Annotated in this window: 48 protein-coding genes and 2 tRNA genes; 14 read left to right on the forward strand and 36 right to left on the reverse strand. The window is 71.3% G+C overall.

Annotated elements, in window-relative coordinates; translation table 11 throughout:
• Positions 1-158: 158 nt before the first annotated feature.
• From ACWIFB_RS15875 to ACWIFB_RS15890, 4 genes are all read right to left on the reverse strand, one after another.
• Positions 159-235 (reverse strand) — tRNA-Met (locus tag ACWIFB_RS15875).
• A 386-nt stretch (positions 236-621) separates the two neighbouring features.
• Positions 622-698, reverse strand: a tRNA-Met gene (locus ACWIFB_RS15880).
• A 199-nt stretch (positions 699-897) separates the two neighbouring features.
• Positions 898-3981 carry a UPF0182 family protein gene (locus ACWIFB_RS15885; protein ID WP_454058752.1) on the reverse strand — a complete coding sequence of 1028 codons (3084 nt, stop codon included), beginning with the start codon at positions 3979-3981 and terminating at the stop codon, positions 898-900.
• A 66-nt stretch (positions 3982-4047) separates the two neighbouring features.
• Positions 4048-5109 (reverse strand): YlbL family protein, encoded by a 1062-nt coding sequence (locus ACWIFB_RS15890; protein WP_454058753.1) that lies wholly within the window; start codon positions 5107-5109, stop codon positions 4048-4050.
• Between the two features lie 79 nt (positions 5110-5188).
• On the opposite strand from ACWIFB_RS15890, the gene ACWIFB_RS15895 reads away from it, so the two are divergent.
• A complete protein-coding gene (locus ACWIFB_RS15895; protein ID WP_454058754.1) occupies positions 5189-6601 on the forward strand; it encodes a zinc-dependent metalloprotease in 1413 nt (470 codons plus the stop codon).
• A 111-nt stretch (positions 6602-6712) separates the two neighbouring features.
• Here the strand turns inward: ACWIFB_RS15895 and ACWIFB_RS15900 are convergent, their stop codons facing one another.
• On the reverse strand, positions 6713-7348 hold the full coding sequence (locus ACWIFB_RS15900) for a M48 metallopeptidase family protein (RefSeq protein ID WP_454058755.1): 636 nt from the start codon (positions 7346-7348) through the stop codon (positions 6713-6715).
• 123 nt (positions 7349-7471) lie between these two features.
• Here ACWIFB_RS15900 and ACWIFB_RS15905 point away from each other — a divergent pair, with 123 nt between their 5' ends.
• Together ACWIFB_RS15905 and ACWIFB_RS15910 are read left to right on the forward strand one after the other, a co-directional pair.
• On the forward strand, positions 7472-8443 hold the full coding sequence (locus tag ACWIFB_RS15905) for a hypothetical protein (RefSeq protein WP_452099253.1): 972 nt from the start codon (positions 7472-7474) through the stop codon (positions 8441-8443).
• 7 nt (positions 8444-8450) lie between these two features.
• Complete coding sequence (locus ACWIFB_RS15910) at positions 8451-9767, forward strand: ABC1 kinase family protein (protein ID WP_454058756.1); 1317 nt, start codon at positions 8451-8453, stop codon at positions 9765-9767.
• 50 nt (positions 9768-9817) lie between these two features.
• Here the strand turns inward: ACWIFB_RS15910 and ACWIFB_RS15915 are convergent, their stop codons facing one another.
• The gene (locus ACWIFB_RS15915; protein ID WP_454058773.1) at positions 9818-12031 is read right to left on the reverse strand and encodes a UvrD-helicase domain-containing protein; all 2214 of its coding nucleotides are present in this window, start codon (positions 12029-12031) and stop codon (positions 9818-9820) included.
• Between the two features lie 95 nt (positions 12032-12126).
• Here ACWIFB_RS15915 and ACWIFB_RS15920 point away from each other — a divergent pair, with 95 nt between their 5' ends.
• Positions 12127-12405, forward strand: a complete 279-nt coding sequence (locus ACWIFB_RS15920) for a mycoredoxin (protein WP_230930284.1) — start codon at positions 12127-12129, stop codon at positions 12403-12405.
• Positions 12406-12416: 11 nt separating this feature from the next.
• On the opposite strand, the gene nudC is transcribed toward ACWIFB_RS15920, so the two are convergent.
• The 8 genes from nudC to ACWIFB_RS15960 form a co-directional block, all read right to left on the reverse strand.
• Positions 12417-13343, reverse strand: coding sequence for an NAD(+) diphosphatase (gene nudC / locus ACWIFB_RS15925; RefSeq protein ID WP_454058757.1), 927 nt, complete (start codon positions 13341-13343; stop codon positions 12417-12419).
• Between the two features lie 59 nt (positions 13344-13402).
• Positions 13403-14482, reverse strand: a complete 1080-nt coding sequence (locus tag ACWIFB_RS15930; RefSeq protein ID WP_452099250.1) for a potassium channel family protein — start codon at positions 14480-14482, stop codon at positions 13403-13405.
• A 166-nt stretch (positions 14483-14648) separates the two neighbouring features.
• On the reverse strand, positions 14649-17984 hold the full coding sequence (locus ACWIFB_RS15935) for a UvrD-helicase domain-containing protein (protein ID WP_454058758.1): 3336 nt from the start codon (positions 17982-17984) through the stop codon (positions 14649-14651).
• Positions 17981-21298, reverse strand: a complete 3318-nt coding sequence (locus tag ACWIFB_RS15940) for a PD-(D/E)XK nuclease family protein (RefSeq protein WP_454058759.1) — start codon at positions 21296-21298, stop codon at positions 17981-17983. The genes ACWIFB_RS15935 and ACWIFB_RS15940 overlap by 4 nt, the downstream gene beginning before the upstream one ends.
• 100 nt (positions 21299-21398) lie before the next feature.
• The gene (locus ACWIFB_RS15945; protein WP_452099247.1) at positions 21399-22628 is read right to left on the reverse strand and encodes an MFS transporter; all 1230 of its coding nucleotides are present in this window, start codon (positions 22626-22628) and stop codon (positions 21399-21401) included.
• Entirely contained in the window at positions 22628-23515 is an 888-nt protein-coding gene (locus ACWIFB_RS15950) for a TIGR02569 family protein (protein ID WP_452099246.1), read from the reverse strand. Before ACWIFB_RS15950 ends, ACWIFB_RS15945 begins: the two co-directional genes overlap by 1 nt.
• 26 nt (positions 23516-23541) lie before the next feature.
• The gene (locus ACWIFB_RS15955) at positions 23542-24777 is read right to left on the reverse strand and encodes a ThiF family adenylyltransferase (RefSeq protein ID WP_454058760.1); all 1236 of its coding nucleotides are present in this window, start codon (positions 24775-24777) and stop codon (positions 23542-23544) included.
• A 51-nt stretch (positions 24778-24828) separates the two neighbouring features.
• Positions 24829-25848, reverse strand: coding sequence for a DUF3152 domain-containing protein (locus tag ACWIFB_RS15960; RefSeq protein WP_452099244.1), 1020 nt, complete (start codon positions 25846-25848; stop codon positions 24829-24831).
• A 149-nt stretch (positions 25849-25997) separates the two neighbouring features.
• On the opposite strand from ACWIFB_RS15960, the gene ACWIFB_RS15965 reads away from it, so the two are divergent.
• On the forward strand, positions 25998-26651 hold the full coding sequence (locus ACWIFB_RS15965; protein ID WP_344996432.1) for a TetR/AcrR family transcriptional regulator: 654 nt from the start codon (positions 25998-26000) through the stop codon (positions 26649-26651).
• 62 nt (positions 26652-26713) lie between these two features.
• On the opposite strand, the gene ACWIFB_RS15970 is transcribed toward ACWIFB_RS15965, so the two are convergent.
• A complete protein-coding gene (locus ACWIFB_RS15970; protein ID WP_230930274.1) occupies positions 26714-26941 on the reverse strand; it encodes a DUF3107 domain-containing protein in 228 nt (75 codons plus the stop codon).
• Between the two features lie 287 nt (positions 26942-27228).
• Between ACWIFB_RS15970 and ACWIFB_RS15975 the strand changes: the two genes are divergently transcribed.
• Complete coding sequence (locus ACWIFB_RS15975; protein ID WP_454058761.1) at positions 27229-28815, forward strand: DEAD/DEAH box helicase; 1587 nt, start codon at positions 27229-27231, stop codon at positions 28813-28815.
• A 152-nt stretch (positions 28816-28967) separates the two neighbouring features.
• Entirely contained in the window at positions 28968-30215 is a 1248-nt protein-coding gene (locus ACWIFB_RS15980) for an Rv3212 family protein (protein WP_454058762.1), read from the forward strand.
• A gap of 23 nt (positions 30216-30238) precedes the next feature.
• On the opposite strand, the gene ACWIFB_RS15985 is transcribed toward ACWIFB_RS15980, so the two are convergent.
• The gene (locus tag ACWIFB_RS15985; RefSeq protein ID WP_454058763.1) at positions 30239-30700 is read right to left on the reverse strand and encodes a hypothetical protein; all 462 of its coding nucleotides are present in this window, start codon (positions 30698-30700) and stop codon (positions 30239-30241) included.
• Between the two features lie 390 nt (positions 30701-31090).
• Here ACWIFB_RS15985 and ACWIFB_RS15990 point away from each other — a divergent pair, with 390 nt between their 5' ends.
• Entirely contained in the window at positions 31091-31339 is a 249-nt protein-coding gene (locus ACWIFB_RS15990) for a WhiB family transcriptional regulator (protein ID WP_452099240.1), read from the forward strand.
• Positions 31340-31463: 124 nt separating this feature from the next.
• On the opposite strand, the gene ACWIFB_RS15995 is transcribed toward ACWIFB_RS15990, so the two are convergent.
• A complete protein-coding gene (locus ACWIFB_RS15995) occupies positions 31464-31679 on the reverse strand; it encodes a biotin/lipoyl-binding carrier protein (RefSeq protein WP_230930270.1) in 216 nt (71 codons plus the stop codon).
• 107 nt (positions 31680-31786) lie between these two features.
• Between ACWIFB_RS15995 and ACWIFB_RS16000 the strand changes: the two genes are divergently transcribed.
• Positions 31787-31861, forward strand: coding sequence for a 50S ribosomal protein bL37 (locus ACWIFB_RS16000; RefSeq protein WP_370452405.1), 75 nt, complete (start codon positions 31787-31789; stop codon positions 31859-31861).
• Between the two features lie 74 nt (positions 31862-31935).
• Here the strand turns inward: ACWIFB_RS16000 and rsrA are convergent, their stop codons facing one another.
• On the reverse strand, positions 31936-32262 hold the full coding sequence (rsrA, locus tag ACWIFB_RS16005; protein ID WP_454058764.1) for a mycothiol system anti-sigma-R factor: 327 nt from the start codon (positions 32260-32262) through the stop codon (positions 31936-31938).
• A complete protein-coding gene (locus ACWIFB_RS16010) occupies positions 32262-32939 on the reverse strand; it encodes a sigma-70 family RNA polymerase sigma factor (RefSeq protein ID WP_230930268.1) in 678 nt (225 codons plus the stop codon). The genes rsrA and ACWIFB_RS16010 overlap by 1 nt, the downstream gene beginning before the upstream one ends.
• Positions 32940-33125: 186 nt before the next feature.
• Between ACWIFB_RS16010 and ACWIFB_RS16015 the strand changes: the two genes are divergently transcribed.
• Positions 33126-33581, forward strand: coding sequence for an aminoacyl-tRNA deacylase (locus ACWIFB_RS16015; RefSeq protein ID WP_452099330.1), 456 nt, complete (start codon positions 33126-33128; stop codon positions 33579-33581).
• A gap of 45 nt (positions 33582-33626) precedes the next feature.
• Here the strand turns inward: ACWIFB_RS16015 and ACWIFB_RS16020 are convergent, their stop codons facing one another.
• Complete coding sequence (locus tag ACWIFB_RS16020) at positions 33627-34475, reverse strand: SOS response-associated peptidase (RefSeq protein WP_454058765.1); 849 nt, start codon at positions 34473-34475, stop codon at positions 33627-33629.
• Positions 34476-34516: 41 nt separating this feature from the next.
• On the opposite strand from ACWIFB_RS16020, the gene aroA reads away from it, so the two are divergent.
• Both aroA and rsgA read left to right on the forward strand, forming a co-directional pair.
• A complete protein-coding gene (gene aroA, locus ACWIFB_RS16025; RefSeq protein WP_454058774.1) occupies positions 34517-35860 on the forward strand; it encodes a 3-phosphoshikimate 1-carboxyvinyltransferase in 1344 nt (447 codons plus the stop codon).
• A gap of 9 nt (positions 35861-35869) precedes the next feature.
• Positions 35870-36928, forward strand: a complete 1059-nt coding sequence (gene rsgA, locus ACWIFB_RS16030) for a ribosome small subunit-dependent GTPase A (protein WP_344996459.1) — start codon at positions 35870-35872, stop codon at positions 36926-36928.
• A 14-nt stretch (positions 36929-36942) separates the two neighbouring features.
• Here rsgA and ACWIFB_RS16035 read toward each other — a convergent pair whose 3' ends face one another.
• The 4 genes from ACWIFB_RS16035 to ACWIFB_RS16050 all read right to left on the reverse strand — a co-directional run bounded on the left by ACWIFB_RS16035 (position 36943) and on the right by ACWIFB_RS16050 (position 40669).
• A complete protein-coding gene (locus ACWIFB_RS16035; RefSeq protein WP_295652186.1) occupies positions 36943-38061 on the reverse strand; it encodes a ferredoxin reductase in 1119 nt (372 codons plus the stop codon).
• Between the two features lie 166 nt (positions 38062-38227).
• Positions 38228-38749 carry a DUF6912 family protein gene (locus tag ACWIFB_RS16040; protein ID WP_230930361.1) on the reverse strand — a complete coding sequence of 174 codons (522 nt, stop codon included), beginning with the start codon at positions 38747-38749 and terminating at the stop codon, positions 38228-38230.
• A 108-nt stretch (positions 38750-38857) separates the two neighbouring features.
• Positions 38858-40255: a wax ester/triacylglycerol synthase family O-acyltransferase gene (locus ACWIFB_RS16045; protein WP_295652188.1), complete on the reverse strand. Its 1398-nt coding sequence runs from the start codon at positions 40253-40255 to the stop codon at positions 38858-38860.
• A 3-nt stretch (positions 40256-40258) separates the two neighbouring features.
• Positions 40259-40669 carry an HAD family hydrolase gene (locus ACWIFB_RS16050; protein ID WP_230930263.1) on the reverse strand — a complete coding sequence of 137 codons (411 nt, stop codon included), beginning with the start codon at positions 40667-40669 and terminating at the stop codon, positions 40259-40261.
• Positions 40670-40800: 131 nt separating this feature from the next.
• Here ACWIFB_RS16050 and ACWIFB_RS16055 point away from each other — a divergent pair, with 131 nt between their 5' ends.
• Positions 40801-41409, forward strand: a complete 609-nt coding sequence (locus ACWIFB_RS16055) for a hypothetical protein (protein WP_454058766.1) — start codon at positions 40801-40803, stop codon at positions 41407-41409.
• A gap of 19 nt (positions 41410-41428) precedes the next feature.
• Here the strand turns inward: ACWIFB_RS16055 and secA are convergent, their stop codons facing one another.
• The 12 genes from secA to ACWIFB_RS16115 form a co-directional block, all read right to left on the reverse strand.
• The gene (gene secA / locus ACWIFB_RS16060; protein ID WP_452099327.1) at positions 41429-44200 is read right to left on the reverse strand and encodes a preprotein translocase subunit SecA; all 2772 of its coding nucleotides are present in this window, start codon (positions 44198-44200) and stop codon (positions 41429-41431) included.
• Positions 44201-44383: 183 nt separating this feature from the next.
• The gene (gene hpf, locus ACWIFB_RS16065; protein ID WP_454058767.1) at positions 44384-45070 is read right to left on the reverse strand and encodes a ribosome hibernation-promoting factor, HPF/YfiA family; all 687 of its coding nucleotides are present in this window, start codon (positions 45068-45070) and stop codon (positions 44384-44386) included.
• 226 nt (positions 45071-45296) lie between these two features.
• Entirely contained in the window at positions 45297-46121 is an 825-nt protein-coding gene (locus tag ACWIFB_RS16070) for a ComF family protein (protein WP_452099231.1), read from the reverse strand.
• A 7-nt stretch (positions 46122-46128) separates the two neighbouring features.
• Positions 46129-47868 (reverse strand): LpqB family beta-propeller domain-containing protein, encoded by a 1740-nt coding sequence (locus ACWIFB_RS16075; RefSeq protein ID WP_452099230.1) that lies wholly within the window; start codon positions 47866-47868, stop codon positions 46129-46131.
• Entirely contained in the window at positions 47865-49592 is a 1728-nt protein-coding gene (gene mtrB / locus ACWIFB_RS16080; protein WP_454058768.1) for an MtrAB system histidine kinase MtrB, read from the reverse strand. Before mtrB ends, ACWIFB_RS16075 begins: the two co-directional genes overlap by 4 nt.
• Positions 49589-50269, reverse strand: coding sequence for an MtrAB system response regulator MtrA (mtrA, locus tag ACWIFB_RS16085; RefSeq protein WP_269075066.1), 681 nt, complete (start codon positions 50267-50269; stop codon positions 49589-49591). The genes mtrB and mtrA overlap by 4 nt, the downstream gene beginning before the upstream one ends.
• A gap of 198 nt (positions 50270-50467) precedes the next feature.
• Positions 50468-51106: a dTMP kinase gene (locus tag ACWIFB_RS16090; protein ID WP_452099228.1), complete on the reverse strand. Its 639-nt coding sequence runs from the start codon at positions 51104-51106 to the stop codon at positions 50468-50470.
• Positions 51107-51138: 32 nt separating this feature from the next.
• On the reverse strand, positions 51139-52605 hold the full coding sequence (gene ahcY / locus ACWIFB_RS16095; protein WP_452099227.1) for an adenosylhomocysteinase: 1467 nt from the start codon (positions 52603-52605) through the stop codon (positions 51139-51141).
• Between the two features lie 80 nt (positions 52606-52685).
• A complete protein-coding gene (manA, locus tag ACWIFB_RS16100) occupies positions 52686-53903 on the reverse strand; it encodes a mannose-6-phosphate isomerase, class I (RefSeq protein ID WP_454058769.1) in 1218 nt (405 codons plus the stop codon).
• A 7-nt stretch (positions 53904-53910) separates the two neighbouring features.
• Complete coding sequence (locus ACWIFB_RS16105) at positions 53911-55005, reverse strand: hypothetical protein (protein ID WP_452099225.1); 1095 nt, start codon at positions 55003-55005, stop codon at positions 53911-53913.
• A complete protein-coding gene (locus tag ACWIFB_RS16110; RefSeq protein ID WP_454058770.1) occupies positions 54998-56374 on the reverse strand; it encodes a phosphomannomutase/phosphoglucomutase in 1377 nt (458 codons plus the stop codon). The genes ACWIFB_RS16105 and ACWIFB_RS16110 overlap by 8 nt, the downstream gene beginning before the upstream one ends.
• A gap of 86 nt (positions 56375-56460) precedes the next feature.
• A complete protein-coding gene (locus ACWIFB_RS16115) occupies positions 56461-56937 on the reverse strand; it encodes a DUF3499 domain-containing protein (RefSeq protein ID WP_452099223.1) in 477 nt (158 codons plus the stop codon).
• 189 nt (positions 56938-57126) lie between these two features.
• Between ACWIFB_RS16115 and ACWIFB_RS16120 the strand changes: the two genes are divergently transcribed.
• Complete coding sequence (locus tag ACWIFB_RS16120) at positions 57127-57648, forward strand: metallopeptidase family protein (RefSeq protein ID WP_372459564.1); 522 nt, start codon at positions 57127-57129, stop codon at positions 57646-57648.
• Positions 57649-57671: the final 23 nt, after the last annotated feature.

Consider the following 57671-nt stretch of genomic DNA (forward strand, 5'->3'; position numbering starts at 1 on the left):
GGCAACGGAATCCAGAAAGGCTGGGGCGGCCGAACCAGCCACTAACCAACCCCGACACGCCCAGCGCTATACACACATTTTGGCCATTAGCCCCCGAAGCACGCGGGGCACAAATGATCTCAGGCCCGGCTCCCTGTCGGGAACCGGGCCTGAGTGCGTGGTAGCGGGGACAGGATTTGAACCTGCGACCTCTGGGTTATGAGCCCAGCGAGCTACCGAGCTGCTCCACCCCGCGTCGCCTGTCCGCCATCACCTGGCAGACATTCCAACAGCTTCCAACCTGGTGGCTATCAGCCACTTTCCCGGTTGCTGTTGGAGTTCTGAGGCTACCAAAGCCCTCGACGCATCACTAATCGCCCGGAGCCTCAGCAGTCGCAACGCCCGCCCACCCGCCTGAGGAGCTCTATCGCCCCACCTGTCGGATAGCGCTTCACCTGCTGGACTGCGGCTCACCTGTCGGATCGGGAGTCACTTGCCGGGTCCGACGGGCGAATCACAATCGGAAGAGTCAACTGTCCACGGGCGGCCGTTGACCAGCGCCCTCTAAGGAAAGGAATGGCGAATCACGGGCCAACGACGACGAAAGCCGGCGCGAGGAATTCTCGCACCGGCTTCGTTCAGTGGTAGCGGGGACAGGATTTGAACCTGCGACCTCTGGGTTATGAGCCCAGCGAGCTACCGAGCTGCTCCACCCCGCGTCGATTGCGTGTATGACACTACGTGCCACTTGGCGAACAAAGCAAATCGGTGAACGCGAATCGACGAGAACGTGACCGAACGCACACCAGAACCTGAATCGCCGCAGGTCAACGCGCTGGAATCGGGCCCGCCAACAACGACGCCCGGGTCGGCCTCCGTGAGGTGGACCGACCCGGGCGGGCCCGAGTGCCGCGTCAGCTACCCGTTGCCGAGTGCCTGATAGGCGTCGACCGCGGCTTGCAGGTCGTCGAGCGCCTGACCCAGATCGCCGAGGTCGCCACTGCTCTGCGCCGACCGGACGGCCGCCAACGCGGAGTTGAGTTCGCGCACCGCGGCGCCGCGGTCAGCGCTGCTGCCCTCGCCCCCACCGGTCGTCGGCGGAGTGGACGGACGGGGCGCTGAGCTCTCATTGCCGCTGCCGGGTCGGGACGTGTTCTCCTCGGCCTCCGCCTCGGCCGCGCCGCTCTCGTCGATACGGACGGCGTTCGGGTCGGTCTCGATCCCCACCTGCTTGAGCGCCTCGTACAGGGTGGGCGCGTAGCCGACCGCGCGGTCATAGGTGACCATCACGCGCAGCAGACGCGGGAACGCCGAGTCCTGGTCCTTACGCTGCGTGTAGATCGGCTCCACGTACAGGACCGAGTCCCCGGCCAGCGGCAGCGCCAGGAGATTGCCCTCCGTGATCTCCGCGGTCTCGCCCCACAGACGCCGGTCCTGGGCGATGGCCGGCGAGGCGATCATGATGTCCTGCGCCTGGTTGGGGCCCTGGGCGAGCGGCTCGGTGGGCCGCTGCACACGGACCGTGATGTCGCCGTACGTCTCCGGGTCCGAACTGGCCGACATGTGCGCGGCCAGGAACTCGCGCTCGTACCCGCGGAAAGCGGAGATGAGCTGGAACGAGGGCGTGTCCGAATCCGGTTCGGACGGGTCCGAGGCCACGACGTAGTACGGCGGCTGGCTCGGCCCTTCGCGCTCGGCGGTCTGCGTGCCGCCTCCCGCACCACCGGTGTTGCCGCCGGCGGGCCCGCCGATGGGACCGCTCGCGGGCGGCGTCTGCGGGTTCTGGATCGACGAGGTGACCGTGGGATCGGACGGCACCGACCAGAACGCGTCGTTGGTGAAGAACTGGCCCGGGTCGTCGACCTGGTACTTGGCCAGCAGTTCACGCTGCACCTTGAACAGATCCTCCGGGTACCGGAAATGCTCCCGCAGTTCCTCGGAGATCTCGGACTCGGGCTGGACGATGCCAGGCAAGGCCTTCATCCATGTCTGCAGCACCGGGTCGGACTCGTCGAACGCGTACAGATCCACCGTGCCGTCATAGGCGTCGACCGTCGCCTTGACCGAGTTGCGGATGTACGAGACCTTTTCGTCCGGCAACGCCCGGCCACCGCCGTCGCTGAGCGAATCCGAGGTCATGGCCTCGAGAGAACTCAGCTCCGCGTACGGGTAGGTCTTGAGGGTGGTGAAACCGTCGACGATCCACTTGATGCGCCCGTCGATCACGGCCGGGTAGGTGTTGGTGTCCGTGGTGAGCCACGGGGCCACCTTCTGCACGCGGTCCCGCGGATCGCGGTCGTAGATGATCTTCGAGTCGGCGCCGATCAGACCGGACAACAGGATGTTGCGCTCGGCGAACTTGAGCGCATAGGCAGTGCGGTTGATCCAGCCACCCAGCGGCACGCCGCCCTCACCGGTGTAGGTGTACTGCTCGGTGTCCGTGTCGTACTCGCGCGGGCCGTCGCCGTTGTTCCCCACGATCGCGTAGTCCGGATCCGACTGGGCGATGAGCTCACCGAAGTAGATGCGCGGCTGCGTGACCGGGATCATCATCTCTTGGTCGTTGTTGATCGCGTCGAGGTCCGAGACCTGGTAGTTGGGCAGGCCACCCCGGTCCGAGCCCGCGTCGTCCGCGATCTCGTTGACCCGGTTGGCCGGCGCCGCCACGAAGCCGTTGCCGTGTGTGTAGACGGTGTGCCGGTTGATCCAGTCCCGCTGGTTGGCCTGCAGTGAGGACGGGTTGAGCTCGCGGGCCGCCACGAGGAAGTCCTGCATCTCGCCGTCGATCGTGTACCGGTCGATGCTCAGCGTGTCGGGAAAACCGTAGAAGTTGCGTAGCTGCTGCTGCTGGGTGAACGTCGGGGACAGCACGTTCGGATCGAGCACGCGCACGTTCGACAGCGTGGTGATGTCCGAGGCCGCCTCGCGCGGGTTGGGGTTGGCCGCGCCCCAGTTCTCGATGTAGGTGACCCGGTCGTCGCCGATGTCATACGCCGCCCTGGTGGCCTCGATGTTCCGGGCGATGTACTCGCGCTCCTTCTCGGCACGGTTGGGCTTGACCGAGAACTGCTCGACCGCCAGCGGCCACGCGGAGCCGACCACGAGCGCGGAGAACAGCAGCAGCACCGTCGCCAGCGCCGGGATCCGCAGATCCTTGATGACGATCGCCGAGAAGAACGCCACCGCACAGACCAGCGCCACGGCGAACATGAAGATCTTGGCCGGCATGACGGCATTGACGTCGGTGTAGCCGGCGCCGGTGAAGGTGGCGTTCTCGCGGAACAGCAGCTCGTACCGGTCGAGCCAGTACGCCGCCGCCTTCGTCAGGACGAAGATGCCGGCCAGCGTCACCAGCTGGATCCGGGCCGCGCGCGTCAGCGCACCCTCACGCGCGCCGGGCCGCAGCCCGCCGACGATGTAGTGCGTGAGCAGGTTGGCCAGGAATGCCAGCACCACCGCGACCATCACCCAGGTGACGATCGAGCGCCACATCGGCAACTGGAACGCGTAGAAGGAGATATCGAGCCCGAACTGCGGGTCCGTCTGACCGAACGGCGTGGAGTTGAAGAACGCCAACACGGTCTGCCAGCCGGTCTGTGCGACCGCACCGGCCAGGACACCGAGCACGATCGGGATCCAGATCACGGTCTTGGCCGGCGAACCGCCCATCGCGGCCCGGTAGCGGGTCAGCGGGTCCGGGAGGCCCGCCTGCGCGAGGAACACCGGCCGGAAGCGGAAGGCCAGCACGATGCCGGTCGCCACCGCGATACCGATGAACAGGCCCACCACCACGAAGAGGCCGAGCCGCGTGAGCAGTTCGGTACGGAACACGCTGGTGGCGTCGACGCTTCCGAACCACAGCCAGTCCGTGTAGGTGGAGTTCAGCCTGGGTAGGACCTGGATGAGGACGATGAGGACGACGACGGCGATGGCGACGGCACGGCCGCGACGCGAGATCGCGAGAGGCCGGCCGGGCGAATTGCCGGGTGGGCGGACGGACACAGGTGTTGCTCCTGGACTGCTGGGGCGGACATGCTCGTTGGTCCCACCTTACGGAAATGCCACGCCTCAGCCGCAGGTCGGTGGCTCACCCCCGGAAGCCGCGGTCTCCAGCGCCTCCAGCGCGCCGGAGAGCGTGGAGACCTCGATGAGCCTTATGCCCTCCGGGGGACTCTGCACAGCCTCCCCACAGTTGGCCGCCGGAACCAGGAACTCCGTGGCCCCTTCCTCGCTGGCGGCCCGGATCTTGTGGCGGATCCCGCCGATCGAGCCGACGGTGCCGTCCGGTCGGATCGTGCCGGAACCGGCGACGTCCGCACCCCCGGTCGCCTCACCCGGCGAGAGCCGGTCGACGATCGCGATCGCCAGGATCAGTCCGGCGGAGGGGCCGCCGACGTCCGGCGCCACCGAGATCTGCACATCCGTGCCGTCGGCAGGGGTGTCCCCGACTAGGATGCCCAGACGGCCCTGCTCGGGATCACCATCCGGACCGGCCGGGGCCAGTGTCGTCGTCGTCATCATCTCCTCGTCGGCACGGAGGAAGCCGATACCCACCTCGTCACCCGGGCGGTGCGCGGACACCTCCTCCACCACCTCGGCGGCATCGGACACCCGCGCGCCGTCGACCGAGGTGAGGATGTCGCCCGGCTCCAGGCGGCCCCCCGCCGGACCGTCCGGGTCCACCCCCTCGACCCGCGGCTGCATGGGGATCCCCAGGTAGCGGTAGGCCGCGGCCTCCGCGCTGTTCTCCGACCCCACCATCTCCGCGACGTTGGACTCACGTACCTCGTCGCGCGAGCGGTCCGGCGGGAACACCTGATCCCGCGGGACCACGACCTGCGCCGGATCCAACCAGAAGCGCATCGCGTCCATCAGGGTCAGGCGGTCCCGCACCGCGACCGTGGTCATCCGCAGCGACCCGGTGGTCTCATCCGTCTGACGCCCGGTCACCTCGATGACCGGGACCTCCTCGACGCCGCCGCCCTCCCTCTCCACCTGCGCCCGGCCGAGTGTGTCGTACGTCGGGCCGGGTCCCATCGAGACGAGGGGCACCGTGGCCGACGTCGCGAGGACGAGCAACAGCACCGCCGGGACCAACGCGGCGAACAGGGTGAACAAGCGGCGACTCACCCAGCACAGGGTAGTCCGCTCCCCCGTCCGGTGGCGTCGCGGCCGGACCCCGCGCCCCTGCACGCTGTACCGTTGTGGCATGAACCAGCCCTTCGGTTTCTCTGCCTCCGACGACGACGGGCGAGGCGACGACCGGGACAAGAACCCGGGCGGCTCCGACGGCCCGGGTGGGCCCGGTGGCTTCGGCTTCGGTGGCCCCGGCGGCTTCGACCCCTCGCAGTTCGGCGACCTCGGCAAGATGATCTCCCAGTTCGGACAGATGCTCGGCTCCATGGGCTCGGCCATGTCCGGCCCCGGCAGCTCCGGCCCGGTCAATTACCAGTTGGCACGGACCGTCGCCCTTCAGGCGCTCGGCCGCACGCCCGTGGTCACCGACGCCTCGCGCACCGCCGCCGAGGAATCGGTCCGGCTCGCCGAGCTGTGGCTGGACGACACCACCGTGTTCCCCACCGGTGTCCACCGCACCGAGGCGTGGACTCCGCAGCAGTGGGTCGAGCAGTCGCTGCCCACCTGGGAGAAGATCTGCACCCCCGTGGCCGAGCAGATGAACTCCGCCACCAAGGGCGCGATGCCCGAGGAGGCGCGGCAGATCGCCGGTCCGCTGCTGGGGATGCTCGACCAGATGGGCGGCATGGGCTTCGGCATGCAGCTCGGGCAAGGGCTCGGCAAGCTCGCGCCCGCCGTGCTGTTCTCCTCCGAGGTGGGCCTGCCGTTCGGTGACGACGGAGTGGCCGCGCTCTGCCCCACCGCGATCGACGCGTTCGCCGACGAGCTCGAGCTGCCCCGGCAGGAGGTCGTGGTGTTCCTCGCCGCCCGTGAGGCCGCGCACCTGCGACTGTTCGCCGGCGCTCCGTGGCTACGCGCCCGGTTCCTGGCCACCGTCGAGGAGTACGCCCGCGGGATCCGCGTGGACACCTCCGGGCTCGACGATCTGGCCTCCGGACTCGACCCGTCGATCCTCCAGGACCCCGCCAAGCTGCAGGAGCTGTTCTCCGGTGGTGAGGGCGCGATCGGCCCCAAGGTGACCAACGTCAACGAGGCGGCGCTCGGCCGGCTCGAGACGCTGCTGGCGCTCGTCGAGGGCTGGGTCGACGCGGTGGTGACCGCCGCGGTGGGCGACCGGCTGCCCAGTGCCGACAAGCTGCGCGAGATGTGGCTGCGCCGCCGCGCCACCGGCGGTGCCGCCGAACAGGCCTTCTCCACCCTCGTGGGGCTCGAGCTGCGGCCGCGGAAGGCCCGCGAGGCCTCTGAGCTGTGGCGTCGTGTCGGCGAGGCCGTCGGCACCGAACGTCGTGACGCCCTGTGGCATCATCCCGATCTTCTGCCCGTCGGCGAGGACCTCGAGAACCCGGCAGCCGTGATCGACCGGCTGCTCGACGAGTCCACCGGCGATTCGAGCGGCATCGACGAGATCGAGCGGTTCCTGCGCGAATCCGGCGGTGACGCCGGTGACGACGCCTCCGACTCCGAAGGGCCGCAGGACAAGGCCTGAGAGGTGACGCCCCGCGACGGGCCGGCTGCCGGTGGCGGCCGGCCCGTCGTCGTGGTGTCGTCGTCGTGGTTCTCCTCTGCGTTCCGGGGCGTCGGCGCGGGGCGTCGGCGCCTACTCCGCGCTGTCGTCGACGAGATCGCCCACGCCCTCGCCCGGCTCCTGGTCCCACTCGCCAGCTGATCCTCCGCCGGCCGCACCGGACCGCAGCACCCGCGAGTACGCCTCGAGATAGCCCATCGCCCGCTCTGTCCGGGGATAACATCGCACCAGCTGCCAGAACTCCGGCGGATGCCCGCCCGGAACCACCAGGTGCGCCAGCTCGTGCACCACCACGTAGTCGAGGACGTACGACGGCACGTCCCGCAGCGACTCACTGATCCGGATCTCCCGCGAACCGGGCGAGCACGACGCCCAGCGCGTGCTCATGGCCGGCACCCACCGCACCGACGCCGGCACCGCCCGCCCGTCCAGCCACTTCTTCGACAGCTCCCCCGCACGCTCCATCAGTTCGGCGTCCGAGGACCGCGTCCCGCGTCGGCGACCCGACCGGGCCAACTTGGCCAGCATCTGCGCGATGAGACGATGCTCCTCCGACCTGGGCAGACCTGCGGGCATGAGCACCACGACCGTCTCCCCCTCGACCCGCGCCGACACCGTGCGCTTGCGGCGCTTCGACCGACGCACGTCGATCCGCGGATCGTCGGGGCTCGTGGGCAGTCCGGTGTGGTCAGCGGGCGTGGGCGGCACGGCGACCACCGTAGACGACCTCTCCGACAGCACGAATCCACAGGCCGGACAGGGACCGCGCGCCTGTGGATAACCTGGTCTCTCCGAGGCGTTCCGCGGGCGGCCTCGTGCCACGATGGCCGCATGAGCTCTCCGCCTGCGCCCTCGACAGTGGCAACCCCCGTCCGGGCGCGCCTGCGGCCCGGGACCGTCGTGGTGGTCCGCGACCCCGGGTCGGTGCAGGTCGGCCTGGCGCCCGACCGCGCGGTGGTCGTGCGCGCCCCTGCCCGCCTGGGGGCGCGCGGGTTGGCCGCGGTGCTCACCGGGTTGAAGGGTGGCGGCACCATCGAGTCGGCGGCCGCCCGCGTCGGGGTCGACGACGACGAGACGGCCGAGGTCGCCCGGATCCTCCTACGTCTGGCGGACCTCGGCCACGTTCGGCTCCACCGCGCCGGCCGGCGGGCCTCCCGCGACAACCCCGCAGCGCCAGACGGCCCGCTCCCGTCCGGCGAGGGGCCCAGACCCGCGCCGGTACGGCGAGTGCATATCCAGGGAGCGGGTCAGATCTCTGAGATCCTCCGCGGACCGCTGTCGGTGAACGGCTGCCGGGTCACCACCGGCGCCAGCCCGGGTCTGACCCTCGACGCCGACCGGCCACCGTGGCTTCGCCGCGGCCCCGCCCCCGACCTGGTGATCCTCACCGACACCGTCGCCGTGGACCCGGTCGTGACCGCTGTACTCAACCGGTCCGGGCAGACGCACCTGCACGCGTACTGCCGCGACGGACGGGTGGTGGTGGGCCCGACGGTGGTACCCGGGGCCAGCCCCTGTCTGCGGTGCACCGACCTGTTCCGGGCGCGGCAAGACCCGCGGTGGCCGTTCGTCGCCGCCCAGCTCGTCGACCACGCCTCCGAGGCCGGGGTCCCGGCGCTCACCGCGGCCGCCGCACTGGTGCTGGCCGAGGTGTCGGCGACCCGCCAGCCCGACGCGCCGCTCCAGACGGTCGGCGCCACCGTCGAGATCAATCCCGCGGAAGGTCTGTGGAAACGTCGGGAATGGCCGGTTGACCGGGGCTGCGACTGTGGGGCGACGACGCAGGCGCGTCCTCTGTCATGATTGTGTCGTGTCAGAACTTCCCCGCACCTCATCCCGACGTGCAGCAAGACTCGCGGGGCTGCCGCTGGGCATCGCCGGCCGCGCCGCAAGTTCCCTGGGCCGCCGCGCTCTGGGCCGCGGCGAGGGCGACCTGACCGAGGAACTCGCCGATCAGGCCGCCGAGCAGGTCTTCGCGGTCCTGGGCGAGCTCAAGGGCGGCGCCATGAAGGTGGGGCAGGCACTGAGCGTGTTCGAGGCCGGCATGCCCGACAGGTACGCCGAGCCGTTCCGGGAGGCGCTCACCAAACTTCAGGCCGAGGCACCGCCGCTTCCCGCGGACGAGGTCGAGAAGGTCCTGGACGCCCAGCTGGGCCTGAAGTGGCGCGACCGCTTCACGGAGTTCGACGGCGAGGCCGCGGCTGCCGCGTCGATCGGCCAGGTGCACCGCGCCGTCTGGTCCGACGGCCGCGAGGTGGCCGTCAAGGTCCAGTACCCGGGCGCCGACGAGGCGCTGCGATCCGACCTGCGGCAGCTGCGCCGCCTCGCCCCACTGCTCCGGCCGCTCAATCCCGGTACCGACGTCAAGGGCGTGATCGACGAGCTGTACGACAGCGCGGTCTCCGAACTCGACTACCGCCACGAGGCCGACACGCAACGCGTCTTCGCCACCGTGTTCGCCGACGACCCGCAGATCCGCGTCCCCTCGGTGCTGGCGTCCTCCCCCAAGGTCCTGGTGACCGAATGGGCTGACGGCCGTGCGCTGAGCAAGATCTCCGTGGCGGGTTCGCAGGAGCAGCGCGACCGGGCCGCGGCACTGCTCGCGGAGTTCCAGTTCAGCTCCCCGGCCCGGGTCGGATTGATGCACGGCGACCCACACCCCGGGAACTTCCTGCTCGACGACGACGGCCGGATGGTCGTGCTGGACTTCGGCGCGTCCATCCCGCTGCCCGAGGGGTTCCCTCCGGCCCTGACCTCGATGATGCGGCTCGCTCTCCAGAACCGGAGCGACGACCTGGTCGCGTTGATGACCCGGGCCGGCTACGTGGGCCGCGGGGGGCTCGAACCGGAGGACGCGATGGCGTTCCTCGGCCCGTTCATCGAGCCGATGCGCGAGCCGACGTTCCACTTCGATCGCGCCTGGATGCAGGGCATCCTCGCGGTGTACGGCGACGTCTCGGGACGGGAGTTCCGCACGTCGCGCTCATTCACCCTGCCGCGCGAGTATGTGCTGATCCACCGGGTCCTGTCGGCATCAGTGGGCATGCAGTGCCAGCTGCAGGCGACCGCCCCGTACCAGCAGATCGTGCGGCGCTGGATGCCGGAGATCTTCGCCGACGAGGACTGAGGCGGGTCTCTGACCAGCCCCGGCCCGTGGTGACAGCGTTCGCCGCCGCGTCAGCCCTCGCGGATCAGTCGCAGCACATCGTCGCCGTACTCACCCAGCTTGTGGGCCCCGATCCCGCCGATCCGGCCGAGAGCCCGGGTGTCGGCCGGCCTGTCGCGCGCGATCTGCGCCAGGGTGTCATTGGTGAAGACCGTGTAGGCGGGCTTGCCGATCCGCTCCGCGGTGTCCTTGCGCCAGTCCCGCAACCGCTCGAACAAGCCGGTGTCCACCTCCACGGCGCAGTCCGGGCACAGACCCAGCGCCCGATGCATGGGCCCGGTGAGCTTCTCCCCGCAGCTCCGGCACCGGCCCTTGTCCGAGGAGTCCGAGCTGCGTCTGGGCGCCGCCGGGACCCCTGCCGGGCGGACCGGGTCGAGGAAGCGACTCGGTCGCCGGGTCGCCCTGCCTCCCGCGCGTCGGCTACGGCTCCACGACAGCGACAGGTGCTCCCGGGCCCGCGTGATTCCCACGTACAGGAGCCGGCGTTCCTCCTCGATGGCATCCGGCCCGGCGTTGATCGCGTGGCTGATGGGCAGACTGCCCTCGTGGACCCCGATGAGGAACACCGCGTCCCACTCCAGGCCCTTGGCCGCGTGGAACGATGCCAGCGTGACCCCTCGCTCGTCGGGGGCGTGACGTGCGGCGGCCCGCTCGCGGAGCCCGGCGACCACCGGCAGCACGCCGGGCCGGGACTCGGCGGTGGCGATCTCCTCGGCCAGCCCGACCAGAGCGGTCAGGGCGTTCCAGGTCTCGCGGGCCTGGGCACCGGACGGCTCGGCGGCGGTCAACCCGAGGGGTTCCAGTGCCTGCCTGATGGCCGCCACCACCTCGGTGGGGTCCGTGAGCCGGGCGCCCGCCTGCACGGTCGCCTCGTCGGAACCGTCGACCATCCGGTCGATCGTCGACATGGCCCGTCGGATCACAGGCCGCTCGAAAAAGCCCTCCCCGCCCTTGAGCCGGTAACCGATTCCGGCCTGCTCGAGCGCGGCCTCGATCCGTTCGGACTGGGCGTTGACCCGGTACAACACCGCGATCTCCGACGGGTCCAGGCCGCCGTGGACGAGGTCCGCGACCGCGCCAGCCACGGCCTCCGCCTCCGAATCCTCGTCGGCGTACTCGTTCAGCTGCGGCTCGGGGCCCGGTGGCCGCATACCCGTCAGCGTCAGCCCGGCAGTGCGGAAACGTCCGGCACCGGCGCCGATCACGACGTTCGCCAGGTCCACGACCTGCGGAGTCGACCGGTAGTCCGACTCCAGCCGGACCACGGTGGCGCCCGGGTACCGGTCGGCGAAGCCCAGCAGAAAGTCCGGCTCGGCCCCGGCGAACGAGTAGATGGTCTGGTTGACGTCCCCCACCACCGTGAGATCGTCGCGTTTGCCGAGCCATGCGCTCAGCAGGCGCTGCTGGGCAGGGGTGACGTCCTGGAACTCGTCCACGACGAAGCAGCGGTAGCGATCGCGGAACTCCTCCGCAATCGCCGGGACGTCCTCCACCAGATCCGCCATGTGCCCGAGGAGATCGTCGAAGTCCAGCATCCGCACCGGGCCCGAGACCTTGAGATCCTCGTACGCCCGGAACGCGCGCGCGACCTCGGGAGCGGGGACCGGCAGGTCACGCCCCAGCGCTAGCGCCTGCTCGGCGTAGGTGCCCGGGGTGAGCAGGCTCGACTTGGCCCAGCCGATCTCCGTGAGCACGTCTCGGATGGTCTCTGTGCTCGGATCCAGGCCCACCCTGCGCACCGCCTGGGCCACGGCCCGGAACTGCCCGTCCAGCAGCTGCCACGGCTCCTCCCCGTACACCTGGGGCCAGAAGTACGACAGGTTCCGCAATGCCGCCGAGTGGAAGGTCCGCGCCTGGACGGGCCCGGTTCCCGCGTCCGCGATGCCGAGCCCGGCGAGCCTCATCCGGAGCTCCCCGGCCGCGCGAGCCGTGAACGTCACCGCCAGGACCTGGTCGCCCCGCACGTGACCCGTGTTGACCAGGTGCGCGATACGCCGGGTGATGGTCCGGGTCTTACCCGTGCCGGCGCCGGCGAGGATGCAGACCGGTCCGCGCGGCGCGAGCACCGCGTGACGCTGCTGGGGATCGAGGCCCTCGAGCACGGATCCGGCGCCACCCGGGCGTGACCCGGCCCGCCCGGCGTCACCGTGCGGGCCGGGCTGCTGCCCTACCCGCTGCCCGGCCAGCTCCCTGTCGGCCCCGCCTCCCCCACCTGCCCGCTGCATGTCACTCACGCCCCCATCGTGGCATCCCCGTCCGACATCACGCCCCCGGCCTCCCCCGGGGATGATTCGCCGGGGCGCGGGCGTTGGATCCGCACATGAGCGAAGTGACGACACCCGAGACCACCGGACCGTTGACCCTGTTCACCACCACGTGGTGCCCCTTCTGCACGCGGTTGAAGAAGCTGCTGGACGAGAAGGAGATCGGCTACGCGGAGATCGACGTGGAGTCCGACGCCGAGGCCGCCGCGTTCGTCGAGAGCGTCAACGACGGAAACCGGGTCGTACCGACCGCCCTGTACTCGGACGGCACCACCGCCACCAACCCCCCGGCCTCGCAGGTGCGGGCCAAGCTCGCCGAGCTCGCCGGAGCCTGATCGAGGAGCGGTCAGGCGCCGCCGTCGCGATCGACCGCCGCGACCCAGGAGCGCAGCATAACGTGCGCGATGGAGACCGGCGGCGCCACCATCAACTGCCCGTGGCCGTCCAGCGCCGCGCGCACCTCATCCACGTCGAACCACCTGGCCTCGCTGATCTCCTCGTCCTCGAGGGCGATCGGCGCAGCCGGGTCCGCCAGGGCCTGGAAGCCCACCATGAGCGAGCGCGGGAACGGCCACGGCTGGCTGCCGAGGTAGCGGGCCCTGTCCACCGCCACGCCCACCTCTTCGGCGACCTCGCGGCGCACGCAGCCCTCGAGTGACTCGCCCGCCTCGACGAACCCGGCGACGTGCGAGTACATCCCGGCCGGCCAGATCGGTTGCCGCGCGAGCAGGACCTGCCGGCCCCCGTCGTGGACGAGACAGATCACGGCCGGGTCGGTCCTCGGGTATTCGGGGCCGCCGTGGAAGGCGTCTTCGATCGCCCACCCCGCGTCGACCCGCTTCGGATGGTGCTGAGGTTCGCGCCCGCGGACGTTGTCGCGGTGCCAGCCGAGGACCGCGACGGCCTGTGAGGCCAGCGATCCGTGCCCCTCGATCAGGTCGGCTCCGCATCGACGGAGGTTCGTCACCGCCGGGTCGTCGGGCAGGTCTTCGGCGTTGACCGCCCAGATGTGGCGTCCCTCATCGGTGGAGCCGAGAAAGACCGCGTCGTCGGGAAGCGCCTCGGCGAACAGCATCGCCGGTTCGAGCAGGATGCGTTGCCGGCCCTCTCCGGCGGGTTCGACCGCGAACCGGTTGCGCTGGTCGATGCGCATCACCCGCGCGTCAACCCAGCCGCCGGCCAGCGCTTCGGCGTTCTGTCGAAGGTTCGCGGCCCGTTCGGGAGCGGCCACGGACAGCACCGGGTCGGAGTCGAGAATGAAGTCCAGTGGCATCGCAGATGAGTCCTTATCACGGGTCGAGGGGCTGCGACGAGCCTAGTCCGCGACCGGCGTCAGCCGGAGACCATCCGGATGTAGAGCAGCCTGTCCCCGGACTCCAGCGCATCGGCCTCGGGCTCGTTGACCTTGATGAGCTGCCCCTTGCGCACGACCCCCAGGACGAGCTCGGCCAGATGTCGCGGTGAGCCGCCGATCTCCGCCTCCTCGACGCGGCGTTCCGCGATGGAGAAGCCCTCGTCGGGGGTCAGCAGGTCCTCCATCATCCCCACGACGGTCGGGGTGATGGTGGCCAGGCCCAGGAGTCGTCCGGCGGTCTCGGCGGAGACCACCACGGAGTCCGCGCCGGACTGTTTGAGCAGGTGCTTGTTGTCGGATTCGCGGACGGTCGCGACGATCTTGGCGTTCGGGGCGAGCTCGCGGGCGGTGAGGGTGACCAGCACCGCGGTGTCGTCCGTGTTGGTGGCCACCACGACGGCCGCCGCCCGGCTGACACCCGCGAGTTTGAGGATGTCCGATCGGGTCGCCGAGCCCTGGACGGTGACGAGCCCGCGGGCGGCCGCGGCCTTGAGCGCCTGGGGGTCGGTGTCGACGACGACGATGTCCTCCGGCGAGATCTCATCGGCGAGCATGGCTGCCACAGATGAACGGCCCTTGGTGCCGTAGCCGACGACGACGGTGTGATTGCGCACGAGACTCCTCCAGCGCTGGATCTTGAATGCCTGTCGGGACTGTTCGGTGAGCACGGACAGTGTCGTACCGACGAGCAGGATGAGGAAGACCAGGCGCAGCGGGGTGATGATCACCGTGTTGATGAGCCGCGCCTGCTGGGTGACCGGGGTGATGTCACCGTAGCCGGTGGTGGACAGGGAGACCGTCGCGTAATAGATCGAGTCGATGATCGTGAGGTGGCCGTCGGCCCCCCCGCCGCCGTCGTACCCGTCCCGATCGAGGTAGACGACCACGGCCGCCGACAGCAGTGCGAGAACGGCGATGAGGATCCGCTTGCCGATGAGGCGCCACGGGCTCTCGGTGTTCTCCGGGATACTCACCACGCCGACGAGGATGTGGTCCGGGCTCTCGTCGATCGGATCACTGTCGCGGAACCGGGACGCGAGCACGCGCTTCCTCACCATCGGCTACTCCGTTTCCGCGACGGTCTCTTTCCGAGACGCCTCACTCTAGACGGACAATCGGTTCCTATGGCTCGCCCCCCGGACAACAACCGGGTCGGCCCCGTCGCGGGGCGGCACCACGTCAGCCACCGGTCACCCGACTGACCAACCTCCCTGGACATCACAGTTAGCCGACCCCGCCTTGACGTTGCCCCTCCCCCGGCGCGCGGCGCGGCCCGTCGGACAGCAACCGCAGGAGGTCGTCGGCGCCCGGTAAGTCGGCGGGCTCGATGGTCCGGCCCGGCCGCACATAGTGGAACGCGGCGCGCACTTTCTCCAGAGGCACCTCACGCCCCTGCCTCCCGGCGAGGATCTGCGCCCACGCGAACCGATAGACCGCCAACTGCAGGGCGATGGCGGGCATGTCGGCCTCAGCGGGGACCCGCCCGGTCTTCCAGTCCACGACGACCCACCCGTCACCGTCGGCGAACACCGCGTCCATCCGGCCCCGCAGCAGGTGTTCACCGAGACCGACCTCGAACGGCACCTCCACCGCGTGCGGCGTCTTCCGGGCCCATCGCGATCTCTCGAAGGCCTCCTGGAGTGCGGTGAAGTCCGCCTCGGACAGCCCGTCGTCGGCCCCCTGGTCGCCCGCCCCGGGCAGGTCGTCGATGTCGAGCAGATGGGTGGCACCGAACCGGTGCTCGAGCCAGGCGTGGAAGCGGGTCCCCCGGCGTGCGAAGCGGTCGGGTCGGAACGGCACGGGTCGGCGCAGGCGGTCGGCGAACGCCTCGGGGTTCGCCGCCATGGCGACGACCTCCCCCGCGGTGAGGCGCCGGGGCAGGATCACCTGGTCGCGCATTTCGGCGGCGCGCCGGGCGTCGGCCAACAGCGGCGCGGCCTCGAGGTGCCAGCGCCGCGCCGGCCCGGCGTCGGGCGGATCCTGTGATTCGGGGTCCACCGGTGCCGCGGCGTCCACGGCCCGGGCCGTGGCCAGGAGGTTCGGAGCCACCTCGCGGGGCCAGGTCGCCTCGATCCTCCGCGAGGTGGCGGGGTTGGTGGGGCTGGGGGTGACGACGGCGTGGTCGATCACACCCACCGGCCGGTCACCGCGACACGCCTCCAGAGCCTCGTCGAGGAACTCCGACGGCCCGCGGGGCGCGGCTGCTGCGCCGACCCAGTGCGACCCGGACAGCAGGAGCGTCTGTTCGGCCCGGGTGACCGCCACGTAGTACAGCCGCCGGTCCTCATCGAGCGAACGCCGTCTGACACGGTCGATGTGGCCACCCAGCGCGGTCTCCAGGAGCTTGCGGTCGGTGACGTCGTCGAGTCGTGGCACCGGGACCCCGCCCGGGTTCTCCTCCGACTCCCTGTCCCCGCGAAGCTGTTCGGGAAGCTGCGTCGCGGTCCGGAGCGACGTCTCGGGCGCCTGGCCGGAGGGGAAGATCCCGGTGGACAGGTGGGGCACCCCGACGATCTCCCACTCGAGCCCCTTGGCCGAGTGGACGGTGAGGATCTGAACGCGTCCGGGAGCCGCCGCGACCTCGCCGCGGGCGAGCCCTCCGTCGACACTGCGGGCGAGATCGAGGTACGCGAGGAACGCGTCGAGGCCTGTTCCGCTCTCGGGCCGGAATCCGGCTGCGATCTCCTGCAGCTGGTCGAGCTGTTCTCTGGCGTCGCCTCCACCCGTCCGCTGACGCAACCGCACCTCGGCGTCGAGACCGAGGGCCTTCTCGGCTGCGGCGGCGAGTCGGGCCGGTGGTGCGGACGCGCGCGAGCGGAGCGCGGAGACGATACCGGCGAGGTCGTCGATGCGGGCGGCGCCCGCAGCGCTGTAGTCCTTCTCCGGGCCCGGGTCTGCCAGGGCGTCGGCCAGTCCGGCGGTGTCGATCTCCTCCCCGCGCGCGATGTCGTCGAGGATCTCCTCGAGCGCGCGCTGGTCCGTCACGACACCCGTCGCGGGCGCGGAACGGCGCAGGGACAGAAGCGAGGCGCGGCGCGCGAGGGCCGCGAGGTCGGTGGCGCCGAGGGCGAACCTGGATCCGCTAAGCAGTCGCAGCAGCGCGGCCCCGGCTCCGGGCCGCGCGACCACGGTGAGAAGTGCCACCACATCCGCGACCTCGGGGATGTCGAGCAGTCCGCCCACGCCCACCACCTCGGCGGGGATGTCGCGGTCCTCGAGGGCGTCGGCGATCGCGGCCGAGTCGCCGTTGCGCCGCACCAGCACAGCCGCGGTGGGCACCCGCCCGGCGTCGACCGCGGCCCGGTAGCGCGCCGCGATCTGGTCGGCGAGCCACGCGCGTTCGTCGTCGACGGTGTCGTGTACCGCCACCAGCAGGTCGGCCGGCTCGGCGCCCGGCCTGGCTTTGAGCTCCGGCACGGGGATCGAGCCGGGGCGTCCGCGTAGCGGTTCGGTGATCCGGTTCGCCAACTCGAGGACCTCAGGCGGGTTCCGCCACGAGGTGGTCAGCTCCCGCAGGTGCGACCCGCTGCCGTCGGGCAGGGGGAAATCCTCGCGGAACCTGTCGAGATTGGAGGCCGACGCGCCCCGCCATCCGTAGATGGACTGCATGGGGTCACCGACGGCCGTCACCGCCGGCACCGGATCCGCCCCCTCCCCGAAGAGCGAGGACAGCAGGACTCTCTGGGAGTGCCCGGTGTCCTGGTACTCGTCCAGCAGCACGACCCGGAACGCCCGCCGCTCGGCGAGTCCCACCTCCGGATGGTCCCGCGCGACGGTGGCGGCCAACGCCATCTGTGAGGCGTGGTCCAGCGCCGACTCCGAGCGCATGCGCGCCGCGACGGCATCCACGAGGTCGGCGAGCTCGTCGCGGTGGCCCTGCACGTCGGCGCAGCCACTCAGCCAGGCCGTCGGGGTGTCCTTCTGCCGCGGCCCGGGCGGGAGCGTGGCGATGAGGGTCGTGACCAGGTCAGGGTGGGCGCGCAGATCGTCGGTCGTCACCAGGTGGTCGGACAGCTGGCCCGCGAGGGCGAGCACATCACGGGTGATCTTCGCCGAGCCGGAGCCGGTGGTCAGCGGGCTCTCCCACCGCGAGACCACGTCATGGGCCAGCTGGAACGCGGCCGTCGGGGTGAGCAGCCGGGAGTCCGGCTCGACCGGCACCAGCAGTCCGTAGGAACCGAGGAGCGTCCCGGCGAAGGCGTGATAAGTCGAGATCTGCGGGTCCTCGGTACGAATGGCCTCGGCGATCGCCGGATCCGCTCCGGGCCCCGCGCACAGCTGGCTCCTCGCGAGCGCCTCGAGGCGTCGACGAATCCGCCTCGACAACTGTTGCGCCGCCTTGCGGGTGAAGGTCAGGCCCAGGATCTCCCCGGGTCTGGCGTAACCGTTGGCCACGAGCCACACCACCCGGGCGGCCATGGTCTCGGTCTTGCCGGCTCCGGCTCCCGCGAGTACCAGCGTGGGCTCGGTGGGGCCGGCGATCACCTCGGCCTGTTCCGGCGTCGGCCGGTGGATGCCGAGGGCGTCGGCGATCGCGGCGGGGCTGATGCGGGCGCTCATCCGGTGACCTGCTCTCCCTGGGGTTGCGCGGGGCAGCTCGATTTCACGTCGCAGTGGTCACACCATGAGCCGACCCGGGCGGTGTACTCCGGCCCGACGGTGGAACGTCCGGCTTCGACGACCCGCTCGTCCAGGGCGGCGGCGGACTCGGGGCCCAGCGGGTCCTGGACCCGGTCGGTGGGCAGCTTGTCCTCACGCCCGGCGAGGTACAGCAGGAGCCCCCCGCCCGGTTCGCGATCGCCGGCGGAGGCGACCGCGCCGCGCGCGACGGCGAGTTGGTAGAGCGCCAACTGCGGATGGGCTGCCGCCTCGGCCTTGGTGACAGCGCTTCGGCCGGTCTTGATGTCGACCGGGACGACCTGTCCCGCCTCGGTTGCCTCGAGTCTGTCGATCCGTCCACGGACCCGGACGTCACCGGGAACGTCGAACTGGAACGGCTCCTCCACCCCGGCGGTCGTGTACTCGCCGCGGGTGGCGCCACGCCAGCGGCGGAACGTCTCGGCCATCTGGGCCATCTCCTCGGCTCCGCGTTCCGCGAACCAGCCGCGTGCGAGCGTGAGTGCCTCCGCCCGTCGCCGCACCACCGCACGGATGGCGTCCTCGGGGACCCCGCCCTCGACGGCCTGGGTGAGGGCGTGGACGGCGGAGCCGCGCACGAGCGCCGCCGCGGAGCCCGAGTCGGTGGAGTCGCCCTTGATCTTCTGCAGGAACCAGCGCAACGGGCACTCCTCGAGCGTTCCGAAGCCTGAGGGGGACAGCACCGCGAGGGACTCACCCTCCGCGGCCGGGAACGCCGGGGTGCTGGTGGAGGACTCGGCGGCGCCGAACCAGGCCCCCGGGTCTGCCTCGGCCACCCCCGCATCCCGCAGGCCCGCGAGCAGTCCCGCGGCATGCGTGGCCTCGGCGGGATCGGTGGCCGGGTCGAGCAGGGCCGCCCTGAGGTCGACCACCAGGTGCGGGAGGGTGAACACCGTCGGTGCGTGCCGGGCGGGGCCCGGCAGCGGCCCGAGTTGGCCGGACGGGTGCCCCGCGGTGGCCAGGTCGGCGATCTCGTCGACGAACCGGGACGGCGCCACGTCCCCCTCGCCCGGAGATTCCACGGCGGTCACCAGGAGGTGGTCGCGGGCGCGCGAGCACGCCACGTAGAACAACCGGCGTTCCTCGGCCGACCTCGCGGCCGAGGAGGACACCGCACGCTCGGCCTCCGAGGGCAGGGGCCCGCCGCCCGCGAGCTCGGTGAGGTCCACCAACTCGTCGACCCCGAGCAGGCCGGAGCGACGGCGGGGGGCGGGCCACACCCCGTCCTGGACGCCGCACACCGCGACCGACCGCCACTGCCTGCCGACGGCGGCGTGGGCCGACAGGATGCTGACCGCACCGGCCCGGCCCCGGGTGTCGGCGCGGCGGGGCGCGGGCAGATCGGCGCCCGAGACGATGTCGCAGAAGAGCAGGACGGAACCGCCGGGCACCCGATCGACGAAGTCCGCTGCGTGATCGAACAGCGACACGACCGCGTCGAGCGAGCGGTCCGCGGACCGGGACCACGCGTCGGCGGCGAGCGCCTGGCGGACGAGGCGGCGTTCCAGACGTGCCGACGACCAGGCCTCCCAGAGCACCTCCTCCGCGCTTCCGCCCGCGCGCAGCCGCTCGGTCACCGCGGCGCGCGCGTGCCGGATCCGCGTGATCGGCGCGAGTTCCACCACGGTCAGTCCCCGGGGTGTCTCGTCCCCGTCCGCGAGAACCAGCCGCCGCAGCGTCGTGGCGCTCGGCTCCGCCCCGCCGATGCCCGAACGACGGATCCCGCGCCGCAGGCGCCGCATCGCCACGGCATCCGCCCGGCCGATCGGTCCCGCGAGCAGGGTGAGGATCCGGTCCTCGTCGGTGAACTCGTCCCCCTCCGCAACCGAGCGCAGGAGCAGCAGCAGCGCCGCGACCACCGGGTCGTGCGCGGGCGGGAGCTCGGCCCCCGCGTCCACGACCGGCACCCCGGCGGCGTCCAGGGCGGCGAGCAGCGCATCGGCGACCCGCGGCAGGGAGCGGGTCACGACCGCCATCTCCGAGTAGTCCACCCCGTCCAGGACGTGCCGACGGCGCATGAAGTCCGCGACCAGCGCGGCCTCCGCCGCCGCCGACCCCGCGACCGCGACCTGCACGGCCCCGCCCCGCCCGGGCGCTCCGGACGAACCGACGGCCCTGCCAGGCCCGACCCCGTGCTCCCGCGGCCGGTGCCGGGCCGAGCCGGGGAGCCGGGAGGCGACCCGCGCGGCGACCGCGGCCACCTCGGGCTGCATCCGATGCCCCACGGCGAGATCGACCGCGTGGCCGCCCTGGTCGATCACAGCCCGGGCCAGGCCGCCGTCCGCGCCGCGGAAGCGGAAGACCGACTGGTCCCCGTCCTCGGCCACCACCAGCACGTCCGCCCCACCGCCGATGGTCGCCACGAACTCGGCGGCCAGCGGATCGAGATGGTGCGCGTCGTCGACCGCCACGAGGCGGCGGGAACGGAACAGATCACGCAGGTCCGGGTCCGCGATCAGGGCGTCCAGCGCAGCACCCACCAGTTCGGCGGCGTTGAGCGCCTCGGGCACGTCGGACTCGCCCCCGCGCACGCCGGAGCGCAGCGCCATCTGTTCCTCGTGCCGACGGAAGAACCCGGCCGCGGCGACCCACGTGGGCCGGCCCGCACTTCTGCCCAGCCGGGCCAGTTCACGTGGCCCGATCCCGCGCTCCAGCGATCGCAGCAGCAGGTCGCGGAGCTCGCGCGCGAACCCGACCGTGGACAGCGCCGGGCGGATCTGTTCGGGCCAGTGCGGCGCACCGTCCGCCAGCTCCCCGAGCAGGGTCTCGCGGATCACCGCGTCGTGCTCCGCGCCCGTGCGCAGCCGCGGCGGCGGGGCGTCCACCCGCGCCGCGGCCAGGCGCACGACCGCGTGGGCGAGCGAGTGCACCGTGCGAACCGGGGTGTCCGTTCCCACGACGAGCCCCGGCGGCAGCCCGCGGGTGGTCTCGTCGAGCAGGTCGGACGCCGCACGCGCGGAACCGGCGAGGACGAGCACGCCGTCCAACCCCACGCCCGCGAGGACCGCCTCACGCAGCATGTCGACGATCAGCGAGGTCTTGCCGCTCCCCGGCCCGCCGCGCACGACCCAACGCTCCTGCCGCCCCCTCGGAACCGACCAGTCGCGGCCGACGAGCTCCGCCACCTCCGCTGGCCACGAGCGCTTTCCGCCCACGGCAGGACTCGACCGGTCGGGGGCGCCGGGCGCGTCAGAAGCAGTGGGCGCGTCAGGGGCGGTGGAGGCGGTCTCTGTCACGGCTCGATGAGACCACACGCCTACGACATCCCCCTCGCCCCACGTCCGTGACCCCCGACCCCTGCCCCGCGGTCCCGGCCCCGCCGCGCACGACGGCGGGTCAGCGCAGCGTGTCCTCGAGCATGACCGGGCGGCAGGCGGTGCGCGCGACCACGGTCATGACGGCCAGCACGGCCGTGAGGAATCCGAGTCCCGCGGCGAGGCCGGGGCCGTCGAGCAACATCCCGAACACGATCGGGCCCAGGCACGCGGCGGTGTAGCCGACGCCCTGGGAGAAGCCGGACAGCGCCGCCGAGCCGGCCTGGGTACGGGTGCGCAGGTTGATGAGCGTCAGGCACAGCGGGAAGGTGCTGGGGCCCACGCCGAGCAGGCAGATCCACAGCCACGGCGCGACGCCGGGCGCCCAGAGCAGGCCGGCGAAGCCGGCCAGGTAGGCCACGACGGAGACGACGACGACGGCGTACGGATCCTCGAAGCGACCCGCCACCCAGGGCACGACCAACGCGGCTACGAGGCCGATGGCCGAGTACACGGCCAGCGCGAGACCCCCCTCGGCACGCGACATCCCGATGGATTCGGCCACCGCGGGAAGCCAGGTGAAGAACGCGTACGTGCTCAACGAGTTGGTGCCGAAGAACAGAGCCAGGGCCACGCCGACCGGCGAGCGCCACGGACGGATCCGCTGCGGCTGCCCGGTGGAGCCGGCGGCGGACGCCGTAGGACCGCCGGTGGGCGTTCCGGGCCGCAGGATCTCGATCATCCAGGGGATCGCGGCGACGACGGCGAGGACCGCCCACCACCCGATCGAGACCCGCCAACCGGCGGCCTCCTCCACCGGCACCGCCACGAGTGCGGGCACGACGGTCCCGAGCTGCAGGCCGGTGATGTAGGCCATGCTCACGGCGGCCACGTGCCGCGGGAAGTACTTCTTGACCAGGGGCGGGGCCACCACGTTGCCGATCCCCATGCCGGCCAGGGCGATGATCGACCCGGCGCCCATCACCCAGGGATCGTGGGCGACCGCACGCACCAGCTGACCGATGGCGGCCGCGGCCATGGCGAGAACGGTCATGGCCTCGAGGCCCATGCGACGGAGGGCCACCGGGGTGAGCACACCCCAGACCGCGAACATCGCGGTGGGGATCATCCCGAGCAGGCCCATGCCGGCGGCGCCGAGACCGATCTCGGCGTCGATCACCCCGAGAAGCGGGCTCAGGGAGGTGACGGCGGTGCGGAGGTTGAGTGAGACGAGGACGACCCCGACCAGGGCCACGACCGGGACGGCCACCGCGCGGGACCGACTGTTCGCTCGACGCGGATCAGTGGGCATCAGGCGGCGTCACCGACGAACTCGCCGACCTGACGGGCCATCGCCTGCAGGCCGTCCATGGCCGCCGGTCGCGAGCCCGGGTGCAGCGCGTGCACCGCCAGCCGGAACACCGCCGCCCGCAGCACCATCTGCGGCCACTCCTCGAGGTGACCCCACCGCAGGAGCACGCCGGAGTCGACGGTCCCCCATGACAGGTGGTCCACCGCGACGAGCGCGGCGGACCACGAGGCGGGCCGGGCGTACGGCACGACGTCGGTCAGTGCGGGCTCCGCGGAGGCGTCGAACAGCAGCCCGCGGGCGAGGTCCCCGTGCACCAGCCCGGGGGTGGCCACCTCGACGGGTCGGCGGTGCCGGATGAGCCCCTTGGCCCCGAGCAGGGCGGCCGCACGATGAGTGGCGAACGGTGTGCCGCGGTCCTCCATGCCGGGGGCGAGATCCCGCTCCGGGTCGCCGTCCCACGCCGCGGCCTCGGCGAAACCGAACAAGTCGGTCTCGACCCACGGCCTGGTCGACGGACGACGCACCATCCGGGGGCGTTCGACCTCGCTCAGCGCGGCGTTGATGCGGACCGACCACGCGATGGTCTCATCGGCCCGGGCCTCCGGACGACCGGAGACCGCCCGGTCCGCGCGCCACCCGCTGACGACGTGCCGCCCGTCGGTCGAGCGCACCGGCAGCGCCACGCGCAGGCCGGTCACCTCGAGGTTCTCGCGAACACGGGCCGCCCAGTTGGCCAGCGCGGTGTCCGCGACCGGACGCAACACCACCGGTCCGCCCGGCGCCGAGACGAGCCAGCCGGTCCCCGATCCGGCCACGACGGGGACGGCGCTGCCGTCCGTCGCACCGAATGCGCCCCGTACGTGCGCGGGCAGGCTCTCGTCGTTCACGTCGACCACGGTACCCACCTCCTCCGTCAATACCCGGGCAGGGACGGGTCGACGTCGCGCGTCCACGCGTCGATACCGCCCTCGAGGGACCGGACCCCCGCGAACCCCGCGGCCGCCAGCGTGGCCGCGGCGCGCGCGGACCGCATCCCCGACTTGCAGTAGATGACCAGCGGTCCCTGCGCGGCGGCCCGGCCGAGCACCCCGGTCGGGTCGGCCGCGTCCTCGGCCACCGTGTCGAGCGGCACCCACACCGAGGGGTCGATCCGCGCGATCGAGCGTTCGCCGGCCCCCCGCACGTCGACCAGGACCGGGGCCACCGCTCCGGGTCGGCCGCCCAGCTCGGACCCGAGGTCGACGGCCGTCACGGTCGGGACCTCGGCGAGCTCCGACGACCGCACCTCACACGAGGCGTCAGCGGAGCCGTCGGGCAGCTCGGTCACCGGCTCCCGCGAGGGATCCGGCCGGATCGTCACCGTGCGGTTGGTGGCCTCGAGCAGGTCCAGCAGCACCAGGCGGCCCAGCAGCGGGCGACCGGCGCCGGTCATGAGTTTGACGGCCTCCATCGCCATCATCGACCCCACCGTCCCGGGCAGCGCACCGATGACCCCGGCCTCCGCACAACTGGGTACCGAGCCGGGCGGCGGCGGCGAGGGGTAGAGATCACGCAGCGACACCGGTGCGGCGGGCGCCGGCGGACGCGACCAGAACACCGCCAGCTGCGCGCGGAAGCGATCGATGGTCCCCCAGATCAACGGGATCCCCGCGATCTCGCAGGCATCCGAGACGAGGTACCGGGTCGCGAAGTTGTCGCTGCCGTCCACGACCAGGTGGTGGCCCTCCAGCAGCGCCATGATGTTCAACGCGTCGAGACGGGTGTGCAGGGCATCGACGCGGACCCCGGGCGCCAGCCCGGCCAGCCGCTCCCGGGCCGACTCGACCTTGGGCTGCCCCACGGCCGCCACGGAGTGGATCACCTGCCGGTGGAGGTTGCCGAGATCGACCTCGTCGTCGTCGACCACCGTGATCCTCCCGACGCCCGCGGCGGCGAGGTACAACAGCACCGGAGCGCCCAGGCCTCCCGCACCGACCACGAACACCGATGCGCCGCGCAGGCGGCGCTGCCCCTCGTCACCGATCGCGCCCAACAGCAGGTGGCGCGAGTACAGCGCCCGCTCGTCCGCGCTGAGCTCGGCGACCGGCTCCACCAACGGCGGCAGCCCCTGCTCAGCGGCTTCGCCCGTGATCCCACTTGCGGCATTCATCGCTCCACCTCTGCTCGTCCGGTCCGGTACTGAAGCCTGCCACGATCGACATCACGCGGCCGGGGCACCGTCCGGGAAGGGCCAGGCGTTGTAGCGGCAGGTGTCGTCGTTGTCCGGCACCACGCCCTCCGGATCCAGACGGTGGATCTCGCCGTTGTTCACACCGAACGTCTGCTGCATCATCACCGGCGCCAGGGCGCCGTCCGCCGGGCACGGCTCGTGCGCCGGGAACCCGATCGCGTGCCCGACCTCGTGGTTGACCAGGTACTGCCGATACGAACCGATGTCGCCCTGGAAGGAACGTGCGCCCCGCACCCAGCGGGCGAGGTTGAGGTACACGCGACCGGTGGTCGAGTTGTAGCAGCTGGACTCGAGCTCGATGTCGTACCCGCAGCTCTCGCGGACCGTCATGGGGCTGGCGAGTGTGACCCGGAACGACGGCTCGGCGTCCGAGACCCGCTGGAACGCCACCGCCCCGTCCGCCGTCCAGCTCTTGGGGTTGGCCAGGGTGGCGTCGACCATCCGCGCCACCGAGTCGTCGCCGCCGAACTCCACGGTGTCGATGCCGTTCTCGACCTCGACCGTGTAGGAGAACAGCTCCGCGGTGGGGCGCCCCACCACGTCGGTTCCGCCCGGCATGATCCGGAACTCGCCGGTGCCGGCGTCGACGAACGGGCCCCCCTCGGGAAGGTCGCCGCTCGGCGGGATCTCGCCGGGCAGGGGCACGCCGATGATCTCGGTGCTCTCCTCGGTCGCGGCCGGGGTCCCGTCGTCCGACGGGCGCGAGGACACCACGGCGTCGGCGATCACGAGCGCGGTGAGCACCACCAGGACCGGGATGGCGTAGGCGCGCCAGCCCCAGGTGGACAGGAACCGCCCCAGCGCGGACTGGCGGCGCAGGTGGTCCCGGGAGCCCGGAACGGAACGACGGCGACCCGGGGTGGACTCCTCCGGATCCCAGGGCGCACGCAGCGGCTCCCCGTGCGGCGGGTAGTACGGCGCACGGTCGGTTCCGCGCGCCCCGGGATCAGAGATCCCCTCACCCGTACCCGGGCGACGCCCGTCGCTCATCCGTTCACCCCTCGCGTCCCGTTCGATTCAAGGCCTCCACGATCCCACACGCCCGACGACCGCCTCATCCGGCACACTGCCGATGCGGGTATTGTCCGTCTGGCCCGGACGCCTGTCGACTTCCGACCGGGCGGAGTAGGAGCCACCAGATGACCAGCCCGGACGGACCGTTTCCCACGGGAACGGCGCGCGCCAGGGCGGCCCGGCTCCCCCGCAGCGCCCGCCGACGCCAGCTCATCGACACCGCTGGCGTGGTGTTCGTGGACCAGGGTTTCCACGCCGCCGGGATGGACGACATCGCGGTCCTGGCCGGGGTCTCCAAGCCGGTTCTCTACCAGCACTTCGACTCCAAACGGGACCTGTATCTCGAGGTCCTGCGACATCATGTCGACCAGTTGCTCGCCAGGATCCGCGCGGCGCTCGACTCGACCTCCGACAACCGCCGCCGCGTCGAGGCGGCGGTCGACACGTTCTTCGCCTATGCCGACACCGACACCCGCGGATTCCGGCTCGTGTTCGCCTCCGAACCGGGCGACGAGACCGTGCGCCGGGAACTGGACCGGGCCACCGAGGGCTGCACCGACGCCGTCCACGACCTCGTGCGGGGAGACTCCGGTCTCGACGCGCACCGCTCGCGGCTGCTGGCAGTGGGCCTGGTCGGCGCGAGCCGCGTCAGCGCAGGGCACTGGCTGGACGCCGGGCGGCCCATCCCCCGCGCGGATGCGGTGGCCATGACCGTCGCCCTCTGCTGGGGCGGGTTGTCCAAGATCCCGCGGCAGAACGGCGAACGCCCGGGCCCCTGAGGGCCCGGGCGAACCGCACACCGGAGGTACCGGCGTCGCTCACGCCGACGCTCCCCGTCCCGTCAGGACAGGAAGCCCACGGGACGCCTGGCCGACTCGCCGATCTCGACGTACGCCACGCGATCGGTGGACACCAGGTAGCGGCGACCCTTCTCGTCCTCGAGCTCGAGGACGGCCTTGGCCTCGGCGGTGAGGGCGGCCTCGACGCGGCTATGCACGTCCTCGGGCGTCATCCCGGTCTTGAACACGAGCTCACGATTGCTGTCGGCGATGCCGATCTTGACCTCCACGGTGCCTGCCCTTCTCATCGTCGGCGCATGCCACGCCGTCCTCTGTGATACTCGCGGTCAAGGCTAGCCCGATCCCGGGGTTCGGCGGCGGGACGGGATAGGATGTGTGGACGTGGATCACACCCGGGTCCGGGCCGTACAGGCGCCCGCGACCGTCTGATCCCCGTGGAAATGTGCGCGCCCCGCTCGCGAGGCCGACCTGTTCGGCCCGACTCACTCCAAGCGCGCGAGACGAGAAAGGCACCGCCCTGTCCACCACAGATGTCACCACCACCGAGGTCGACGGCATGGCCACGACGACCGCCGTCGTCGACGCCCCGTCCACCGACTCCTCCCCCAGCTTCGCCGAGCTCGGCGTCCGGGAGGAAATCGTCACCGCGCTCGGCGAGCGCGGGATCACACACACCTTCGCCATCCAGGAACTCACCCTCCCGCTGGCGCTCGGGGGCTCCGATCTCATCGGTCAGGCCCGCACCGGCATGGGCAAGACCTACGGCTTCGGCGTCCCGCTCCTGCACCGCATCTCCACCGGTGAGGTCACCCGCCCACTCGACGGGACGCCCCGCGCGCTGGTGATCGTCCCCACCCGCGAGCTGTGCATCCAGGTCACGCAGGACCTCAAGATCGCCGCCACCGGCCTGACCGCCCCCACCGACTCGGGCACCCGCCCGCTCAAGGTGCTCTCGATCTACGGCGGCACCCCGTACGAGCAGCAGATCGAGGCCCTGGACAAGGGCGTCGACGTGGTGGTGGGAACCCCCGGCCGCCTGCTCGACCTGGCCAACCAGTCCAAGCTCGTCCTGGGCAAGGTCGAGGTCCTGGTGCTCGACGAGGCCGACGAGATGCTCGACCTCGGCTTCCTGCCGGACATCGAGAAGATCCTGCGCTCGGTGCCCGAGAAGCGTCAGACCATGCTGTTCTCCGCCACCATGCCGGGGCCGATCATCACGCTGGCCCGCACGTTCCTCACCAAGCCCACGCACATCCGGGCCGAGGCGGCGGACTCGGGCGCCACGCACGAGAACACCACGCAGCACGTGTACCGCGCCCACTCGATGGACAAGCCCGAGGTGGTTGCCCGCATCCTGCAGGCCGACGGCCGCGGCGCCACCATGATCTTCTGCCGCACCAAGCGCACCGCCCAGAAGCTCGCCGACGATCTGGCGGAGCGCGGTTTCAAGGTCGGCGCCATCCACGGCGATCTCGGCCAGGGCGCCCGCGAGAAGTCGCTCAAGGCGTTCCGCTCGGGTGACGTGGACGTGCTCGTGGCCACCGACGTCGCGGCCCGCGGCATTGACGTGGACGACGTCACGCACGTCATCAACTACCAGTGCCCGGAGGACGAGAAGACCTACGTCCACCGGATCGGCCGGACCGGTCGCGCCGGCCGCAAGGGCGTCGCGATCACCCTCGTCGACTGGGACGACCTGCCCCGCTGGGGCCTGATCGACAAGGCGCTCGGGCTGGACTTCGGCGAGCCCGCCGAGACCTACTCCACCTCGGCGCACCTGCGCGCCGACCTCGGCATCCCGGAGAGCGCGGGTGGCCGCATCGGCGCGCCGACGGGCACCGGCTCCGGCCGTCGCCGCGACGACCAGAACCAGCGTGGCACCGCCGGTGGCGACGCGGGCGGCGACTCCGGGTCGCGGCCGCGCCGCCGGCGTACCCGGGGAGGGCCCTCCGGCGAGAACGGCCGCCCGGGCCGGACCCGGGACCACGACTCCGCCCCCGCCGGCGACTCGGGGGCGGGGCCCGACTCATCGGACCCCGCCGCCTCGTCCGGTGAGGGAAGCTCCCCGCGGCGGCGTCGGCGGCGTCGTCGTCCCTCCTCCGGCGGTCAGGGTGGCGCCGGCGACCAGGCGAGCCAGGGCTGAGCTCCGCACCACCCCCGGGGTCGGGATCGGACCGCGCTGACGCGGACGGCCCCGACGCCCCGGACGATCCCACCCCCGCGGCGCGACGCCGCGTCCCCTCCGAGAGGCGGACTCGGCGTGACCTCGTCACCGCGGGGACCATCGCGCTCGTCATGGCGGTGACCGCCGGCCTCATCCTGGTCAACGGCTCGGCGGCCCGGTCCGAATTCGCCCCCGCCGACACCGAGCAACCCGTTTACGGTCCGGCCACCGCGATCCCGTCCACCCTCGAGCCGCTCTGGTCCCACGGCTCCGCGGGCACGGGCGCCCCGCTCACCACCAAGGGCAACCTCGTCACCGTCAGCCCCGACGGCACCCTCGTGGGCCGCGACGCCGGCTCGGGCGAGCAGCGCTGGTCCTACTCACACGTCGGCCATTTCTGCGCGGCCACCTTCTACTCTGACGTGCTCGTCGCGGCCTTCGACGGGGCGGCCGGCTGCAGCGACGTCACCTCACTGGACCCGACAGCCCAGCACTACGCCGGCACCCGCCAGAGCGCCTTCCCGGACACCATGGAGCTGACCAGCACCTGGCGACACGCGCTCGCGATGAGCCCCGAACGCCTGGAGATCTGGCGTGACGACCTGGTCCGCACGATCGAGTACGGGGCCGTGGACGCGCCGCAGGAGGCGGGCATGCAGCCCCGTAGCGGATGCACTCTCGGCTCGGCCGCCCTCACCGACCAACGCTTCGTCGTGGCGGAGCGCTGCCCCGATGACGATTCGGCGCGCCTAACGCTGTCCAAGACAGTGCCGGAGGACAACCGGAAGCCGGAGGACATCGCCTCCGATGTGACCGGGGCGGACGAGCTGTGGGTGCTCGGCACGACCGACGACGGTGCGCTGGGGCTGACACGCCGCGGCGACGACTGGGCGGTCGAATGGTTCACCTCACCGACGGACTACTCCCCCGTGTTGGCCCTCCCCGGCGAGCCGCGGCGTCTGCCCTCCCCGTCCGCGCTGGCGGGCGACGACAAGCAGCTCCGGTGGTTCGACGGCGCCGCCACGCACGCCTTCGACCTCGACACCGGCGCGTACGTGTGGACGGCGCTCGAGACCACGGGGCCCGGTCTGACGGGCGGGTGGTCGCCGGACCCCGGGGATCGCACCGCGCGCGACTGGGTGCTGGTCCCGCGGGCGGGCGGGTTCATGACCGTCGACCACGGCTCCGGGGTGGACATCCGGCGGCTGGACCCCTCGCCCGCCGACGACGGCGGTGACGACGGTGGTGATGACCACGGGGCCGGCGCGGCCCTCCAAAACGACGACGACGAGGCCGACATCACCGGCCTGTCACAGATCGGCGACATCCTCTACGAGCGCCGCTCGGGCGAGATCCACGCCTACAAGATGCACGCCTGAGGGCTGCCCACACGGCTCCGGGATCAGGCCGCGTACCACTCGACGGCCTCGCGCCGCAGCAGGGACGCCAGCGCGACCGCACACGACACCGCCAGGACGATGGCACCGGCATACAGGACGAGTCCCACCTCGCCGAAGATCGCCGACCCGGTGGCTCCGAAGACGCTCGACCCCACCGCGACCAGGATCAGCAGCTCGGCGATCAGCACCAGGCCGCGGCCCCAGCGACGACCTGTCAGGAGGCCGATCCCGGCGGCCATGAGACCGCCCCCGAGGATCACGAACCACCCGGCGGTCGCGTAGCCACTGATCACCACGGTCTCCTCGCGGTGGCCGCCGATCGCACGCACGATCAACGCGAGCGCCGTCACCAGCCCGATGAGCCCCTGGGCCGAGGAGATCCAGCCGGCGAGTCGGACCGGGGTCGGGATCGCGGTTCGCGGATCGGCCGGTTGGCCGTGGTTATCAGGTCGCCTGGTGTTCACCACCCAAGACTAAGCCGCCGCGGTTCGGGGAGGTCGTACCGGCCGGGTGGAGTGCGATCCGTAACACCGATTACGTGCTCTGTGGTGCGCTTTCTGAGCGATTTGACAAACCGCGTGACCTTTACCACATCGCTGCCGAAGAGGGTTGACTTGTCCGCAAATCGTGGGACGATCATTCGTAACAGCGCAGACACACCGTGTTTGCCTTGCCTTAACCGGGAGCCTCTCCGAAACGGAGTGAGCCCGCGGAGCGGGTACATCCCCACCACCCCGCCGGGTGTCGACATCACGCTCGTCTATCCGTAGATCGTACCGGTCTGCGCGGCGACGACGGTGGTTTCGTGCTGCCCGGCGCATCCGACCACGGTCTCACACAACAAGGAGTTCCCCATGGATTGGCGCCATAAGGCCATCTGCCGCGACGAGGATCCCGAGCTGTTCTTCCCCGTCGGCAATTCCGGTCCCGCCCTCGCCCAGATCGCCGAGGCGAAGATCGTCTGCAACCGCTGCCCCGTGACCGCGGAGTGCCTCGCCTGGGCCCTCGAGTCCGGCCAGGACGCCGGCGTCTGGGGTGGCATGAGCGAGGACGAGCGTCGCGCGCTCAAGCGTCGCCGCGCCCGCACCCGCACCACCGTCTGATCCACAGACACAACCACAGAAGGCCGGTTCTCCTCCTCCGGGAAGGGGAACCGGCCTTCAGTCGTCTCCGGTCACCGGGCCCGCTGACACGCGCACGCGGCCCGGCGGCAGACCACCGACCGGGTCAGTCGATCACGGCGATGAGGTCGCCGGCCTGGATGACATCACCCGGGGCCACGGCCACCTCGGTCACGGTGCCGGAGGTCTCACACAGCACGGGGATCTCCATCTTCATCGACTCGAGAAGGACGATCGTGTCGCCTTCGGACACCTCGGCACCGACGGCCGCGACGACCTCCATGACGCCTGCGACCATCTCGGCACGGACCTGTTCAGCCATAAGATTGCTTCCTCTGCTTCTTCCACGACGGCCCCCGGACAACTCCAATGCAACCACACGGGCCCGGACGTGGGAGACTTGGACGCACAGAACGAAAGGAGCTGACCATGAGCAAGCGTGGCCGCAAGAGGCGGGATCGCCGCAAGAAGAACGCCAACCACGGCAAGCGTCCCAACAGCTGAGTTCGGACTACTGACCGCATGAGGGGCGGGCACCTGATCGGTGCCCGCCCCTCATGGCATTCCTCGAGCCGCTGTCAGCGAAGGTCCCGGCGCTCCACTGTGGTGCGACGGTGGACCACTGTCGTTCCGTCCGCGTCGGTCGTGGTGACGGTCGTCCGGCGGATCTCCACCATCAGTCGCTCGCGCAGACCGCTGGGTGCCTTCTCACAGCACGACCGGGACAGCTTGGCCTTGAGCCTGCGCTCGGCGAGGAACTTCTCGCGGCAGTCGGGGCAGCCGGCCAGGTGGTGTTCCAGGCGGGACCTGCAGGCGTCGTCGCACTCAAGGTCCACCAGGAGGGACAGGTCCCGCAGGGCCGCTCCGCAGTCGATCTCGTCGAGGCGGGGATCGTGTTCCTTCATCAGTTCTCCCCCTCCTGGCGATCGCGTCCGTAACCACGGTCGGCCGCGACGTCGCGCAGCAGCTCGCGGAGCTGCTTTCGGCCGCGGTGCAGGCGCGACATCACGGTCCCCAGCGGGGTGTCCATGATCTCGGCGATCTCCTTGTAGGGCAGATCCATGACGTCGGCGTAGTACACCGCCATCCGGAATTCCTCCGGCAACTCGGCCAGCGCCGCCCGGATCTCGTCATCCGGCAGCAACTCCATCGCTTCGACCTCAGCGGACCGCAGGCCCGTCGAGGTGTGCTCGGCCGCCGCCGCCAGCTGCCAGTCCGTGATCTCGTCCGTCGGGTACTGCGCCGGCTGACGCTGCCGCTTGCGGTAATGGTTGATGTACGCGTTGGTGAGGATGCGGTGCATCCACGCGCGGAAGTTCGTCCCCTGCTTGAACGAGTGGAATCCTGCGAAGGCCTTCGCGTAGGCCTCCTGCACCAGGTCCTCGGCATCCGCCGGGTTCCGGGTCATCCGCAGCGCAGCACCGTAGAGCTGATCGAGCAGCGGCATCGCCAACTCCTCGAACTGCTCCGCACGCTGGTCTGCCTCGTCGGGCTGCAACTCGGTCGGCAACCGGAACTCCTCACCTGTTGGTCTCCCGGAGTCTAGTCGCACGCCGGGGGCGTCGAGGACCGCGGTCCGCATCGCACCCTCCTTCCCGATCCCGGGTGCCACCCCCGGGCTCTCGATCTAGATCAACGCCACCCCGCCACCCGGTATTCCGCACCGCCCGCGCACTAGTGTCGACCCGTGGCCAAGAACAGAGGACGAGACGGTGCTGCCGCGACCCCCGCGATCGCGACACTGGGCGCGGCCGGGGTCGAGCACACCGTGCACACGTACGAGGCGACCGGCAGCGACTACGGCGACGAGGCGGCCCGCGTGATGGGCGAGCGCCTCGGCATGGAGGCGAGTCGGATCTTCAAGACCCTCGTGCTGGCGACAGCCCGCCCGCCCGCCGGGTCACGGCTGTCGCTGGCGGTGGCGATCCTGCCGGTGACGTCCTCGCTCGATCTGAAGGCCGCGGCCGCCGCGCTCGGGTGCGGCAAGGTCACCCTCGCGCCGGTCGACGTGGCGGAGAAGACCACCGGCTACGTGGTGGGCGGGGTGTCCCCGCTCGGCCAGAAGCGCGCTCTGGCCACCGTGGTGGACTCCTCGGCCCTCGAGCACCCGACCGTCCTGTGCAGCGCGGGCCGCCGCGGCTGGGAGATCGAACTGGCCGGAGCCGACCTGGTGGCGCTCACCGACGCGGTCACCGCGCCCGTGACCGCGGGCCGCCCCGGATAGCGCCGACGCCGCGTCCGGTCAGCCCCGTCCTCGACGACCCGCGGGTCAGAACAGCATTCCCTCGTCCGGGTCGACGCGCCGCACCAACTCGGGGCCGTCGTTACGGACGCCTGATACCGCCCGCGAGACGGGATTGATCTCCACTGCGTCCGCCCACTGCGCCAGGTCATAGCCGGCGCCGTCCACCAGCGCGCGCGGATCGCCGATCACGCCCGGGTCCAGCCAGTCCGCCAGGATGTCCGGGGACACGACCAGCGGCATCCGCTCGTGCACCTGCCGCAGCGGACCCACCGCCTCGGTGGTCAGGATCGTGCACGACAGCTGGGTGACGGACTCGTCATCAGGATCCCGCCGGGTCTCCCACAGCCCCGCCATGAGCAACCCCCGGTCACCGGGCATGCTCATGTGGAACGGCTGCTTGGGCCCCGCCTTGCCGCCGGGGGTCGCGGACCCGCCCGGCACCCACTCGTACCAGCCGTCCATCGGGATGACGCAGTGCCGGCGTCTCACCGCCGCCCGGAACGCGGGCTTCTCGAACGCCGTCTCCACCCGCGCGTTGAACAGGTTGGGCAGCTTCTGCGAGTCACGCGCCCACGACGGGACCAGCCCCCAGCGCATCGCCCGCATCACCCGCGTCGGCGCCGCGGTGTCGGCATCCCCGCCCACCCCACCTGCAGCCCCGACCGCGGCACGGGCCCGCCCCTCGTCGTAGCGCTCCCGCGGGGTGTCCAGCGCGAGCACGGCGATCGTCGTGGTGGGGGCGATGTTGAACCGCGGTGCGAGCGGGCCCTCGGCCGGCGCCAGCCCGGGCGGTGGCGCGGAGGCCTCGTCGACCGCGTGCAGCTCCACCGCGAGCCGAGCCGGGTCGGAGGAGAGCGAGAAGCGTCCACACATACCGGACATCCTCGCACCCGGATCGGCCGGAGAACGAGATGATGGGCGACAATGGCCAGGTGAGTCATTGGAATGCCCCTGTCGCCGCCGCGCCCGTCGATGCCGACGTCGCGATCCCCGGATCCAAGTCGCTGACCAACCGCGCGCTCGTGCTCGCGGCCCTGGCCGACGGCCCGTCCCGGCTGACCGGCACGCTGCGCAGCCGGGACACCGACCTGATGATCGCCGCGCTGCAGGCACTGGGCACCCGGATCGAGGGCCCGGACGGCCCGCTCGCCGCCGACGACACCGAGCTGGTGATCACGCCGGGCGAACTGCGGGACGCCCACGTCGACTGCGGTCTGGCCGGGACGGTCATGCGCTTCGTCCCGCCGGTGGCCGCACTGGCGACCGGCTCCTCCACCTTCGACGGCGACCCGGCCGCCCGGGTCCGGCCGCAGGCCACCGTGCTCGACGCACTGCGCGCGCTCGGCGCGGACATCGAGGGCGACACCCTCCCGTTCACCGTCACCGGCACAGGGACGCTGAAGGGCGGGCGGGTCGAGATGGACGCCTCCGCCTCCTCCCAGTTCGTCTCCGGCGTCCTGCTGTCGGCGGCACGCTTCGACGAGGGAGTCGAGCTGGTCCACACCGCCCCCTCTCCCGTGCCGTCGGGTCCGCACATCGAGATGACGCTGGAGGTGCTCCGCGAGTCGGGGGTCGCCGTCGAGCAGCCCACCCCGTCCTCCTGGCGGGTCGCCCCGGGCCCCATCTCCGCGGTCGACCGGGTGATCGAGCCGGACCTGTCGAACGCCACCCCGTTCCTGGCCGCCGCCGCGGTGACGGGCGGCACCGTACGCGTCCCCCATTGGCCGTCCACCACGACCCAGCCCGGCGATGCCATCCGCGGCATCCTGCAGGCCATGGGCGCGACCGTCACCCTCGAGGCCGCTGACGACGGCTCCGGAGAGACCGCCGACGAGGCCGGGCACGGCGCCCTCGTCGTCGTCGGTCCCGAACGCCTGTCCCCCGTCGAGATGGACCTGTCCGCCATCGGTGAGCTCACGCCCACCGTCGCCGCGCTCTGCGCGCTCGCCGACGGCCCCTCCCGCCTGACCGGGATCGCCCACCTGCGCGGCCACGAGACCGACCGCCTGGCGGCCCTGGCCGCCGAGCTCGGCGCCGTGGGCTGCGGGGTCACCGAACTGGCCGACGGCCTCGTGATCACGCCCGCCCCCCTGTGCGGAGCCCCGTGGCGCGCCTACGCCGACCACCGCATGGCCACCGCCGGCGCGATCATCGGCCTGGTCACCGCCGGCGTCGAGGTGGACGACATCGACTCCACCTCCAAAACCATGCCCGGCTTCACGCGAATGTGGTCCGACATGCTCGCCGGGCGGGGCTGACGCGCCGCCATGGCGGGCCGACGGGGCACCAGCGGCGCACGCGGATGGGACGAGTCCGACGTCCGGATCCGGCCCGGAAAGGGCTCACGGCCCCGCACCAAGCGGCGCCCGAGCCACGACGACGCCGCCGCCGCGATGGTCGTCAGCGTCGACCGCGGGCGGTGGGGGTGCGTGCTGCTCGACGACGGGCCCACCCACGCCGCCGGCACGCGCGTGGTGACGATGCGCGCCCGCGAGCTCGGGCGCACACCGATCGTCGTGGGTGACCACGTGGGCGTGGTCGGGGACCTGACCGGCGCGCGCGACACCCTGGCGCGGATCGTGCGCGTCGAGGAACGTTCCACGGTGCTACGCCGCACCGCCGACGACTCCGACCCGTACGAGCGGGTGGTGGTGGCCAACGCCGAGCGTCTGCTCATCGTGGTGGCCGTCGCCGATCCGCCGCCGCGCGCCGGCTTCGTCGCCCGCGCGCTGGTCGCCGCCTACACCGGCGGGTTGACGCCGGTGCTGTGCCTGACGAAGGGCGACCTCGACGATCCGTCGGTGTTCGCCGCCGAGTTCACCGCGCTCGACGTCCCGGTGTTGATGGTGGGGGTCGACGACGACCTCGCCGAGCTCCACGAGACCATCGACGGCCGGATCTCCGCACTGATCGGCCATTCAGGCGTCGGCAAGTCGACCCTGGTCAACCGCCTCGTCCCCGACGCCGGCCGGGCCACCGGCGTGGTCTCCGGGGTCGGCAAGGGCCGGCACACCTCCACCCAGTCGGTGGCGCTCGAGTTGGGCGCGGGCGGCTGGGTGGTGGACACCCCCGGGATCCGCAGCTTCGGACTCGCGCACGTCTCCCCGGACGACGTGGTGGCCGCCTTCTCGGACCTGCACGAGATCGCCGAGGACTGCCCACGCGGCTGCACCCACCAGGGGCCGCCCGCCGATCCCGAGTGCGCGTTCGACTCGATCGAGGACCCGGCCACGCACCGGCGCGCGCTGGCCGTCCGCGAGCTGCTCGGCGCGCTGCAGTCCAACGACCCGTGGGAGCTGGGGCAGGACAGAAATGATCCGGCCTGAGCCGGCGACCGCCGTCAGAGGTTGAGTTCCACGTCCCCCAGCGCGACCGACACGCAGGTCTGGATGCGCTCCCCGGGGCCGTGATCGGTGCCGTTGCGCAGGTCGCGGACATGGCCGTCCTCCAGCGGGACCACGCACGTCTGGCAGATGCCCATCCGGCAACCGAACGGCATCTGCACGCCCACGCTCTCGCCGCCCTCGAGGATCGTGGTGGCGCCGTCCAACTCGACGGTCTTGCCGGTCGAGCCGTAGGTGACCGTGCCGCCCGAGGCGCCGGCGTCGCGGTTGACGGTGAACCGCTCGACGTACAGGTCCTCGCGGCCGGACGCACCGAAGTGCTCGTCCAGCTCGTCCAGCATCGCCGACGGGCCACAGGCCCAGGTCGGCCGCTCCGACCAGTCCGGGACCAGCTCCGACATCTGCGCGGCGTTGATGCGCCCCTCCTCCGCCGTCACCCGCAGGTGCAGGGTGTAACCGGGCTGGGTGCGTTCGAGGGCGAGCAGCTCGTCGTAGAACAGGGCGTCCTCGCGGGTACGGACCGAGTGCACGTGCACCACGTCCGGGAACCGCTCCTGACCGGAGCGGCGGTCCATCGACCGGAGCATGCCCATCACCGGGGTGACGCCCGAGCCGGCGCTGACGAACATGAGCTTGTCCGGCGTGGGCGAGGGCAGGTGGAAGTCGCCCGCCGGGGCCTGCAGGCGCACGATCGTGCCCGGCTCGACCGTGCCGACGATGTGGTTGCTCAGCAGGCCCTCGGGCATCGCCTTGACGGTCACCGAGTACTCGCCCCGCCCGCTGGTCGGCGCGGAGGTCAGCGAGTAGGAACGCCAGGTCCACCGGCCGTCGACGAGCACGCCGATCCCCAGGTACTGACCCGGGCGGTAGGTGGGGGTGGCGCCCCAGCCCGGCTTGATCACGAGCGTCACCGCGTCGTCGGCCTCACGTCGCACTGAGACCACCTCGCCGCGCAGCTCGCGCGAGGACCACAGCGGGTAGACGAGCGACGAATAGTCGTCCACGCGCAGCGGGTGGGTGAGCCGGTTGAGGAACCGGTGCGCGGTGCGCGGTTCGGGGACCCTCGCGGCGGCTGCCCGCAGGATCCGGCCTAGTCCACTCTTCGACTCCGACACTGGTGCCTCCCTCGACGTCCGGCCGCCCGCTCGCCCGAGGGTCGGGTCGGCGTTGACGAACACCAACCTACGGTAGCGTAGGTTAGACCCGGACGGGAGACCACAGTGTTGTTCGCGACAGTCGGCTGGCCCTCGTCATCGGCCCTGTACAACCGTTGCACCGTGCTCAGAGGAGCGTCAACAGGAACGGCAACTCCGCCGCGTCGTACCAGGCCAGATCCACATCGAGCGCGTCTCCCACGGTGAGCTCCGCATCCTCGTCCCCGAGATCGGCACGATCCACCGCGTCGATCGCGTCCCTGACCAGGTCCACCGCCCCGGCGAGATCCACGTGCACCGCCGCGATGTCCGACGACTCCACGGTCCCGCCGCTGATCCGCACCACCGCGGTGTCCAGGTCCGGGCGCAGCGTGATCCGTTCGTCGGGCAGGTCCACGCTCACCACCACCCGTCGGTGCGGGTGGGTGCTGTGTGCGGCGCCGGAGTCGATCTCGCCTCCGAGCAGCCGAAGCGAGGCGCGGGCGGCCTCCAGGAACGCGACGTGCTCGATCTCCTCGAGATCGCCCTCCGCGTACGACTCGATGAGCGCCGGCGTGGCCGCGAACGCGGTGCCGCTACGCACCGGCATCTCCCCGTCGGCGAGCAGGGTCTCGAGCATCGGCAACGTGGCGGGTATGAACAAGCGCATGGTGGGGCCTTCCTCGAAGTGCTGGTGGCGGTCAGTCGGCGTCATCGGTCCGACCGGGACGGTCAGTGGGCGACGCTGTCCGGGTCGGCGGCGCCGCGCGGGTACCGATCAGGTGGCAATGCCGACGAGCTCCTCCAGCGCGCCGGAGATGAGCTCACCGATTTCCTCGACATCCGGGACGGCCTGACGATCGGAGGTAAATCCGCAGTACACGATGCCGGAGTAGCTGCTCATCGACACCGCCAGCGCCTTGTGCTCGAGCAGCGCCGGGATCGGGTAGACCTCGACGAGCTCCCCGTCGCCCCAGAACATCGTGTGTTGGGGCCCGGGCGCGTTGGTCACCACGAGGTCGTAGCTGTCCGACGGCAGCATGATCGCCGCGCGCGAGCCCAGCGCGTGCAGGGTCGGCGGCGCGAAGCCGGACAGCCGGGCCAGCGATTTGGCTCCGACGGCCTCGCGGGGATTGCGCTGGGTCGCCGTCTCGCGTGCGATCTGCGCCAGCCGCATACGCGGATTGGGCTCCCCCACCGGCATCGAGATGAGCGCCGAGGCGATCTCCGCGGAGGTCACGTCCCGGTGGTCCTCACCCGGGTCGCTCTCGGACGTCACCGCCATCGGGACTATCACCCGCAGGACGTCGGAGGTGATCAGCGGATGCCCGCACGACAGGATCCACGAACGCAGTGCCCCGCACAGCACGGCCAGCACCACGTCGTTGACCTTGCATCCGTGGGCCCGGGCGATCTCCCGGGCCGTGGACAGCGGGAACGACGCCAGGCCCACGCGGCTGCCCCGGGCGCGTTCGGTGCGGAACATCTCCGACAGCCCGCCCCCCGACCGCAGCACCGCGAAGTTCGCCGCTCCCGCCAGGCCCCGGGTCGTTCGCTCGATCGCGTGGACGAGCCGCGCGGAGCGGCGGACCAGCTCCAGCGGGTCGGAGACGATCGTCATGAGGGCGTCGAGCACGAGCACCCCGTCCCCGGGGGACGGCATGGGCGTCCATGTGGCGACCTCGTGCGCGTCCGCTGAGGCCTGGAACTCGGCGGTCAGCACCTGGGCCAGGTCCACGGCGTTGGGGCCACCGAGGAGCACGTGGTGGGTCTTGGTGAGGATGGCCAGCTTGCCGTCCTCCACGCCCTCGATGAGATAGAGCTCCCACAGCGGGCGGTCGGGTTCCAGCGGCCGGTCCACGAGTCGGGCCACCAGGTCGGCGAGCTGCCGCATCCCACCCGGAGCGGGCAATGCGGAACGCCGCACATGGAAACTCAGGTCGAACTCCGGATCGTCCACCCAGACGGCTCTGGCGAGCCCAAACGGCACCTGCCGGATCCGCTGCCGGAACCGCGGCGCATCAGCCAGGCGGGCGTCGACGAACTCCATCACCCGATCGATGTCCCACGGCCGGTCCCTCGAGACCAGCGCCAGGGAGCACGAGTGACGGCTTCGAGAACGCGCGGCATCCCCGAGCAGCAGATCCGCGTCCGCCGTCGCCAGCCTGGTCGCCACGGGTCAGACCACCTCATCCAATCCCAGCAGCCCGCGGATCTCCACGGCCGCCCGGTCGAACACCTGGTAGAACACACCGATCATGCCGGTTTGCACGGCGCCGAGGACGTTCTCGATCGCATCGTCGACCATCACGCACTCGCGCGGCTCCAGCTCGAGCCGGCGTGCCGCCTCCAGGAACGCCTCGGACTCGGGCTTCTCGACACCGGTCACACCGCTGAGCACCACGTGCTCGATCCCGTAGGCGCGGGCGTCCTCGCGGACCCGCTCCGCCCCCGGCCCTTCGGGCTCGTTGCTGAGAACAGCGAGCCGGACATCATTCTCCCTGGCACCTGTCAGGATGGACCGCCAGTTCTCGCGGTCCTCCTCCGTGCCGTCCAGCACCCCGAAGTAGTCGACAATCAGTCCTCGCATGGGAACAGCCTAGGCAACGCGGGGCCATGACGCAGTAAGCGAGGTGGAACCACGCGCCGCTCCCGGCCCGTCATAGGGGTTAGACGACGCCGGACCGTCCCCGGTCCGGCGGTGGAGGGAGCAGAGCTGACATGTCCGCGACGCAGGTGACCCGGCCCGGAACGGGGCGGATCGACGCCCGGGAGCGCCGTGTCCGCCCCGGGGTCGACGAGGATTATGACGACGACGGGGTCCGCCCTCTCCCCTCCACGGAACCGTCGCCGGGAGCCCGTTCCGGTCGTCCGGTCGGGAGTCGGCCGAGGCGCCCGCGGCCGGCCCCGGAGCGCGGGGTGCCCGTCCCGGCCCGGCGGTCGGCCCACGCGCTGGTGGTCATGGCGCTCGAGGTGGTGGACCGCAAACGCTCACCGAACAACATGCGCGGGGCCTTCCCGGAGCACCTGGTGGAGATGTTGCGGACTCTGGCGCGCACGGGCGTCCCCGGCAGGCAGCTGGGCCCCGCCCGCATCCATCGCCTCCACATCCACCCGGCCGGGGTGGATCCCGCCCCGGCCGGGGACGGGGGCACCGGGGCGGGCCACACGGCCGACGCCGGTAGCGGTGCCGGAGGCGAAGCGGACCCCCGGTCCACCGACTACGAGGTCTGCGCCACATACGCGCGCGGGCCGCGACTGTTCGCAGTCGCGGCCCGCATCCGGGTGACCCCCACAGGGGCCTCGTGCGTCGCGCTCCGGATGGTCTGACCCGGAGCGCGATCAGGGGTCAGTCCTTGCGCCCCTTGCCGGCCGACCGGGCGGCACGCTCGCGTCGCTCGGCGCGCTCCTTCTTGTCCTGGGCGCGACGGTCGGCGCGGTTGCCCGCACCGGACTCGTCGACCAGCTCCGCGTCTCCGGACTCGGACGGCCCCGAGAACTGCATCTGCTCGTCCGAGACGTCACGGCCGGTACCTGCCGCCTGCAGGATCGGGTTGGCGCCGGCCAGGGCGGCCGCCTGCGTGGCGGACGGCGCCGCCACGGTGTTGCGCTGCTGGTTGGCCTCGACCTTGACGTTGAACAGGAACGCCACGGTCTCCTCGCGCACCCCGTCCATCATCCCGGAGAACATGTCGTAGCCCTCGCGCTGGTACTCGACGAGCGGATCGCGCTGGGCCATCGCCCGCAGGCCGATGCCCTCCTTGAGGTAGTCCATCTCGTACAGGTGCTCGCGCCACTTGCGGTCGAGAACCTGCAGCATGATCGAACGCTCGAGCTGACGCATCGCGCCCTCGCCGCCGATGCCCTCGATCTCGGCCTCGCGCTCGTCGTAGCGGGCGAACACGTCGTCCAGTACGGCGTCCCGGAGGTTCTTGGAGCTGAGGTCACCGGCGGCGCCGTACTCGTCGCCGTCGAGGACGTCCTCCGCACTGATGGACACCGGGTACAGCTGTCCGAGTGCGTCCCAGAGCTTCTCCAGGTCCCAGTCCTCGACGTAACCCTCGGCGGTCGCGCCGTCGACGTACGCGCTGACCACCTGGTAGATCATCGACTCGACCTGGTCGGTGATGTCCTCGCCCTCGAGGATCCGCTTGCGCTCCTTGTAGATCACGGTGCGCTGCTGGTTCATGACCTCGTCGTACTTCAGGACGTCCTTGCGGATCTCGAAGTTCTGCGACTCGACCTGGGTCTGGGCGTTCTTCACCGCGTTCGAGACCATCCGGGCCTCGATCGGGACATCGTCCGGCAGGTTCAGCCGGTTCATGATGGCCTCGACGGCCGCGCCGTTGAAGCGCCGCATGAGTTCGTCACCGAGGGACAGGTAGAAGCGGGACTCGCCAGGATCGCCCTGACGGCCGGAGCGGCCACGCAGCTGGTTGTCGATCCGTCGGGAGTCGTGCCGCTCGGTGCCCAGTACGTAGAGGCCACCGGCCTCGCGGACGGTTTCGGCTTCCTTCTTGGTGAGCGCGCGCATGCGCTCGATCTCCTCATCCCAGGCGGCCTCGTACTCCTCCGGGGTGTCCACCGGGTTGAGGCCGCGCTCGCGGAGGTTGAGATCCGCGATGATGTCGGCGTTGCCGCCGAGCACGATGTCGGTACCGCGGCCGGCCATGTTGGTGGCGACGGTGACGGCACCGGGGCGACCGGCCTGCGCGACGATCTGCGCCTCCGAGGCGTGGAACTTCGCGTTGAGGACGTGGTGCTTGACCCCCTTGCGCGTGAGCAGCCGGGACAGGTGCTCACTGCGCTCGACCGAAGCGGTACCCACGAGCACCGGCTGCTTCTTCTCCACCCGCTCCGCGATGTCTTCGACGACGGCGCCGAACTTCGCCTCCTCGGTCTTGTAGATGAGGTCACCCTGATCCTGGCGGGCCATCGGGCGGTTGGTCGGGATCGGAATGACCTCGAGCTTGTAGATCGAGTACAGCTCGGCGGCCTCGGTCTCGGCGGTGCCGGTCATGCCGGACAGCTTCTCGTAGAGCCGGAAGTAGTTCTGGAGGGTGATCGTGGCCAGCGTCTGGTTCTCGGCCTTGATCTCGACCCGCTCCTTGGCCTCGATGGCCTGGTGCATGCCCTCGTTGTAGCGGCGACCGTCCAGGACGCGACCGGTGAACTCGTCGACGATGATCACGTCGCCGTCGCGGACGATGTAGTCCTTGTCCTTGGTGAACAGCTCCTTGGCCTTGATGGAGTTGTTCAGATAACTCACCAGCGGCGAGTTGGCGGCCTCGTAGAGGTTGTCGATACCCAGCTGGTCCTCGACGAACTCGACGCCGGGCTCCGTTACACCGATGGTGCGCTTCTTGCGGTCGACCTCGTAGTGCGTGCCCTCTTCGAGCAGCGGCGCGATGCGGGCGAACTCGCCGTACCACTTGCTCGAACCGTCGGCGGGGCCGGAGATGATGAGCGGTGTCCGCGCCTCGTCGATGAGGATCGAGTCGACCTCGTCGACGATCGCGAAGTTGTGACCGCGCTGGACGAGCTCGGCGGTGTCGTGCGCCATGTTGTCGCGCAGGTAGTCGAAGCCGAACTCGTTGTTCGTGCCGTAGGTGATGTCCGCGTTGTAGGACTCGCGACGCTGGGCCGGGGTCATGCCGCTGAGGATCGCGCCGACGGACAGGCCCAGGAACCGATGAACCCGCCCCATCCACTCCGCGTCACGCTTGGCCAGGTAGTCGTTGACCGTCACCACGTGCACGCCGTCACCGGACAGCGCGTTGAGGTAGGCGGGCAGCACACAGGTGAGCGTCTTTCCCTCACCGGTCTTCATCTCGGCGACGGCGCCGGTGTGCAGCACGATGCCGCCGATGATCTGCACCTTGTAGGGCCGCTGGCCCAGCACCCTGAAAGCCGCCTCACGGGCGACGGCGAACGCCTCGGGCAGTAGCGCGTCGAGCGTCTCACCCTCGGCCACCCGGCTCTTGAACTCGTCGGTCTTCGCACGGAGTTCGTCGTCGCTCAGCTTCTCCACGTCAGCGGAGAGCGAGTCCACGTAGTCGGCGAGAGCGGTGTACTTCTTGAGCTTTCGCCCCTCGCCGGCCCGGAGCAGCTTGGAAAGGATGGACACAGTCTCGAACGTCCTCGTGGTCGGGGATGTGGTCGGGGTTCTCACGAACCGGCGTGTTACCACACCGGTCCCTCGCACATCCTAGGTGTTCCGGGCCGTCCGTACACGCCGAGGGCGGTCCGGTCCCTTCGGATCGGACCGCCCCCGTGCGGTGCGGACAGCGGGTTGCCGGCCCTCTTACTCGGTCAGGGTGATCAGACCGTAGTCGAACGCATGGCGCCGGTAGACGACGGTGGCGCGGCCGGACTCGGAGTCACGGAACAGGTAGAAGTCGTGACCCACGAGTTCCATCCTCTCCAACGCCTCGTCGACGGTCATCGGCGAGCTGTCGTGCTCCTTGCGGCGCACGATCTGACCGGGTAGCTGCTCATCGTGCTCGATCGCGTCCGCGTATTCGTCGAGCACCTCGGCCGGCGCCGCGTCGGAGGCGAGCTCTGCGGTCGCCTCGGCCACCGACTGCGGACGGCGATGCCCCTGATGGCTGATCTTGCGCCGGGTCCGCGCCTTACGCATCTGGCGCTCGAGCTTGGCGACCGCCGACTCGAGAGCGCCGTAGAAGGTGTCCTCGGCCGCCTCCGCACGGGCGACACCGCTCTTGCCCCTGACGGTGATCTCGATGCGCTGACTCACCTTGGACAACCGCGGGTTGTTCTCGTGCAACAGGATCACGTCGAAACGCTGGATGTTCGTCGGCGAGATCTTCTCGATCTTCGCGAGCTTCGCGTTGATCCGGGCCCCGAAGTGTTCGGGTACCTCGACATTCCGGCCCCTGATCGTCACCGGGGCGTCCGGAGTGCCGGGATCGTCGGTCGTGGGACCGTCGAAGGTGGCGGGGTCAAGCAGGACTGCGGGGGTCTTCGCCATCGAAGCTCCTCCTCATCGGGCCTGCGGTGGACCACTCCGGCCGCTCCCGGACACCGCCCGGAATACCGGCCGAAGGGTCAACCCACATGGCTGAGTGGACACTCTCGGACGTGGCCCACCAACCACCAATAACAGTGAACGTGCTGGTGAACCGCGTCCGACACCCACCCTACCCGGTCATCTGGAGGTCGGCCGCGGGTCCCGCAGAAGTCGCGCACCGGAGGTGTCAGGCGGCCGTCAGCGCGAGCACCCCGGCCACCTTCAGCCCCCCGGATGCCAACGCCGCCGCGCACGCCGCCGCGGTCGCCCCGGTCGTCACCACGTCGTCCACGACGAGGATCGTCGCCGGGGTGGACAGCAGTGCGGCGACGGTCTCGGGCGCCCCGGGCGAGGCCCGGAGCGCCGTGTCGGCGGGACGGCGCCTGATCCGGCCGGCGAGGTTGTCCGTGCGCGCCTGCGCACCGAGCCCGGAGGCGTCACGCACCCGCCCCCGCACCTCGAGGAGGGGCGCCACCGCCACCGTGTCCGGGGGGACCGAACCGACGAGATCGGCGGCCACCGCGTCCGCCACCACACGCATGTGGTCGAACCCGCGCCGGCGGCGGGCCCGCGCGGACGCCGGTGCGGGGACCAGCACCACCGGACGTTCCCCGGCCTCCGCGATCTCCCCGGCTGCACGAAGGCGATCGATGCCGACAGCCAGCGCCGCACCGAACGTCCGCGCCAGGTCCGCCCGGCCCCGGTCCTTGTAGGCGGAGACCGCGTGGGCGGCCGCCCCGGTGTGCCGTGCCAGCGCCCAGGCCGGTGCCGTCAGATCGGCGCGGGTACGGATCCGCAGCAGCGGCCCCGCGAGGGTCTCCGCGCAGCCGGCGCACCACCGCTCCCCCGGCCTGCCGCAGCCGCCGCATTCCAGGGGGACGACGAGGTCCGCCAGGGCGGCGCCCCAGGAGAAGCCACGACGGCCCTGCCCGCCGCCCGCACCGCGGCGGATGGTGTCGGAGTGGGACCGTCCGGGGCGCGCGGGCTCCCCTGGAAGGCCGGGATCGGACACGACCGGATCAGCCGGCGACCACCGGCTCGGCGCGGATCGCGGCGAGCCCGTTGATCTCGCGCCAGTAGCGATCACTGGTCTCGGCGGCGGTGTCCAGGCGCAGGAGCGAGCGCTGGTCCACCGCATACACTTCGCGGCCGGCGGCGGCCACGTCGGTGACCGGGCCGGAGATGTTGCGCTGCGAGAGCGGCTCGGTGATCGCCCCGTCGACCGAGATCGTCACGACCGGCGCCTCCGCGGTATCGCGTCCCACCACGACGGTCGACCGGTCACGCCAGGCCACCGACGTCACGGTCTCGCCCAGAGTCCGACCGATCTGGCGGAACGAGCCGGCGAGCGGCTGCCCGGTCTCATCCGACAGTGCGCCGATGAACACCTTGCCGTCGGCGACCACGGCCATCCGGGCACCGGATCGGTCGATCCGCAGGTCCGACACCCCGGACCCGAGGTCCAGGATCGGTCGTGCGTCCATCTCCTGGATCGACGGATCGTCTCCGCCGACCCCGATCCGCACCAGGCGGGTGCCGTCGACCAGCGCCCAGACCCGTCCGTCGATGGGGTGGAAGGTCGGGCCGGCCACCGTGCGGGCGCTGATCGCCTCGACGGGCTGCGCGTCGAGCGCGCCCACCATGAGGCGGCGGGGTCCGGCCTGCACGTCCCCGGCCACCACGGCCACGGTGCGACCGTCATACGACATGGCGGCGCTCCGCCCCCCGCGGACCGCGGACCAGGGCCCGTCGGCCGGGCGGGCGCCGCCTGCGTCGAGTCGCACCAGGCCGTCGGCGGCGGTGAGGGCGTAGCGCATGGGCTCGACGGGTGGGTAGGGGTCGAAATCGCGGACGTCCTCGGTCGTCCAGCCTTCGGCGTAGCGCTCGTCGAGCGGGGCGCCGTCGCGTTCGAGCCGATAGGGCCCGGGAACGTCCGATCTGGCGAGGGTCCAGACCACCTGGGCCGCGAACTGGGTGGTGGCCTGGCTGCTAAGCACGGGAAGGCCGGTGAAATCGATGGTCGTGCCGGGCTGATCCTCATCGTCGGCGGACTCGGTCGGACGGACGGACACCGAGTCCGGGACCCGCGAGAGCACCGCCCCGTCCAACGCCGGCCGGGGCCCGGTGGCCAGCAGATTGACGAGCGAGTACCCCAGATCGGTGCGGTCGGCGGCGGTCCAGCGCGGGTCGGGGACGAGGGAGTCGGCGGAGCCGGAGAGGAAGAACAGTTCACGCTGGGCATAGGTGGAGAAGAACTCGGTGCGTTCGATCACCACGCCGGGCGGGAGCTCGTCGATGCGCCACTGCCCGTCGGTGCGGGTGAGCCCGATGGTCACCTCGACCTGCCCCGTGTCGTCGCGGAAGATCCCGCCCGGGTCGAGTGTGCCGACCTTCTCACCGCGCAGGGTGTACTCGGCGCGGTCGGCGGAGCGGCCGCCTTCGGCGCTGAGATCGGCGCGCAGCACGATGGTCGTCTCGGCAGAGTCGTCCCACTGCTCCGCTGCCTCCGGCGTGAGGAACTGGCGGGCGGCGGCGTGCCGCTGGTCGGCGATGGCCGCCGCCTTGATGAAGTCGCGGACCAACAGGTCGGGCTCCTGATCCGGCACCGGCGTGGGGACCGACAGGTCGGGCGAGGAGGGGGCGAAGGTGTCGATGACCTGGGGCGACGACGACGACGGCAGCGTCGCACAGCCCGTCGCCACCAACCCGGTCGCACTCACGAGCGCCACCAGGAGGGACAGCAGCCGGGCCCTGGTCATCCCTCACCGTCCGCGGTCCCGGGGACACGGTCGAGCGGGGTGGGCGAATCGGACCGGATCTGTCGCGCCTCGTCCTCCGGCGTCAGCGGCAGCGGGCTGGACGTCAGGGTTCCGCCGTGCTGCCTGGGGATGGTGAGTCGGAAGCAGGAGCCCTCGCCCGGGCTGCCCCAGCAGTCCAGTCGGCCACCGTGGAGCTTGGCGTCTTCGAGCGCGATGGCCAGGCCCAGACCGGTCCCGCCGGAGCGGCGTACCCGCGAGGGGTCGGCCCGCCAGAAACGGTTGAAGACCAAGGCCTCCTCCCCCGGCTTGAGTCCCACGCCCCGGTCGCGGACCGAGACCGCCAGCGCGGCGTCGGACATCCGCATCGTCACCTTGACCGGTTTCGATTCGGAGTGGTCCAGGGCGTTGGCGATGAGGTTACGCAGAATCCGCTCGACGCGTCGCGAGTCGACCTCGGCGATGACGGGATCGTCCGGCATGTCGACCTCGACCTCGACCCCCGCGGACTCGGCGATGTGGGCGACGGTCTCGACCGAGTCCTGGACGGCGTTACGCACGTCCATCTCGGCCACCGACAGCTCGGCCATGCCGGCGTCGTGGCGGGAGACCTCGAGCAGATCGGTGAGCAGGCTCTCGAAGCGATCGAGCTCCGACTCGAGCAACTCGACCGCTCGCTTGGTGGGCGCGTCGAGGTGTTCCGCCGAGTCGGAGATGATGCTGGCGGCCATGCGGACGGTGGTCAGCGGGGTGCGCAGCTCGTGGGAGACGTCGGAGGTGAACCGCTTCTGCAGGTCACCGAACTCCTCGAGTTGGGTGATCTGGTCGGACAGGCTCTGTGCCATGTCGTTGAACGCCATCGCCAGCCGCGCAACGTCGTCCTCGCCGCGGATCACCATCCGTTCCTTGAGGTGCCCGTTGGCGAAACGTTGGGCGATCGAGGCGGCCTGCCGCACCGGCAGGACGACCTGTCGGGCGACCATCCAGGCGATCGCCGCGGACAGCACGATGATGGCGAGCCCCGCGGTGGCGACGATGCCGCGCATGATCCCGAGCGTCTGTTCCTCGGCGATCAACGGATAGACGAGATACAGCTCGAGCCCCGGGATCGACGAGTCGGTGGGCGTGCCGATGATCAGCGCCTTCACCTGCTCGCCACGGAAGTCCATGGTGACGTACTGGGAGGCGATCCGGCCCCGCTGGACGAGGGACTGCAGTTCCGGCGGGACCTGGGCCCCGGCAGGGCTGACGACCTGCCCCCGGCCGGTCTGGTCGGGGATCACGAGTATCGGGTCGAAGGTGCCGGCGTGGACCGAGTCCCCGCCGGAGGCCAAGCCGCGCTCGCCGAGCGCGCTGCGGGCCTGGTCGAGCCTGGACTGTTCGCTGGTGCCCTCGTCGGTGGCCGCGATCTGCGCCTCCACCGTGAGCCGCAGACGGCCCGCCTGTTCGACGGCCGCGTCGAGTTTGGTCGACAGCAACTGCGCGGTCATCTGGCTCTGGAGCATGAACGCGATCGTCAGGATCACGCCCATCGACAACGCCAGGGTCGAGGTGACGACGCGCAACTGCAGTGAGCGCCGCCAGAGCCGCGCGATCCGCAGCCCCAGCGCCCCTGGGTCCAGGTCCGCCAGCCTCTCGCGGAGGGTCGGCGACGTGTCCGTCAGGTCGCGGGTGTCGCGCTCGTCCCCGGGGGACGCCGCCGCGTCGCCCGGGCGAGCGGCGGTCACGAGACCGCGCCCGCCTTGTAGCCGACTCCACGAACCGTGAGGACCACCTCGGGGTTCTCCGGATCCTTCTCGATCTTCGCGCGCAGACGCTGGACGTGGACGTTGACCAGGCGGGTGTCCGCCGAGTGGCGGTAGCCCCACACGTGCTCGAGGAGAACCTCTCGCGTGAACACCTGTCGGGGCTTACGTGCAAGCTCCACGAGCAGGTCGAACTCGAGCGGGGTGAGCGGGATCGGTGTCCCCTCGCGGGTGACGGTGTGCGCGGGCACGTCGATCGTCACGTCGCCGATGTGCAGTACCTCGCTCGGCTCGTCCTCGCCCCGCCGCAGCCGGGCCCGGATGCGGGCCACCAGCTCCTTGGGCTTGAACGGCTTCATTATGTAGTCGTCAGCGCCGGACTCCAGGCCCAGCACCACATCGACCGTGTCGGTCTTGGCGGTGAGCATGACGATCGGGACGCGGGACTCCGCGCGGATCTCCCGACACACGTCGATCCCGCTCTTGCCCGGCAACATGAGGTCCAGCAGCACCAGGTCGGGCTGTGCAGCGCGGAACGTCTCACTGGCCTGGACGCCGTCGCCGACGACCTCGGTCTCGAACCCCTCGCCCCGCAGGACGATGGTGAGCATCTCTGCCAGCGCGGCGTCGTCGTCGACGACGAGGATCTTGGGGGTCATTGTCACCACTTGTTGTCGGCGTATCGTGTCGGGGCGGCAGGCGCACGCGACCGTCGGAACGCTCCGCGGGTCGTGTTCCTGCTCATACAGACCTTACCCGCCCGGACCGACACCACGTGGGCACGGCTCGGCCTCCGAGACGAGCCCACTGCCGACCGGGGCGGCCGGTGTTCGCGCCGCCGGAGTACCCGCGGGGATCTAGAGTCCGACGACGACGTCGGCCAACTCGTGTACGTCGGGCTCGGCCCCGAGGATCGTCCAGGGCGAACGCCAGGAGGTCTCGGCGAGCCGCCGGTAGGCCCGGGACGTGTCGGCCTGCAGCGTCGAGTCGCGTTCGTACCGATCGCGGGCGCGGCCCGGATCGGACACTTCGCGGGAGCCCGCCCGTTCCGCGGCGACCTCGACCGGGGTGTCGAGCAGGATCTGGAGGTCCGGGACGGGCAGGCCGAGCCGCTCGAACTCCAACGCGCCGATCCATTCCACGGCCTCATCGGCCCGCTCCGCGCCCAGTCGGGCCGCGGTGTAGGCGGCGTTGGAGGCCACGTACCGGTCCAGCAGGACCACATCGTTGGCCTCGCCCAGGGCGGACAACTCCCCCGACGCGGCGTGGCGGTCCATCGCGAACAACAGCGCCATCGCGTGCGGGGAGTCCGCGGTGCCGGCCTGGCCTCCGTGCAGTGCATCGGCGGCCAGGTCGGCATGCAGGGTCCCGTAGCGGGGGAAGGCCAGGCGGCCGACCGTGAGTCCGCGGCCGGTCAGCTCCTCGGCGAGCGCGGTGGTCAGGGTGTTCTTCCCCGCACCGTCCAGCCCTTCGATCACGGCGAGCCTGCCGTTCACTGCCCTTGCCCCCCGGTCCGGAATCCGGTCGATCAGTAGCGGTAGTGCTCGGGCTTGTACGGGCCCTCGACGTCCACGCCGATGTACTCGGCCTGATCCTTGGCGAGGCGCGTGATCGTGCCGCCGAGCGCCTCGACGTGCAGCCGGGCGACCTTCTCGTCGAGGATCTTGGGCAGCAGGTGCACGCCGACCGGGTACTGATCGGCCTTGGTGAACAGCTCGATCTGGGCGATGACCTGATCGGAGAAGCTGTTGGACATCACGAACGACGGGTGTCCGGTGGCATTGCCGAGATTGAGCAGGCGCCCCTCGGACAGCACGATGATCGAACGGCCGTCCTCCTCGAAGACGAACTCGTCGACCTGCGGCTTGATGTTGATCCGGGTGACGTCGGCGGCGGACTCGAGGCCGGCCATGTCGATCTCGTTGTCGAAGTGGCCGATGTTGCCGAGGATGGCCTTGTTCTTCATCGCCTTCATGTGCTCGAAGGTGATGATGTCCTTGTTGCCGGTGGCGGTGATGACGATGTCGGCGTCGGCGATCGCCTGATCGACGGTGACCACGTCGAAGCCGTCCATGAGCGCCTGCAGGGCGTTGATCGGGTCGACCTCGGTGACCTGGACGCGCGCGCCCTGGCCGGCGAGCGCCTCGGCGCAGCCCTTGCCCACGTCACCGTAGCCACAGACCAGGGCCTTCTTGCCGCCGATCAGGGCGTCGGTGCCGCGGTTGATCCCGTCGAGCAGCGAGTGGCGGGTGCCGTACTTGTTGTCGAACTTGCTCTTGGTGACGGCGTCGTTGACGTTCATCGCCGGGAACGGCAGCACACCCTCGTTGTGGAAGTGGTACAGACGGTGCACGCCGGTGGTGGTCTCCTCGGTCACGCCCTGGACCGACTCGGCGATCGCCGTGAACTTGCCCGGGTGCGCCGGGACCGACTCGCGCAGCAGCGCGTGGAAGACCTTCTCCTCCGCGGACCACGCCTCGTCATCCGACGGCACGGCGCCGGCGGCCTCGAACTCGGTGCCCTTGATGACGAGCATCGTGGCGTCGCCACCGTCGTCGAGGATCATGTTGGGGGTCTCGCCCGGCCAGGTCATGATCTGCTCGGTGCACCACCAGTACTCCTCCAGCGTCTCGCCCTTCCAGGCGAAGACCGGCACACCGGCCGGCGCCTCGGGGGAGCCCTCCGGGCCCACCACGACGGCGGCGGCGGCCTCGTCCTGGGTGGAGAAGATGTTGCAGGACGCCCACCGCACCTCGGCACCGAGCGCGGTGAGGGTCTCGATGAGGACCGCGGTCTGGACGGTCATGTGGATCGATCCGGCGATCCGGGCGCCGGCCAGCGGCTGCTCGGTCGCGTACTCCTCGCGCAGCGCCATCAGACCCGGCATCTCGTGCTCCGCGAGACGGATCTGCTTGCGGCCCGCCTCCGCGAGCGAGAGATCCGCCACCTTGAACTCGATACCGTTGACGGACTGCACCTGCAGATCAGCGGACATGTGTGCGACCAGCTCCTTGTCGATCTCTGTGAAGACTTCCGCACCACACTAGCGGGAGTCCTCCCGCGCCGGTGGTCCGGTCACCGGTCCCCGACGCGGGTCCGGAACACCGTGGCCCCCTCCGCACCGGACAGCGTGACGGTGTTCGCCGACGCCGGCACCCAGCAGGCGCCCCCGGCGCCGAGGATCTCGGTCGAGTCACCGTCGTGGACCCGGACGGATCCGGAGGTGCACAACAGCACCTCAGGCCCTTCGGGCCGCCACCACACCGACTCGGTTCCGGCGGGAAGGTCGATACGCGACAGGGCGAAATCGGGTTCCGGCGTGGGGTAGTCGACCTCGCCGGGGATGCCGCGGTCCACGGGCGTCGGCTGCACCGTGGGGTCGGGCAGCGGGGTGAACTCGAGCACCCGCATGAGCTCGGGGACGTCCACGTGCTTGGGCGTCAGGCCACCACGCAGGACGTTATCCGAGTTGGCCATGACCTCCACGCCGACGCCGTTCAGATAGGCGTGAAGCTGGCCGGGGCCCAGGTAGACGGCCTCGCCGGGATGCAGGCTGACCCGGTTGAGCAGCATCGCCGCCAACACGCCGGGATCGCTGGGGTAGCGCTCCGCGAGCTCGGTGACCGTGGCGGCCACGGGCGACCAGGGACCGTCGACCCCGTGGGCGGACAGATAGCCGACAGCGCATCCGACCAGGTCCGACACGACATCGGCGAGGGCCGGGTGCGGCATCGTCACGAAGGTCGTGAACACAGCGCGCAGCCCCTCCGCATCCGGCTGACCCGCCAGCATGTCCCGATAGGGGCGGAGCAGAGCCACGTCCAGGGCGTCGAACAGGGCGATCGTGCGCTCGACGGGCCGGAAGCCGACGAGGGCGTGGAACTCGGTCAGCGCGACCAGGATCTCGGGCTTGTGGTTGACGTCCCGGTAGTTGCGGTTGTTCGCGTCCAGGGCGATCCCGCGTGCGTCCTCGGCCGCATAACCCTCACGTGCCCGCTCCGGCGACGGGTGCGCCTGCAGAGACAAGGCCTGCTCGGCGGAGAGCAGCTTGACGAGGAACGGCAGCCCCCCGCCGTACTCGTCGACGACCCTGTCCCCCAGTTCGCCCCGCGGATCGGCGGCGATCCTGGCGTCGAGACCGCGTCCGTCGGTGCAGAGCGAGGAGCCCGAGTCGTGGGCCCCGAACCAGTGCTCGGCGACGGGGTGCGGGGCCGGGGAGGCCGTCCCGCACAGCTCGGGGAGAGCGGTCCGGGAGCCCCAGGCGTATGCCTGGACCACCGGGCTGAGTGCCACCACTGGCCTACAGCCCCCCGACCAGGAGATATGCGGCCGACAGTTCGGTCCGGGCCATGAACGCGGCCACCTTTCCGCTCAACGGGGTCGGAGCATCGCCGACCGTGTCCTGACCACGGTCGGTGATCCACTCGACATCCGCGAGCGGGCCCGCGGCCAGCCGGACGAGGTCCTCGTCCGCGCTCAACACCATACCGAGGTGACGCGCCGGTAGGTCACCCCGCGGCCCGTCCAGCTCGTCGTCGTGGAAAAGGCTGGCCAGCGGATCCGCCGGCGGGCGGCCCTGGGCCCGCTCGGCCTGCGCTCGCACCGCATCGGCGACGGAGGTCGACGCGGTGACCCGGCCGGCGTCGCAGAACGCCGCGACCGCGCGGGCGCACACGGCCTCCGAGACCGCGTCGGCGTGGACCCACACCAGTGGGTCCCGTCCCGCGACCGTGGTGGCGAGAAGCTTCGCCGGGTTGACCGGGGTCGAGAGTTCGGGGCCGAGACTCTCGAGCTCGACGTCGATCGCGTCGGCGGCGGCGGTGACATCCAGGCCCCGGGCGCCCAGTGCGGTCAGCACCGCCATGCCGGCGGCGACATGGCGCAGGACCCCGCGATGCGGGGGCAGGTACGGCAGGGGCTCGAGCCACATGGCCTGCCCCCGGCCGGACTCCGCGACCGGCCCCTCCCGGGGCACGTCCACCACCACGGCGGCGCCACGACCGGCCGCGGTGTCGATCGCGGCGGCGAGCCCCGGATCCCCCGCGTCATCGCCGGAGACCAGGACCACGTCGAGCGCACCCACCCAGGCGGGCAAGCTGTGCGCCACCACGAGCGGCGGGACGGCAGAGCCGCCCACGGCCTCGGTCAGCGCGACGACCAGGTCGGCCGCCTGACGGGCGCGCGCGGACCGGCCACCGACCCAGACCATCGCCCTGGGCCGCACGCCGTCGAGCTCGTCGAGAAGCCCTGCCGCCACCGCGGTCGCGACGGTCCGGACCTGCGCGCCCCCCATCGAGGCGTGCAGAAGTGCCCCGGTCGCGTCCGCCGCGCGGAGCGCTTCGGCGTCGTCGAGATCGATCCGGCCGGATCCGGTATCGCTCGACAGGTCAGGCACGGACGATCGCGAGGACCTCGTCGACGATCGCGCCGACACCCTCGCTGGTCGGCGCCTCGGCGTTGAGTCGCAGGAGAGGCTCGGTGTTGGAGGCACGCAGGTTGAACCAGGTGCCCTCCCCCAGATCGACGGTCACGCCGTCGAGCCGGTCGATGGACACGGCCCGGTCGGTGAACGTCGCCACGACGGCCTCCATCCGCTCGGCCTGTGCCTCGGCGGAGTTCAGGGTCGAGTTGATCTCGCCCGAGGCGGCATAGGTCGTGTACTCGGCCATGAGGTCGGAGAGCGTGCCGTCCTGCCCGCCGAGCGCGGCAAGGACGTGCATCGCCGCCAACATCCCGGAGTCGGCGCCCCAGAAGTCACGGAAGTAGTAGTGCGCCGAGTGCTCGCCTCCGAACACCGCGCCGGTGTCGGCCATCTGTGCCTTGATGAAGCTGTGGCCCACCCTCGTACGGACTGCGACGCCACCCTGCCGCTCGACCAGTTCGGGCACCGCGTGGGAGGTGATGAGGTTGTAGATGATCGTGGCGCCGGGATCCTTGGCCAGCTCCCGCTCCGCGACGAGGGCGGTGATGGCCGACGGGGCGACGGGCTCACCGCGCTCGTCCACGACGAAGCACCGGTCCGCGTCCCCGTCGAACGCCAGCCCGATGTCGGCGCCGCTCTCGCGAACCAGGGCCTGCAGGTCCACGAGGTTGGCCGGCTCGAGCGGGTTGGCCTCGTGGTTGGGGAAGTTACCGTCGAGCTCGAAGTACAGGGGCACGATCTCCAGCGGGAGCCCGCCCAGGACGGCGGGGACGGTGTGCCCGCCCATGCCGTTACCCGCGTCCACGGCCACCTTGAGCGGCCGGATGTCCGAGAGGTCGACCAGCCCGCGCAGGTACTCCCCGTACCCGTCGAGGACATCGCGCTCGGACACGGTGCCGGCCGCTCCCTCGAAAGCGGGGACGCCGCTTGTCACCTCCTCGGAGATGACCTGCAACCCGGACTGCTGGCCCACCGGCTTGGCGCCCGCGCGGCACAGCTTGATGCCGTTGTACCGGGCGGGATTGTGGCTGGCGGTGAACATTGCGCCGGGGCAGTCGAGCAGTCCCGAGGCGTAGTAGAGCTGGTCGGTGGAGGCGAGACCGATGACCACCACGTCCAGGCCCTGGGCGGTGACGCCCTCGGCGAATGCGGCCGACAGCGACGGGGACGAGTCCCGCATGTCATGACCGACGACGACGGCGCCGGCCCCCTCCGAGCGCATGAGGCGCGCGAAGGAGCCGCCTACCTCGCGGACGAAATCCTCGTCGATCTGCTCACCGACGATCCCACGGACGTCGTAGGCCTTGATGACTGCTCGGACGGACTCGGCGCTGCGTGCCACGTGCTGCTCCAGGGATGAGGCGGGTGAATGTCACCCGCGACACTACCCGTGCGCATCCGCCGACGGATCCGCCTCGCGGGCGGGGATCAACCGATCCCCGGCCCCGGCTCCCCGGGGTCGTCGCCGGGCCCACCCGCCGCACTCCCCGCGGACTCCGGGGCGTCCGGAACCACGCGCAGGTGAGGACGTCCGGTCGGGAACTCGGGTGCGTCGTCCGGGAACAGCGGGCCCGGCTCGGACACCCCCAACCGCCGCAGGCGCTCGGCGTCGACGAGCGCGGCCCCGGTGCGACGACCACCGACGGGTCCGCCGGTGACGGCGTCGAGGAGAGCCGTGAGATCCGAGTCCTCGGCGGAGGTGTCGATGTCAGGGTGCCGGACCAGGTCCCAACCACGAGGCGCGGTGATGCGCAGGGCGTGGGCGGCGCACAGGTCCCACGCGTGTGGCTCCTCCACCGCGGGCAGCGGTCCGACCACCGCGGTGGAGTCCGCGTAGACGTAGGTGAGCGTGGCGACCGCACGATTCGGACATCCCGGGCGGCAGCAACGACGGTTCTCACTCACGAGATCCCAGCGTAGCCCCGACGAACGCCGACGCACCCCCCGACCCGCCCGACACGCCGAGGCGATCCACACGGTCCGCTCCGGCCGACAGGGAGCGGACGGCGCTATCCTCGCGCCATGACTCCCAGCGCCCATATTCCCGGACGGCCGCCGACCGGGACTGCCATCCCCGGCGCCGGCCAGACCGACGTGGCCGCGGGCAGCCGGATCTCGGTCCGGGACTTCCCCGGCGACCCGGGGCGTAGCGGCCCCCGCGTGGTGACCTCCCGCCGGGCCGAGCGTCGCGGCCACGGCCCCCGTGGCCCCATCCTGCCGCCGGAGGTCCCGCGGTGGCGCAGCCGCTCGGCCGAGTTCGACGCGGCGGCCCTCGAGGCCTTCGCCGAGATCGACCAGCACTGGCACAGCCAGCTGGTTCACCTCGACCTGGCCGTGGACATGGTGCCCCGTATGCGACTGCGCCCCGGGGAGACATGGCCCGAGGAGGTCGTGGCGGACGGCGACGTCCCCCTCGCCCGTCTGGTCCCCGCGGGGGTGGACCGCAGCGGGCAGCCGACCCGCGCCCGACTCGTGTTGTTCCGGAAGCCACTCACCCGGCGCGCGCCTGACGGCGACGACCTGCGCGACCTCGTGTACTCGGTCCTCGTCGAGCTGGTCTCGCAGCATCTGGAGATCTCGCCCGACGAGGTCGAGGCCGGCCCCGACCGCACCTAGGGCAGGCGCCGGGCTGCCCGTGG

Source organism: Dietzia sp. NPDC055340 (assembly GCF_053645335.1).

Coding starts and splice junctions, on each gene's coding strand:
- rsrA (WP_454058764.1), bottom strand. CDS start 32,262: ATGAAGGAACACGATCCCCGCCTCGACGAGATCGACTGCGGAGCGGCC.
- ACWIFB_RS16020 (WP_454058765.1), bottom strand. CDS start 34,475: ATGTGTGGACGCTTCTCGCTCTCCTCCGACCCGGCTCGGCTCGCGGTG.
- aroA (WP_454058774.1), top strand. CDS start 34,517: ATGGGCGACAATGGCCAGGTGAGTCATTGGAATGCCCCTGTCGCCGCC.
- ACWIFB_RS15920 (WP_230930284.1), top strand. CDS start 12,127: ATGAGCGAAGTGACGACACCCGAGACCACCGGACCGTTGACCCTGTTC.
- ACWIFB_RS15915 (WP_454058773.1), bottom strand. CDS start 12,031: ATGCAGCGGGCAGGTGGGGGAGGCGGGGCCGACAGGGAGCTGGCCGGG.
- mtrA (WP_269075066.1), bottom strand. CDS start 50,269: ATGACCCCCAAGATCCTCGTCGTCGACGACGACGCCGCGCTGGCAGAG.
- ACWIFB_RS15990 (WP_452099240.1), top strand. CDS start 31,091: ATGGATTGGCGCCATAAGGCCATCTGCCGCGACGAGGATCCCGAGCTG.
- ahcY (WP_452099227.1), bottom strand. CDS start 52,605: ATGTCCGCTGATCTGCAGGTGCAGTCCGTCAACGGTATCGAGTTCAAG.
- ACWIFB_RS16040 (WP_230930361.1), bottom strand. CDS start 38,749: ATGCGCTTGTTCATACCCGCCACGTTGCCGATGCTCGAGACCCTGCTC.
- hpf (WP_454058767.1), bottom strand. CDS start 45,070: ATGGCGAAGACCCCCGCAGTCCTGCTTGACCCCGCCACCTTCGACGGT.
- ACWIFB_RS15905 (WP_452099253.1), top strand. CDS start 7,472: ATGAGCTCTCCGCCTGCGCCCTCGACAGTGGCAACCCCCGTCCGGGCG.
- ACWIFB_RS15965 (WP_344996432.1), top strand. CDS start 25,998: ATGACCAGCCCGGACGGACCGTTTCCCACGGGAACGGCGCGCGCCAGG.
- ACWIFB_RS15945 (WP_452099247.1), bottom strand. CDS start 22,628: ATGCCCACTGATCCGCGTCGAGCGAACAGTCGGTCCCGCGCGGTGGCC.
- ACWIFB_RS16010 (WP_230930268.1), bottom strand. CDS start 32,939: ATGCGGACCGCGGTCCTCGACGCCCCCGGCGTGCGACTAGACTCCGGG.
- ACWIFB_RS16075 (WP_452099230.1), bottom strand. CDS start 47,868: ATGACCAGGGCCCGGCTGCTGTCCCTCCTGGTGGCGCTCGTGAGTGCG.
- ACWIFB_RS15995 (WP_230930270.1), bottom strand. CDS start 31,679: ATGGCTGAACAGGTCCGTGCCGAGATGGTCGCAGGCGTCATGGAGGTC.
- ACWIFB_RS16055 (WP_454058766.1), top strand. CDS start 40,801: ATGTCCGCGACGCAGGTGACCCGGCCCGGAACGGGGCGGATCGACGCC.
- ACWIFB_RS16050 (WP_230930263.1), bottom strand. CDS start 40,669: ATGCGAGGACTGATTGTCGACTACTTCGGGGTGCTGGACGGCACGGAG.
- ACWIFB_RS15960 (WP_452099244.1), bottom strand. CDS start 25,848: ATGAGCGACGGGCGTCGCCCGGGTACGGGTGAGGGGATCTCTGATCCC.
- ACWIFB_RS15980 (WP_454058762.1), top strand. CDS start 28,968: ATGGCGGTGACCGCCGGCCTCATCCTGGTCAACGGCTCGGCGGCCCGG.
- ACWIFB_RS15955 (WP_454058760.1), bottom strand. CDS start 24,777: ATGAATGCCGCAAGTGGGATCACGGGCGAAGCCGCTGAGCAGGGGCTG.
- ACWIFB_RS15975 (WP_454058761.1), top strand. CDS start 27,229: ATGGCCACGACGACCGCCGTCGTCGACGCCCCGTCCACCGACTCCTCC.
- ACWIFB_RS15930 (WP_452099250.1), bottom strand. CDS start 14,482: ATGGTGAGGAAGCGCGTGCTCGCGTCCCGGTTCCGCGACAGTGATCCG.
- ACWIFB_RS15935 (WP_454058758.1), bottom strand. CDS start 17,984: ATGAGCGCCCGCATCAGCCCCGCCGCGATCGCCGACGCCCTCGGCATC.
- ACWIFB_RS15895 (WP_454058754.1), top strand. CDS start 5,189: ATGAACCAGCCCTTCGGTTTCTCTGCCTCCGACGACGACGGGCGAGGC.
- nudC (WP_454058757.1), bottom strand. CDS start 13,343: ATGCCACTGGACTTCATTCTCGACTCCGACCCGGTGCTGTCCGTGGCC.
- rsgA (WP_344996459.1), top strand. CDS start 35,870: ATGGCGGGCCGACGGGGCACCAGCGGCGCACGCGGATGGGACGAGTCC.